At 55.4% G+C, this 57671-nt stretch carries 46 protein-coding genes (1 of these 46 running past the window's edge); 15 read left to right on the forward strand and 31 right to left on the reverse strand.

The window, feature by feature from the left end:
• From F556_RS38440 to F556_RS36675, 8 genes are all read right to left on the reverse strand, one after another.
• The coding region (locus F556_RS38440) for a hypothetical protein (protein ID WP_040718190.1) at positions 1–464 on the reverse strand (464 nt) is incomplete at its 3' end.
• Between the two features lie 23 nt (positions 465–487).
• Complete coding sequence (locus tag F556_RS0125985; RefSeq protein ID WP_020619934.1) at positions 488–1789, reverse strand: atrophin-1 family protein; 1302 nt, start codon at positions 1787–1789, stop codon at positions 488–490.
• Between the two features lie 236 nt (positions 1790–2025).
• Positions 2026–2625, reverse strand: a complete 600-nt coding sequence (locus tag F556_RS0125990; protein WP_020619935.1) for a hypothetical protein — start codon at positions 2623–2625, stop codon at positions 2026–2028.
• 226 nt (positions 2626–2851) lie between these two features.
• Entirely contained in the window at positions 2852–3763 is a 912-nt protein-coding gene (locus F556_RS0125995) for a diacylglycerol/lipid kinase family protein (protein WP_020619936.1), read from the reverse strand.
• A gap of 911 nt (positions 3764–4674) precedes the next feature.
• Entirely contained in the window at positions 4675–5061 is a 387-nt protein-coding gene (locus F556_RS0126005; protein WP_020619938.1) for a DUF2188 domain-containing protein, read from the reverse strand.
• Positions 5062–5118: 57 nt separating this feature from the next.
• Positions 5119–5664: a general stress protein gene (locus tag F556_RS0126010; protein WP_020619939.1), complete on the reverse strand. Its 546-nt coding sequence runs from the start codon at positions 5662–5664 to the stop codon at positions 5119–5121.
• Between the two features lie 93 nt (positions 5665–5757).
• Positions 5758–7209, reverse strand: coding sequence for a cardiolipin synthase (gene cls, locus F556_RS0126015; protein ID WP_020619940.1), 1452 nt, complete (start codon positions 7207–7209; stop codon positions 5758–5760).
• An 817-nt stretch (positions 7210–8026) separates the two neighbouring features.
• Positions 8027–9379, reverse strand: a complete 1353-nt coding sequence (locus tag F556_RS36675) for a peptidylprolyl isomerase (protein WP_020619941.1) — start codon at positions 9377–9379, stop codon at positions 8027–8029.
• Positions 9380–9658: 279 nt separating this feature from the next.
• Here F556_RS36675 and F556_RS0126025 point away from each other — a divergent pair, with 279 nt between their 5' ends.
• Complete coding sequence (locus tag F556_RS0126025) at positions 9659–11926, forward strand: ATP-binding protein (RefSeq protein ID WP_020619942.1); 2268 nt, start codon at positions 9659–9661, stop codon at positions 11924–11926.
• A gap of 68 nt (positions 11927–11994) precedes the next feature.
• The gene (locus F556_RS0126030; RefSeq protein ID WP_020619943.1) at positions 11995–13311 is read left to right on the forward strand and encodes a deoxyguanosinetriphosphate triphosphohydrolase family protein; all 1317 of its coding nucleotides are present in this window, start codon (positions 11995–11997) and stop codon (positions 13309–13311) included.
• Between the two features lie 90 nt (positions 13312–13401).
• On the opposite strand, the gene F556_RS0126035 is transcribed toward F556_RS0126030, so the two are convergent.
• From F556_RS0126035 to F556_RS0126045, 3 genes are all read right to left on the reverse strand, one after another.
• Entirely contained in the window at positions 13402–16572 is a 3171-nt protein-coding gene (locus F556_RS0126035; protein WP_020619944.1) for an MMPL family transporter, read from the reverse strand.
• Positions 16569–17045: a MarR family winged helix-turn-helix transcriptional regulator gene (locus tag F556_RS0126040; protein ID WP_020619945.1), complete on the reverse strand. Its 477-nt coding sequence runs from the start codon at positions 17043–17045 to the stop codon at positions 16569–16571. Before F556_RS0126040 ends, F556_RS0126035 begins: the two co-directional genes overlap by 4 nt.
• A gap of 195 nt (positions 17046–17240) precedes the next feature.
• On the reverse strand, positions 17241–17942 hold the full coding sequence (locus F556_RS0126045; protein ID WP_020619946.1) for a queuosine precursor transporter: 702 nt from the start codon (positions 17940–17942) through the stop codon (positions 17241–17243).
• Between the two features lie 320 nt (positions 17943–18262).
• On the opposite strand from F556_RS0126045, the gene F556_RS0126050 reads away from it, so the two are divergent.
• Positions 18263–18949 (forward strand): hypothetical protein, encoded by a 687-nt coding sequence (locus F556_RS0126050; RefSeq protein ID WP_020619947.1) that lies wholly within the window; start codon positions 18263–18265, stop codon positions 18947–18949.
• Complete coding sequence (locus F556_RS38075; RefSeq protein ID WP_157272957.1) at positions 18946–19098, forward strand: hypothetical protein; 153 nt, start codon at positions 18946–18948, stop codon at positions 19096–19098. The genes F556_RS0126050 and F556_RS38075 overlap by 4 nt, the downstream gene beginning before the upstream one ends.
• Positions 19099–19641: 543 nt before the next feature.
• On the opposite strand, the gene F556_RS0126055 is transcribed toward F556_RS38075, so the two are convergent.
• Entirely contained in the window at positions 19642–20175 is a 534-nt protein-coding gene (locus F556_RS0126055) for a type 1 glutamine amidotransferase domain-containing protein (RefSeq protein WP_020619948.1), read from the reverse strand.
• A gap of 206 nt (positions 20176–20381) precedes the next feature.
• Here F556_RS0126055 and F556_RS0126060 point away from each other — a divergent pair, with 206 nt between their 5' ends.
• Both F556_RS0126060 and F556_RS38080 read left to right on the forward strand, forming a co-directional pair.
• A complete protein-coding gene (locus F556_RS0126060; protein WP_020619949.1) occupies positions 20382–20987 on the forward strand; it encodes an ankyrin repeat domain-containing protein in 606 nt (201 codons plus the stop codon).
• Between the two features lie 92 nt (positions 20988–21079).
• Positions 21080–21454, forward strand: coding sequence for a hypothetical protein (locus tag F556_RS38080; protein ID WP_157272958.1), 375 nt, complete (start codon positions 21080–21082; stop codon positions 21452–21454).
• 54 nt (positions 21455–21508) lie between these two features.
• Here F556_RS38080 and F556_RS0126065 read toward each other — a convergent pair whose 3' ends face one another.
• The gene (locus F556_RS0126065) at positions 21509–22519 is read right to left on the reverse strand and encodes an aldose 1-epimerase (RefSeq protein ID WP_020619950.1); all 1011 of its coding nucleotides are present in this window, start codon (positions 22517–22519) and stop codon (positions 21509–21511) included.
• A 154-nt stretch (positions 22520–22673) separates the two neighbouring features.
• On the opposite strand from F556_RS0126065, the gene F556_RS0126070 reads away from it, so the two are divergent.
• On the forward strand, positions 22674–23516 hold the full coding sequence (locus tag F556_RS0126070; RefSeq protein ID WP_020619951.1) for an SDR family oxidoreductase: 843 nt from the start codon (positions 22674–22676) through the stop codon (positions 23514–23516).
• A 125-nt stretch (positions 23517–23641) separates the two neighbouring features.
• Here the strand turns inward: F556_RS0126070 and F556_RS0126075 are convergent, their stop codons facing one another.
• Complete coding sequence (locus tag F556_RS0126075; protein ID WP_020619952.1) at positions 23642–24223, reverse strand: NAD(P)H-dependent oxidoreductase; 582 nt, start codon at positions 24221–24223, stop codon at positions 23642–23644.
• A gap of 119 nt (positions 24224–24342) precedes the next feature.
• Here F556_RS0126075 and F556_RS0126080 point away from each other — a divergent pair, with 119 nt between their 5' ends.
• Together F556_RS0126080 and F556_RS0126085 are read left to right on the forward strand one after the other, a co-directional pair.
• A complete protein-coding gene (locus F556_RS0126080) occupies positions 24343–25353 on the forward strand; it encodes an AraC family transcriptional regulator (protein ID WP_020619953.1) in 1011 nt (336 codons plus the stop codon).
• Between the two features lie 506 nt (positions 25354–25859).
• A complete protein-coding gene (locus F556_RS0126085; RefSeq protein WP_020619954.1) occupies positions 25860–26450 on the forward strand; it encodes a DUF6630 family protein in 591 nt (196 codons plus the stop codon).
• A gap of 198 nt (positions 26451–26648) precedes the next feature.
• Here the strand turns inward: F556_RS0126085 and F556_RS0126090 are convergent, their stop codons facing one another.
• Positions 26649–27338 (reverse strand): metal-dependent hydrolase, encoded by a 690-nt coding sequence (locus F556_RS0126090; protein WP_020619955.1) that lies wholly within the window; start codon positions 27336–27338, stop codon positions 26649–26651.
• Positions 27339–27538: 200 nt separating this feature from the next.
• Here F556_RS0126090 and F556_RS0126095 point away from each other — a divergent pair, with 200 nt between their 5' ends.
• On the forward strand, positions 27539–27712 hold the full coding sequence (locus F556_RS0126095) for a hypothetical protein (protein WP_157272959.1): 174 nt from the start codon (positions 27539–27541) through the stop codon (positions 27710–27712).
• A 407-nt stretch (positions 27713–28119) separates the two neighbouring features.
• On the opposite strand, the gene F556_RS0126100 is transcribed toward F556_RS0126095, so the two are convergent.
• From F556_RS0126100 to F556_RS0126115, 4 genes are all read right to left on the reverse strand, one after another.
• Positions 28120–30849 (reverse strand): SLC13 family permease, encoded by a 2730-nt coding sequence (locus tag F556_RS0126100; protein WP_169447647.1) that lies wholly within the window; start codon positions 30847–30849, stop codon positions 28120–28122.
• A 94-nt stretch (positions 30850–30943) separates the two neighbouring features.
• The gene (locus F556_RS0126105) at positions 30944–32722 is read right to left on the reverse strand and encodes an ABC transporter ATP-binding protein (RefSeq protein ID WP_020619958.1); all 1779 of its coding nucleotides are present in this window, start codon (positions 32720–32722) and stop codon (positions 30944–30946) included.
• A complete protein-coding gene (locus F556_RS0126110) occupies positions 32719–34443 on the reverse strand; it encodes an ABC transporter ATP-binding protein (protein ID WP_020619959.1) in 1725 nt (574 codons plus the stop codon). The genes F556_RS0126105 and F556_RS0126110 overlap by 4 nt, the downstream gene beginning before the upstream one ends.
• 156 nt (positions 34444–34599) lie before the next feature.
• Entirely contained in the window at positions 34600–35235 is a 636-nt protein-coding gene (locus F556_RS0126115) for a copper amine oxidase N-terminal domain-containing protein (protein ID WP_020619960.1), read from the reverse strand.
• Between the two features lie 164 nt (positions 35236–35399).
• Between F556_RS0126115 and F556_RS35290 the strand changes: the two genes are divergently transcribed.
• On the forward strand, positions 35400–35789 hold the full coding sequence (locus F556_RS35290; RefSeq protein ID WP_020619961.1) for a DUF4190 domain-containing protein: 390 nt from the start codon (positions 35400–35402) through the stop codon (positions 35787–35789).
• Between the two features lie 477 nt (positions 35790–36266).
• Here the strand turns inward: F556_RS35290 and F556_RS0126125 are convergent, their stop codons facing one another.
• The 4 genes from F556_RS0126125 to F556_RS0126140 form a co-directional block, all read right to left on the reverse strand.
• A complete protein-coding gene (locus F556_RS0126125; protein ID WP_020619962.1) occupies positions 36267–40580 on the reverse strand; it encodes a glycoside hydrolase family 10 protein in 4314 nt (1437 codons plus the stop codon).
• Between the two features lie 420 nt (positions 40581–41000).
• Positions 41001–43037 carry an ABC transporter ATP-binding protein gene (locus F556_RS0126130; RefSeq protein ID WP_020619963.1) on the reverse strand — a complete coding sequence of 679 codons (2037 nt, stop codon included), beginning with the start codon at positions 43035–43037 and terminating at the stop codon, positions 41001–41003.
• Positions 43038–43338: 301 nt separating this feature from the next.
• Positions 43339–45081 (reverse strand): ABC transporter ATP-binding protein, encoded by a 1743-nt coding sequence (locus F556_RS0126135; RefSeq protein ID WP_020619964.1) that lies wholly within the window; start codon positions 45079–45081, stop codon positions 43339–43341.
• Positions 45082–45512: 431 nt separating this feature from the next.
• The gene (locus tag F556_RS0126140) at positions 45513–46943 is read right to left on the reverse strand and encodes a SulP family inorganic anion transporter (protein ID WP_026297501.1); all 1431 of its coding nucleotides are present in this window, start codon (positions 46941–46943) and stop codon (positions 45513–45515) included.
• 295 nt (positions 46944–47238) lie between these two features.
• On the opposite strand from F556_RS0126140, the gene F556_RS0126145 reads away from it, so the two are divergent.
• Positions 47239–48258 carry a Gfo/Idh/MocA family protein gene (locus F556_RS0126145; RefSeq protein ID WP_020619966.1) on the forward strand — a complete coding sequence of 340 codons (1020 nt, stop codon included), beginning with the start codon at positions 47239–47241 and terminating at the stop codon, positions 48256–48258.
• Between the two features lie 475 nt (positions 48259–48733).
• On the opposite strand, the gene ssuE is transcribed toward F556_RS0126145, so the two are convergent.
• The 3 genes from ssuE to F556_RS0126160 form a co-directional block, all read right to left on the reverse strand.
• On the reverse strand, positions 48734–49312 hold the full coding sequence (ssuE, locus tag F556_RS0126150; protein ID WP_020619967.1) for an NADPH-dependent FMN reductase: 579 nt from the start codon (positions 49310–49312) through the stop codon (positions 48734–48736).
• Positions 49313–49506: 194 nt separating this feature from the next.
• Positions 49507–49638, reverse strand: a complete 132-nt coding sequence (locus F556_RS39115; RefSeq protein ID WP_281167922.1) for a hypothetical protein — start codon at positions 49636–49638, stop codon at positions 49507–49509.
• 198 nt (positions 49639–49836) lie between these two features.
• Positions 49837–50904: a glycoside hydrolase family 15 protein gene (locus F556_RS0126160; RefSeq protein ID WP_020619969.1), complete on the reverse strand. Its 1068-nt coding sequence runs from the start codon at positions 50902–50904 to the stop codon at positions 49837–49839.
• Positions 50905–51080: 176 nt separating this feature from the next.
• Here F556_RS0126160 and F556_RS0126165 point away from each other — a divergent pair, with 176 nt between their 5' ends.
• Both F556_RS0126165 and F556_RS0126170 read left to right on the forward strand, forming a co-directional pair.
• Positions 51081–51299 (forward strand): hypothetical protein, encoded by a 219-nt coding sequence (locus F556_RS0126165; protein WP_020619970.1) that lies wholly within the window; start codon positions 51081–51083, stop codon positions 51297–51299.
• A gap of 240 nt (positions 51300–51539) precedes the next feature.
• Positions 51540–52049 carry a hypothetical protein gene (locus F556_RS0126170; protein ID WP_020619971.1) on the forward strand — a complete coding sequence of 170 codons (510 nt, stop codon included), beginning with the start codon at positions 51540–51542 and terminating at the stop codon, positions 52047–52049.
• Between the two features lie 84 nt (positions 52050–52133).
• Here the strand turns inward: F556_RS0126170 and rbsK are convergent, their stop codons facing one another.
• From rbsK to F556_RS0126185, 3 genes are all read right to left on the reverse strand, one after another.
• Positions 52134–53054 (reverse strand): ribokinase, encoded by a 921-nt coding sequence (gene rbsK / locus F556_RS0126175; protein WP_020619972.1) that lies wholly within the window; start codon positions 53052–53054, stop codon positions 52134–52136.
• 149 nt (positions 53055–53203) lie between these two features.
• A complete protein-coding gene (locus F556_RS0126180; protein ID WP_020619973.1) occupies positions 53204–53728 on the reverse strand; it encodes a hypothetical protein in 525 nt (174 codons plus the stop codon).
• Positions 53729–53879: 151 nt separating this feature from the next.
• A complete protein-coding gene (locus tag F556_RS0126185) occupies positions 53880–54386 on the reverse strand; it encodes a hypothetical protein (RefSeq protein WP_020619974.1) in 507 nt (168 codons plus the stop codon).
• 454 nt (positions 54387–54840) lie between these two features.
• Here F556_RS0126185 and F556_RS0126195 point away from each other — a divergent pair, with 454 nt between their 5' ends.
• Positions 54841–55884, forward strand: a complete 1044-nt coding sequence (locus tag F556_RS0126195; protein WP_020619976.1) for a Glu/Leu/Phe/Val dehydrogenase family protein — start codon at positions 54841–54843, stop codon at positions 55882–55884.
• Positions 55885–55947: 63 nt separating this feature from the next.
• On the opposite strand, the gene F556_RS0126200 is transcribed toward F556_RS0126195, so the two are convergent.
• The gene (locus tag F556_RS0126200) at positions 55948–56958 is read right to left on the reverse strand and encodes an endo-1,4-beta-xylanase (protein WP_020619977.1); all 1011 of its coding nucleotides are present in this window, start codon (positions 56956–56958) and stop codon (positions 55948–55950) included.
• Positions 56959–56979: 21 nt separating this feature from the next.
• A protein-coding gene (locus tag F556_RS0126205) for a glycoside hydrolase family 43 protein (protein ID WP_020619978.1) crosses the window boundary here: on the reverse strand, positions 56980–57671 show its 3' portion. The gene runs 286 nt beyond the window's last position; only the last 692 of its 978 coding nucleotides appear in the window; its start codon lies off the right edge, out of view — the gene reads right to left on this strand; its stop codon occupies positions 56980–56982.

A 57671-nucleotide genomic window follows, 5' to 3' on the forward strand; every position in this document is an offset into this window, starting at 1 on the left:
GTCTTCGACTCAGCTTCCACGTCCGCATTCACTCCCAGGCCTACATTCGCTTTGCTTTCGCTAGCCGATGCAGTTGTCCCTTCGTGGCGGTTCGTTTCGGTCATTGTCTCCGATGCGACATTGGCATTGGCATCCAATCCGACATCCAGGCCAAGACGACTCTCCTGACTAGATTCATGGTTCCCTTGATGATTGCTTCTATTAGACTCGGCTTCCACCTGTGCATTAGCGTCCAAGCCCAGGTCCAGACCCAGCAGGCCTTTGCTTTGCGAGCTGTGTCCATCCTGATGACGCGTGCTCTCTGAGGATACCGAGGTGTCTGCATTCAAGTTCAGCCCCAGCCCCAAGCCCAGTCGGCTATTGTGGTCACTGGATGCATAACCTGTCTGTGAAGCAGCCAACAATCCTACGAACAATGTACCCGTCATTACCGTCGTTTTTACCCATTTAGTCGAATTTTTCATTTTATATGCACTCCTTCTCATTTTTAAGTTGTGAATGTAGTGACATCACAATAGATAGAGAAGAAGGCATACATGGGAGGCTGTCCCGGTGGTGGCTGACACCACTGGTCCTTGCCCAACAGATAGAGGTTGCTTAGTCGTATTCCATTCACCGAAGGAAGTCCAGGCGCCGCAGCTTCAGTCAAATGGATAGGTGCGGTTGGTCCGCCGCCACCTGCACTTGGCGATCCACCCAGTCCACCACCCTGCTGACCTGGCGTTACGCTCGAACCCGAGCTACTCCAGACCGGAGGCAACGCCGTCACCGGCTGCCTTAGGGGCTGCTGCCTTTCTTGCGACTGAGGTTCAGCACGCTGTCCGTCGACAGCAGATACACGATCCTCGACCTTGGCATCAGCTCCCGGCTGGCTCACCACCTGGTCCGGCTGTGCTGGATGAACTCCAGCTCCAGTAACTGCTTCCAGTTCTGTCTGCTCCGTTGTCGGCATCAGCTCGAATGGAAGCTCCAGTTCAACGGGTTGTTCCGGTTGGCCGGAGTTCATCTCCGGCTCAACAACTGGCGCTTCCGGCGCACTAGGTGTCCCGGGAACAGGAGTTGCAGATGCTGGTTCCTGGTCAACCGGTTGTACCCCAATTTGATTCGGATTCTCTGTAGGCTGAGGTTGAACTGGCAGAATCTCCGTCGGTTCCGAAGGCTGCTTACCAGGTGCAACTGGCGGCACATGAACCTCGACGGCAGGTGTTTCCACCTCCACTATCGGCGTTTTCACCTCGCCCCGTGGTACCGTCACCTTAATGTCCGGTATCACCGGTTCAGGCTTGACGTCAACCTTGACTTCAGGTGTCTGTGCCCGAATGATCGGGGTCTTGACCTCGACTTCAGGTACCGTCACCTTTACCTCCGGCACGACGGACTTCGTATTGGCTTCAACCTTGGGAGTCTCTGCTCGAATGATCGGCGTATCCACCTTGATAGATGGAACATCGACCTTCGTGTCGCGAAGATCCGGTCCGGTTTCTACTGTTACTGGTGGAGTCTCGACCTTAACGATCGGCGTATCCACCTTAATGGTTGGAAGTTCAAGCTTGATCTCCGGCAAGGACAGCAGTCCGCTGTTCCCGGTGGTGGCTGATCGCTCCTGAACCTGCTCGCTGTTCTCATCCTCCTCAGTGGGGGAAGAAAGCACCGGCCCCAACACATCCTTGAGCAATGCAGAAGCTTTGGGTGCATACACGCTATGTGTAAGCGCTAGCAATAAGACCAACATCCCTATCATGCCTAGCAAGGAGACCCGTTGTTGTCGGCCAGATTGGCCACTTGTCATCAAGTCTCACCTCCTCCCCAACGTACCGTAATCGTAAGTCTGTGAGGCTGTTCTATAAGGTGATACGTGTGTTGCTTCGTTTTGGATCACATGTCTGTATTAACACGACCCTAGATTTTCCAAACAAAGCGATTCGTTTCGCATCTAACCCGGTTTATGAGTGTTCGCACTGTGGCAGGCAAAACAGACGAAAACAAACCCCCACCTTGTCGGGTGGGGGCCGCGATTCTTTATGGTTATTCCCAGTCACTGAGGTCAAAACGTGCAATCTCTTCGTCTTCAACGGTGACTACTACATGGGCTTGCATGGCCAGTGCTCTCAGTTGATCTAATTGCTCTGCAGGAGGAGTAAGCACTAAGTCAGGATTCTCTTCTGTTGCACCCAATTTAAATTTAAAAGAATACTTTCCTTCTTGGTTGGGCTCGAGAACGGCTGTACTCACTTCTTCTCTGCCTAAATTATTGTCTTCCGCATCATAGATGTTGATACCCAAGCTTTCAGTCGAAACCTCTAGTAGCTCTTGCTTAGGCTCAATTGAAACCTTGATTCCGTCGGCGTAGTCAAAAGTCTGGAAATTGGGTTTCTCCGCTCCGCCAAGCGTGCTTTTCCCCGTATTCTTGATCACAAAATCATAGATGAGAGTCTGAGCATAAATGAACTCACCCTCCCTGTCTCCAGAAGTGATCCCTACTCCCCCGACCTTCTCCTCATCATCCGTAATCTCTACCGCAGCACTAATCAATTCCAAAGAAGGTTTACTTGTTGAACAGCCGGACAAGAGTAACAGAATCGTAACCGCTCCTAACACCAACTTGATTCGTTCTTTCACCTTCATTCCGATCAACCTCCTCCCTCCTTACTTACGTTTCTAGCATGCAACAGTTTCGTTCGCTCCCAATTTTTACAGTTTCCCCCTCTCCCATTATTTCTCCGCCATCACGAAAACTCTAACAATCCCAGCGTACCTTAGCGCCATTTTTGACTCCGTCCTGCCAAGCACAAAAAAGCAGAGCCAGGATCCCCCGACTCCGCCCTAATGCTCTATTCACCTACACGATTACCTATTCCTGCGCATCCTCTTCGCCTACCCCGCCCACGATAAACGTCAGACGTTGTGGCAGCAGGGACAGCTCGGCCGGTGTCTCCATGTAGACCTCGCCATCGGTGTCCGCTCGCTTGGGTACCTCCGTTCGAATCGTCACACGGGAGGATTGGAGGTAATCAATGCTACTGCTTTCCGGATCCCATTGCTTGCTGGTCTTCTGGTTGAGCAGCTCCAGCAGCAGCGGCAGACCTGCCTCACGAATAATGTAGACATCGAGCAGCCCATCGGTTAGCCGGTTCTCGACGTCGGGCAGCTCATTCGTTCCGATGAAGCCGCCGTTGGCTACGAGGATCATGACAGCCTCTCCAGTCACGATTCCCTGGTCCGTCTCCAGTTCAAACGAGAAGGACTCGGCCGCCCGCACCGTCTGCAGCGCGCTCAGGAAGTAACTCAGCTTGCCAATCTTTCCTTTCAGCTCGCTGTTGATGTTCTCTGAGGTGTCGGTAATCAGACCAATACCATAGAAGTTGGAGAAAAAACGATCGTTCATGACACCGATATCGACCGCTAGTGTCCGGCCCGTAACCATTGCCTCTGCCGCTTGCGCCAACTGCTGGGGCAGGCGGAGCGTCCGCGAGAAATCATTGCAGGTTCCGCCCGGCAGGATCCCAATCACAGGCGGGTGTTCAAGCGCAGCCAGACCATTGATGCATTCATGGACTGTCCCGTCTCCGCCCAGGATCAACAGCAGGTCTACCGCTTCCGCGCGTTCCCGGCAGTAGCGCTCTGCATCGCCCTTCTCCTTGGTCTGGAGCAGCGTTAACTCCCCGATCTCAGGAGCGAGGATACGTGTCAGTGTTGCCAGCTGCTCGCCAATATCTGCTTGTCCGGCTGAGCCGTTATAGATTAATAGTGCTTTTTCGAACATCCCGACTCATCTCCTACCTTAGTCTGTACCTATTTATCCTTTACAAGTGCAGTTCAAATTCTTATGCTTCTCTTCGCTTCTAGTATATTCGATTCACCGTAGCTGACACAAATGTCCCCTCGTGCGATGATTTGACGAATTTTCTAAAAATATTGTAAATGAAAGCATTATCAAGGAAATGCGAGAGAGCAAGCGAATATAACGTGTCAATCGCCCATATTTGAATTTTCTGAATATTTACAATAGTCACTCTATGTAGTATTCTTTACTCAAGCTTAATACGGAAGGGGATAGCCCATTGGAGAATGTGAGCGAAGCATGATAACTTGTGTTCCCTTGAACAAGGAACCCATCGGAAAGGATGCCTTCCCTTAAAAAAGGAAAGTATCTTGCTGGATCCGGTGAAATCATGTGGGGGATTCCAGAGGTCAACCAGTCGGAATTGAGCCTAAGGGGATTCGAAGTCGTGCTGACAAGCCTTAGCAGGCAGGCGAATCACCGAATATCCATAGTACCAAAAAAATCTGAACGGATTGCGATTGATGGAAGGATCACGCAAGACAATGGAACGGAGTTGTAGGTAACAATTGAATAGTCGATATGCGAACAGCTAAAAGTTCCGGTTATCTCTGATAAGCGGAACTTTTAGTTTGTTTGGCGTCTTCCTCTCTATCGCGGATCGATTTTGTACATAAGCTATGTCCTGCTAGGCCCAAAAGCCACCTGTTTAGCGGTTCACCAGCCAAACGACTGGCAACATCTGCTTACGGTTGTTGTCTTCCTGCTGATGCTCGCTTTATGGCTCAGTGGCGGGTAACTACGACAAAACGTCCCGCTGCGTTGCCGTTAGTACGGCGTCGCAGCGGGACGTTTTGTGATTGTCTTCCTTGGAGCTCTGTCGGGCCCTGCTGTCAGGCATAATTATGTGAGGTCTCCACTGTACCATCCTGGCGATGGATGATCGCGCTACAGTTGCGGTCGGATGCCAGATTTTTGGCATAATCCACCGCCTCTGCTTTGGTCGACAGCTTTTTCTCAGGCCGCTCCTGGCCCTCGCGCTTGATCACCCAGCCATCCTCATGTGGGACGACGTGGAGATTGGCGTGGTTACTGCCTCCCTCACCTTGATGATCCGGATGGTTATCCGCCCATTCCTTGGCCTGCGAAGTGGCAATAGCAATCGCCCGTCCCTCATCGTAGTCGTCCAGTAGGGCATTGGCGATCTCAATTGCCTTATTCCGCACGCGCGGCTCCAGGTTCTTCATCGAATCGGGATAATCCCGCTGTGTCCACGGCATCGTGTTCAGCTCCTTCTCCGTTATCGAATCGGTTCTTGTGCCATCACGCAGCCCAATCTACTTGGTCTGGTCTGGATGATTGGCTACTGCACTCCAGTCACTCACGTAGGAGTCCGAATTCAGCGAGTTGTACTCGCGGAAGGTCGAATACGCATCGTTGCGCCGATTGTCGTCGGACTCGACGAGAACCAGAATCCGTCCTTCTTTGACATAATCGCTGTACCGGTTGGCTTCCTCTTCCGGAATGCCCAGCCCGATCAGACCGCCCACCAGACCGCCTGCGCCAGCACCCACTGCCGCTCCTGTCAGCCCTGCTGCAATTGGACCGGCTGCGAGGATTGGTCCGATACCAGGAATTGCGAGTGCACCCGCACCAGCCAACACACCTGCCAATCCGCCAAGTACACCGCCCGCTGTGGCTCCTGTTGCCAAGCCTTCAGGTGCTTTGGTTCCTGTCGCTTCCGAGACATAAGAGGCTTCCTCATTATCTTTGGCAACAATGGAAATTTCGTCTGTACTATAGCCGCGCTTCTTCAGACCTTCAATCGCTTGTATCGCTTCCTGCTCCGAGTGAAATACACCGATGATCTGCTTCTCGCTCATTGTGAATCCCTCCTGTTAGTTGGTAGTCACCGAGGATCTGTAGACCGTCCTCCGCTATACTACCTACTTACCCCTCGGGGGATATTGTAAACGTCAAAGCACCGGAGACAGCAACCTCGCGAGTGACTCCTTGAGGCGCAAACGCAACGGCCGCTTATTGTATTGCTCCCGGGTCAGCTCGATACAACCGTTGCTATCCTCCTCAAAGATCGCCTTCAACCGCGAGGCTGTGGCCGAGTCATAAATAAAAGCATTCATCTCAAAATTGAGCCGGAAGCTGCGGATATCCATGTTCGCTGTGCCCACCGATCCCACCACTCCGTCCACAACAATCGTCTTGGCATGCAGGAATCCTGCTTCATACAGGTAACAGCGCACCCCGCTCTCCAGCAGGTCGCCGAGATAGGAAGAGGACGCCCAATAGACAAGCTTGTGATCCGGATTTTTGGGAATCATGATTTTGACATCCACGCCTGAGAGGGAAGCCAGCTTCAGCGCCGTCAACAGACTCTCATCGGGAATAAAATAGGGGGTCTGCAAATAAATGCTTTCTTTGGCTGCATAGATCATTTTGAGATAGGCGTTCTTGATCGGCTCCGCTTCAGAATCGGGTCCACTGGCGATGATCTGCATCCCGACATTGCCGCCTTCCCGCGGTTTGGGGAGATACTCCTCATCGATGGGAATCTGTGATTTGGAGGCGAGGTTCCAGTCCAGGACAAACTGTACCTGAATCTGCTGCACCGCGCTGCCGACCAGCTTCAGATGCGTGTCCCGCCAAAAGCCAAAACGCTCGACGAGGCCGAGGTATTCATTGCCGATATTAAAGCCGCCGATGTAAGCCTCATAGCCATCGATGATGGCCAGCTTGCGGTGGTTGCGGTAATTGAGCCTCAGGTTCAGCAGCGGAATGCGTGAAGGGAAAAACGCCGCCATCTCGCCCCCGGCTTCAACCAACTCGGAGAAAAATCGACGCGGCAGTGCCCGGGACCCGACATGATCGAAAAGAAAACGCACCTCGACGCCTTCACGTGCTTTGCGCGCCAGTGCGGAGATCAGACGTTTGCCCAGTTCGTCGTCGCGCACGATAAAATAAAGCAGATGAATATGATGCTCCGCCTGCTCAATGGCATCCAGGAGAGAATTGAACTTGCTGTTCCCGTCGGTGAAGATCTCGACACGATTGTTCTGCGTGAACAGGGAGTAAGCGCTCACGAGGTTCATCAGAATCATATCATGATAATTGGCGATGACGGGGTCGCGATAAACGATTTTGCCCTGCTCCAGCAAGCGAAACTGGCGGCTGAGGATGTCGCGGATTTCTTTGAGCCGGTCCACCTTGACCTTGTAAATCTTGCGGCGGCTAAGGTTCTGTCCAACAACCAGATACAGTAGAAACCCCACGCTTGGAAGGAACAGCAAGATCAGCAGCCATGCCCAAGTCGCTGCAATGTTGCGGCGTTCGAGGAAAATGACGGTGCCGGCGAAGAAAATATTGAGGATGTACAGTAAGATAACCGTATCCTGAAAAATACCCAATGGCATGCAAGTGCCCCCTGCTTCCGCCTATGTATGGATCAAGAACTCTATAAGCTTATAAAATAAATATAGCAGAAAATACTAATCTCACCAAACTTCTCTCCTATGGCGGTTGCGAAGGTATATTGAACAAATCATCCTACGGATGATTCCAAGTGACGTATTCCAGCAGCTGGTACGTTACAACTGGCCGATGAGGGAGATGCGAGTAAGTAGAGGAAGAAAAGTTCGTCACAGCAGGCGGTTGGCGGAGATGCGGGCAAATAGAGGAAGAAAAGTGCATTACAGCAGGCGGTTGGCCCGGATGCGGACAAATAGAGGAAGAAAAGTTCGTTACAGCGGGCAGTTGGCCGGGATGCGGACAAATAGAGGAAGAAAAGTTCGTTACAGCGGGCAGTTGGCCGAGATGCGGACAATTAGAGGAAGAAAAGTGCATTACAGCAGGCGGTTGGCCGGGATGCGGACAAATAGAGGAAGAAAAGTTCGTTACAGCAGGCGGTTGGCCGGGATGTGGACAAATAGAGGAAGAAAAGTTCGTTACAGCGTGCGGTTGGCCGGGATGCGGACAATTAGAGGAAGAAAAGTTCGTTACAGCAGGCGGTTGGCCGAGATGCGGACAATTAGAGGAACAAATGTTCGTTAAAGCGGGCAGTTGGCCGAGATGCGGACAATTAGAGGAAGAAAAGTGCATTACAGCAGGCGGTTGGCGGCGTTGCGGCACACAAATCAAAGAACCTTCAAGTCCACCGAACGTGGCTTGAAGGTTTCTTCGCGTTTACAAGGGCTGCAGCCCGGACTGGGCCGCTGTCCCTCAGCTATTCTGTTACTGAGCCGGTGTGTTGGCCGGTGCATTGCCTTCTGCTGGTGTGTTGCCTTCCAGTGGAAGCTCCTCGATCCCCTCAAGTGGCGGATCTACATCCTCAGTCGGCTCTTCTTCCGGTGCCAACGTATTGCGAATGGTGGCGTTCGCCCGAACTTCCTCGATCCAAGGTCCAATCAGCGGGTTAGCCTCCTGGCTGATCAACTGGTTGCGCAGCATTTCTGCCTGCTCTTCATACGGCGGGGTGACGCCTTCCTGCTTGTCGGTCACCTTGATGATATGGAAGCCACTGGGTGACTCCACAACATCGCTCACGCCACCCGCTTCCAGTGCAAACGCCGCATCCTCAAACGCAGGGTTATTGAATGCACCCGGGCCGAACGAGCCCAGCTCGCCGCCCTGCTCCTTGGAGCCAGGGTCCTGCGACTTCTCGCGTGCCAGCTCGGCGAAATCCGCACCGCCGTCGAGCTCAGCCTTCACGGCTTCCGCTTCCTCGCGGGTCTCCAGCAGGATGTGCGAAGCTGTGACCTGTGCCGGTGTTCCGAGCTGGTCCTTGATGCTCTCGTAATATTCCTTCACTTGCTCCTCGGTCACATTGGTCTGCGGCTCAAAATACTTGCGCAGCCCGATCTGGAAGTACAGCTGCTCCTTCAGAGCCTCTTCCGTCAAACCGTTCTGAGCCAGTACGAGCTCGAACTCGCCTTCCGGATAGCTCGCCTTGAGGGATTCGATTTCTTTATTCTGGTCTTCATCCGTTACTACAACGCCCGACTTGTCGAACTCCTGACGGATCAGCTCCTCAGTGATGAGGTTGTCCAGCGTCTGCTCCCCACCGGATTTAACCAGCTCCTGATACAGCGTCTCCTTCGGAATACCGACGCCATTGACTGTCGCCACATCGTCGCCGCCGATGGCGCCGCCGCGCATCGCGCCCCAGATCGTTACGGCAATGAGGGCGATCAGCAGCACCAGCGATACCCCCATCCAGCCACGACCGCTCGCGGACGCCGTCGTATTGGGTGCCGTTGTACTAATTGGCGGTGTCTCCGGTGCTACAGGCGCTTGCGGATCAGCACTCGAAGGCGATACCAGCGCTGCGCGCTCCGCATCCTCCGGGTCCGTCCGGTCGCCAAGCGTCGTGTGACCGGGTTCTTCAACTCCTGCTGCCGAGGCCGGGTAAGGCTCTCTCTCCCCGGCAGCCTGACTGGCATCCGACTCAGACCGTGTATCGTTCACATGATCTGGATCTGATTCGGGAGTTGTTTCTGCTTCGATTTCCTGATCTGTCTTACGGTCCGCATCTAGCGCATCGGAATCCTCCGCGCTACCCGGCTTTTTGTAATCATCATCTTTCATTCCAGAAACCCCTTCCGTCTATTCGTTCCTAAGAACTGCTTTTAATTGCAGGTTAACAACAGCTTCCATTTCCATTATATTTCATTGCTACCTTACGAATATAGCAAACTCCTGGTGAAATTACCTTAAAACAAGATAAATTTTCAAGCCTTTAGACCCGTCAAAGTCAAGGTCAAATTGCAGCTTTCGGAAAAAATTTAAAAGATTGAATTTAAATTGCAGGTTGCTTACGAAGCGTGTAATATCAATAGAGCAATTGGACAAAGGAGGTCCCGCATCATGTCCATCAAAATGAAACTATCCTTATTTATCTCCCTCATTGTAGCCGTTATCCTCACACTTAACATTTCCATCTACTATATATCCAGCAAAAATGAATGGATCGCCGCGTCCGAGCAACAGGCCAGCAGCATTGCCAAGCAAATCGGAGCTACAATAGACATGTCAGAGCAAGCCAAAATGAAAGTCGAAGATTCGGTCGGCAGCTCGCTTCGAGCCTCGGCTGTTGCTGCCCTTGAACTTCTACCCTCTAATTATGAAGAAATTACGAACGAACAATTAGACGCCGTCAGCGACCGGATTGGCGTAGATGACATCACCCTGTGGGTGCAGGAAGAGGAAGATATCATCTCTGTCCGTTCCTCCGAGCCGGATGAAATCGGACTCAGCGCCAAGACCTGGGGGTACTGGTATGACGCATTCAGTAACTTGTTCAACCTTGAACCCGTATCTGTCCGGGAGGGCCTGGCGCTAACGAATTTTTGGTCGGGGCCCTACAATTTTGCCACGTCCGATCCATCGAAGATCAACAAATGGGGCTACTATTACGACGGCTCGACCAATTATATGATCAACCCCTACCTCAATGCCCAATCCCTGCTTTCCTTTGAACAAATGGCCGGTACCAATGCCCTGCTCAACCAACTAGTGGACCAGAACGATAATGTACTCGAAATCACTGGCTTCAACCCTGAATTTTTTGGCAAAGATCCGATCCTCCGCATTAAGCGCGGGGTCATCGTGCACAACCTTGATGTCCGGGGCATCATGTTTGGCGAATATACGTACCAGAATGATTACGATCTTGCTCATATTCTGGATGCTTCCGACCAGCAACAGGTCGTCACGACCACCGCATCGGTTAACGGAACGGATGTGCTGAAGAGCTTTATTCCGCTCAGCGGGTCTACAGATTATGTACTGAGTGTCACAACCGATTACGGTTCTGTCCTGCATTTGCTTAATCGGCAGATGCTGCTTCACGTCGTGATATCTGCCATCTTGCTTGTGGTCGCCATGGTGGCTAGCTACGTCACATCTGGTTTTTTGCTGCGCACTCTGAATCAGATCCTGAGTAGTGTCAACACTATAGCCAAAGGCCAATTTGGTCAACATATCCATATCCACTCGAAGGACGAACTGGGAGAGCTCGCCGCGCGTGTCAACTCCATGTCGACCAGTCTGAACCTCTATGTGCAGCAGATCAAAGAATCGTCCGAAGAATTACGCAGCACCAAGCAGTATCTTGAGTCTTTCATCAATCACACCTCCGATGCGATTCACGTGTCTACACGGGATGGCTTGGTCATGCAGGCCAATCAGGCCTTTGAGGAAATCTACGGATGGACCGCTGAAGAGGTATTAGACAGACCACTTGAGAATTTGCCTTTGGAGCAGCAAGAAGAATACCGGGAGTTGCTAGGACAGGTCCTCAGAGGACATTCCATTACCGACCATGAGACCGTTCGGTTAACCAAGTCTGGCGACACCATTGATGTCAGTCTCACCATCTCGCCCATCCGCGACGAGCAAGAAGCCATCGTAGCCGTCGCCACCATTTCCCGCAATATTACGGACCGCAAACAGACGGAGGAAATGCTGCGACGCTCCGAGAAGCTGTCTGTCGTGGGGCAACTGGCAGCCGGCGTGGCTCATGAGATTCGCAATCCTTTGACAACGCTGAGGGGCTTCGTCCAGTTGCACAAGACCAAGGGCAAGATCGGTGAAGACCACCTGGATCTCATGCTGACCGAGCTGGACCATATTAATTATATTGCCAGTGAGCTGCTGGTTTTATCCAAGCCTCACCTGCTCTCCTACCAGCCTGTCAACATTGAGGAAATCGTTCGTTCCATGACGGTACTGCTCGATTCGCAGAATGGCGATCATCCGATTCATATTCGGGTCGAAAAGGATGTCGTTATCCCACTCGTCTACGGAGAGCCTAATCAATTGAAGCAAGTGTTCGCGAATCTGCTCAAAAATGCGGTAGAAGCCATGCCCCAAGGCGGCACAATCGATATCGAGCTCACTTCAACCGACAAAGGCGAGCTGTGTGCTCGCATTACGGATCAAGGTATTGGCATGAACGAGGATCAATTGGAACGGATCGGAGAGCCGTTCTACACGTCGAAGGAATCCGGAACAGGCCTCGGACTGATGGTGTGCCAGCAGATCATTACTACGCATAACGGACGGATGACGCTGCATAGCCAGGAAGGCCGGGGCACGACCGTTGAAGTCATCCTGCCTCCTTATCAGTCGTGAACCTCGCACAGGTCAGCTTACTTAACAATATGATATGCTAAGGGTACTAGATGAAGAGGTGATGCAGCATGGATTTGCGCAAGCTACGGCTGGATGAGTCCACCGCGAGTATGTTCAGTGATGAGAGAGAAGCTTATGAGCGGGACTATGCCCGATTGATTCAATCGCCAGCCTTCCGGCGGATGCAAGGCAAGTCGCAGGTGTTCGGGGCAGGCACAGGTGATTACTATCGGACTCGACTGACCCATTCGCTGGAGGTGTCGCAGATCGCCCGCGAAGTCGCACGTCGTCTGAATGGTCAATATGCGTGGCTGGGCAAAAGCGAACACCCCGGGCTCGTCATCGATCCTGCGGTCGTTGAATGTGCTTCGCTGGCCCACGATCTCGGACATCCGCCATTTGGACACAAGGGAGAGGATGTGCTGAACCAGCTGCTCCAAAAAGAGTGCGGCCTGCCCTATGAGGGCAATGCCCAGAACTTCCGAATACTGATGTTTCTGGAGAAACGGGCGGGCAGCGGCAGCGGTCTTGATCTGACGGCCTCGGTGCTGCTGGCCATTAACAAATATCCGGGCTGCCTGGACGAACCCGGACGAATCAAGGGGGTTTACCCATCCGAGTGGGCCGGCATCCGCGAACTCCGGGACAAGTGGGGCATGCCCGAAGGTGCGCCGACACTGGAGGCCCAACTGATGGATCTGTGCGATGATATCGCCTACTCGACCCATGATATTGAGGATGGCATTCGAGCAGGCAAAATCAGCATGAATCGGGCCTTCTTCGAAGATGGCCGCTTGATCAACGATGTCGTACAGGAGATTATTGCCGATGACGGCAATCACGCATTCGGCTGGGACAGTGTAGACATTCCCGCTATGGTGAAGCGCGTGCTGGAAGCATATCTGGCTCAGTGGGAGGCTATCTATAGTAGCTGCGATCGCGAATCCTCGCGGACGCGCCGGGAGATGAAGGCCCGCTGGGTCAGCACCTTTGTCGGCCGAATCGGCATCATTGATGACCCGGCCCGCGGCTGGAAGCAGGTTACCTTTGTCCATGAAGGTATACAGGACTTCGAGCTGCTGCGGACTATGGAAATTCTGAAGAAGCTGGCCTGGGTTACACTAATCAAGGACTTCCGCGTCCAGCGGCTGCAGATGCGCAGTGAGATTCGGCTGCGCGGACTATGGGAGAGCTTCATCCATCCGGAGTCTGGGCGCCTCATTATTCCTTCGGATTGGACCGCTAACTACGAGCGTCACAAAAGTCACTGGAGCTGGCCCCGCTTCATCGCCGACTACATCTCGGGCATGACCGACACCTATGCGGAGAAAGTGTACGCCGAGCTGTACACCAGCCACTCCGGTACAATCTACGAGATGGACTAGCGGACCGGAACCAGCAGCCAAAAGAAGCTTCAGCCCCCTCCCGGGCCGAAGCTTCTTTTTTATGGTTATAGGCTAAGCCATTCCGTTCATTTACATTCCAATGTCGCGGCCTGTGCCAGGTGCAGGCAGATCCTCGTCCCGGCGTTTCATGAACGGCCACCAGTTGGCCTCGCCGAACGTCCGCACCATCACCGGTACGAACAACGGCAGCATCAGCAACGCGTACATGAACAATCCGCACAATACAACTGTGGCAATCTGCAGTAGGGACAGCACACCCGACGGCAGCATCGCGGCGAAGGTTCCGCCCAGGATGATGGCAGCCGAGATGATCACAGTGCCCATATTCTTCATCGCCATCAGAATCGCTTCACGTGGTGACCGATCGCGGTATTCCTTGAAGCGGTCCATCAGGAAGATACTGTAGTCGATGCCGAGCGCCATCAGCATGACGAAGCCGAAGAACGGCACGGCCCAGCTGATGCCTGCATAGCCCAGAATCCGTACGAACAACACTTCCGCGATAGCCATCGAGGTGTAGTAGGTCAGCAACAACGATAGAATCAGGTAGATCGGCATCACGATTGAGCGCAACAGCAAGATCAGAATCAAGCCGATGCCGATAATCATGAGCATCACAGTCCGGGAATAGTCGTTGTTCGAAATGGTGTCCAGGTCATGGTTCATACTGGTCACGCCATCGATGGCAAACGTCGCCTGCTGGAAGCCGCTGCTCCGCAGTCCGCGGTCCGCCGCTGCACTCAGCTCTTCAATCTGGTCCATTGTATCCTGGGCATAAGGATTGCCCTCGAAGACCACATCAAACTTGGCAATCTGTCGATCCTCGGACAAGTACACATCCAGCGCCTGTTGGAATTCCTCCATCCCAATTGCTTCTTCTGGTATGAACCAACCGGACAGCTGCTGGTTCGGTGCCTGGGACAGTTCAGTCAGATAGGACTGCGCCGATTCCAGTCCACCAGACACTTGCTGCAGGCCGTCGACGCTTTGGTCGAGGCCATCTGTCAGCTCCGTCAGCTGTCCACCCAGCTCGGCGAAGCCCGCTTGCAGCTGCTCCTGTCCCTCTGCCAATTGGTCAAAGCCGCCGGTCAGCTCTGGAAGCTGCGTGACAATCTGACTCTGACCCCCAGCCGCTTGATCCAGTCCGTTCTGCAGCTGGGCAATGCCATCCACCAGCTCCGACAAGCCCTGGGCCAACGCGCTCTGACCGCCACTTGCCTGCTGCAAGCCGGCGTTGGCCTGCTCCATTCCGGAAGCGATCCCCGCCAGTTGCGTGTTCAACTCCGTCAGCCCGCTCGTCATGGCTTCGGCACTACCCTGCAGAACGGCCATCTGCTGGGCCAGATTCGTATAAGTCGCATCGTCCTGCAGCTCGGGATATTGCTCGCCCAGTGCACTTAGCCCCTGGATCGCGCCACTCAGACCTTGCGCCAGCTCTGCCTGTGCTCCGGCGAACTGTTCATAACCCGCTGTGATCTGATTCAGCCCACTGCCGAGCTGCTGATAGCTAGTCAGCAATTCCTGGGCCGCCCCAGCCAGCTGTTCGGCGCTCGCTTGTGCCTGCGCCAGCCCGGCCCGGATCTCGCCTGCACCGGCCGAGCCGTCACGCATCCCCTGCTCAATCTGCCGCAGGCCATCGCCGAGCTGGACAACGCCTGCCTGTAGCTCGCGGGTGCCGCCGATGAGATCGGCTGTGCCGCTGACTGCCTCTTCCAGCTGTGGGGCATTGTCACTCAATGCCTGGCTGGCTTCAGCCAGACCTTCTTCGATCTGCTGGAGGCCAGACTTGCCCTCCCCCAGACCGTCGCCGAGCTGCTCCACTTGTTGCGTCACCAGGAAATCGTCCAGCGCTTCGCCGGTCGGCCGGGTGGCGCTGCGAACTGCCTTCACGCCTTCCACGCTTGCCAGCTCTCGGCTGATTTGCTCCATCGCCGCCATGCCCTCCGGCGTATCCAGAGGCTCATCCGCTCTCATGACGAGTGTGGATGGCAGCGTATCGCCAGGACCGAAGCTGTCCGAGATGATCTGGAAGCCACGAACAGAGTCGTAGCTATCCCCGATTTCATCCAGGGAGTTGAACGAAATTTTGCCTTCATAGACAGACAAGAACGGTACGGTTACTAAGGCCAGCAGAACCAGCGCCCATACCGGACGTTTCAGCGAGAAGCGCCCCATCGCGCCCCAGAGGCCGCTTGGCTTGTGCTCTAGCGAGCCGCGTGCCGGCCAGAAGATGGTTTTGCCCATCGTGGCCATGAAGAATGGAACAATGGTTACGAGTGCGATCAGTAGTACGGCAATACCAACGGCTACCGCTACAGCAGAACGGTACAGCGTAAACTCGGAGAAGCCAATGGCCGAGAAGCCGACAAGCACAGCCAACCCGGCAAAGAATACCGTACGTCCGGCATGCTTGTAGGTGTTGAGCACAGCCTCTGTTTTGTCGCCGCTATGGGCCAGCTCTTCCTTGAAACGGCTGATCAACAGAATACAGTAATCCGTGCCGATCCCGAACATGACCGCCACCATGAAGATTTGGGTGAAGTTCGATAACGGGAAGTCTGCATACTCTACCAGATACGCCACAACCGACTGCGATAGCAGATAGCTCAGACCCACTGTTACCAGCGGAATCAGCGGTGCAACGGCTGAGCGGAAGACGAGGAATAGAATCGCCAGGATGAAGAACAGCGTAATGATCTCCGTCTTGCGCAGTCCCTCCTGTGAGCTCTGCACCACATCCTCACCGATCAGCCAGTTGCCGGTGTAGTAATGCTCAACTTGAACATCGGACAGCAATCCGTCCAGGTCCTCGCGGAGCTCGACATAGGAACGGTCGCCCAGATCCGAACCGATCAGGGCCAGAATCGTCTTGCCATCCTCGGCCACCATCTGATCAGCCAGCTCTGGCGTCTCCAGATGCGTCATCACCGAGGTAACGCCCACCGCCGATCCCTCCGACTGCAAATGATCGATGGCGCGCTCGATCTCCGCATGATCCTCCGGCGTCAGGCCAGCTTCATTGTGGAAGACCAGCACGGAGGATAACTCACCACCGCCTTCACTACCTCCCAGCTCCGCTGCCAGCTTGGCAGCCTCCGTTGAGGAATAACCGTCCGGAACCGTAATCTGTCCTTTCTCGCGAACCAACTGCTCCATATTGGGAGCGGTGAACATCAAGCCAACGGATGCTGCAATCCAGAGCGCCAGAATCAACCATTTGAATTTCAGTACCGTTCTCATGCCTGTCTGCCGCCCTTCTCTTCGGTCTCGACCAGCACTCTGGCAAGCTTCTCATACGTCTCGATGAAATGCCTTGCCTCTTCTGTATTGAAGGCTCCCAAATATTGCGCCAATCTCTCCTGAATCTGCTTTTTCAGCTCCTCCGACATTGCCTTGCCTTTCTCCGTTAGAGCCAAATAAGTCACTCGTCTGTCCTTCTCGTCCGGCTCTCGTACAATGAGCTGCTTGTCGAACAGTCTTGTAATAATAGCTGAAATCGAGCTCTTCGCTACACTGAATACCTCCGCGAGCTCCGAGGACGTACACCGCTCCTGCTGATGGATATAACGCAGCGTCGCGTATTGATCCACCGTGATTTCTTCGGGGATGAGATCCCGCATCATCACGTTCAACTGACGGTTCACTGTAAATTGCGCCTGCTCATACCGCCGGATGATGTCCTCCAGCATCGACTTGCACAGTTCATCGCTCATTCTCCAGACTCCTCCTGTTTGCTCCCATACGAACCTCTGACAACTTGTTCGCTTCTCTAATGGTTTGTCTATCTAATAGTTCGATAGTCGAACTATATCAGATGGACGTTCTTGCTGTCAACTGCCATGCTGGGCTTAACACAAAAACGCCTCCCTCATTAGGAGAGGGAGGCAAAATTGCGGCGATGAATCGAGTCATCCCTTGGCCTGCACAGGCTCGTCATCCGGATGCTTGAATCTTCTGGCGATATACAGCACTGGCGTCGCGGAGAATGAAATGACAATTTTTAGAATATAGGTTGTCAGCAGAATTTCAAGCCAGATACCTAGCGAATACAGTCCAGCGAAGGCGATCGTGCAGAACACGAGCGTATCTACCATCTGACTGATGCCCGAGCTGCCGTTCATGCGAAGCCATAGCTGGTTGTAGTTAGGAAATCTTCTCTTGAGGTAGGAGAACAGTCTCACATCCAGCAGCTGGCTGACCAAGTAGGCACACAGACTGGCCAGAACCAGACGAGGCGCCAAGCTGAAAATGCTGACTAGCGCATCCTGCGCCAGATCACTTGGCTGCGGCTGAAACACCAGCACCATTTGCATCATGATCATTGAAGTAATCAGGGTGAAGAACCCGAACCAGACCACTTGCCGCGCTTGCTTCTCTCCATACTTCTCATTAATCAGATCCGTCGCCAGATAGATGGTAACGTAAATCGTATTCCCCAGCGTCGCCACGATTCCGACCAGCTCAATCGTCTTGATGACCTGAATATTGGCCAGCACCGTCGCCAGCGCGACCCATACGAAAAGCCCCTTCTTGCCGAAGAGGCGGTAACAGACCAGAAACAGACCAAAATTAACAATAACAAATAACAAACCCCACAACACATTAAACATCTTCGACTCTCCTTAGTTTTGATAACGCGGGAAGGTTTCGAACCGCGGATCGGTCCAGGCCCAGCCTGGCCGCCTGTCATGCGACAGTCTGCCAATAAATGTACACCATAGTTATGGTTCTGCGCAATATAAATCTAGTTCTTCCCTATGTTCCGCCGTGATATGACACCGAACCCCGACTTGAGACCAGGTACAAAACCATACCATGGGCCGTTATCGAAATATCGAAAATATAATAATATAGTAGCAGGTACTAACACCAGTTCATGCACATAGGCCCGTACATATAGATGTAACTTGTAAATAAGGAGCGTTGACCGATGAATTTCCCTCTACCTGCCGTTGATGTCTGGGTACAAGGCCTGCTGCTGATGCTGTGGGCTGTCGCAGCGGCTTGTGCATTCAGCATCACCCGCCGCAGCACCCAAGCCGAGCTCCGTCGTCGTGCCCGCCTGTTGCTCTGGCTGCTCCTGCCGGCGGTCCCTCTCACAGCGGCAAGTGTCCTGATGATGAGTCTACCGGATATGTCGCGCTCCGGCTCCTTGCTGCAGGAAGGTCTGCTCTTGCAAGCCCCCTTGCTGCTGGTCTCCGCTGCCGGCGTTCTGCTCTTCACGCTGCCCCGCCTGTGGACGATGGTCCGCTATATCGGAAGCGGGCGCAAGGCGCCGACCCGAGAGCAACGCGACATGACAACGGACCCGTATTTTGTTACTCCACTGCTCGCCGCCGCCTGCAGTACAGCTTGCAGTCTCTACTACGCTGTCGCTCCGCCGCTGGCTCTGTCGCTATCGTGGCGGCAAATGCTGCTGCCCGTGTTGATCCTGATTCTGCTGGTTAGCCTGTTCTCGCTTGTGCAGCTACGCCACCATCGCCGTAGTAGCATCGTAGTTCCTGCAAGACGTCTGGCCCCTGCCCGGCTGAATGGTCCGCTGCCAGTCGCCCGGCAAGGAGACACGGCGGTTGCCGTCGGTTGGCGCAGCCGTACGCTTCATCCGGATGACTTGTGATACAAACCGCCCTGGTGGGCGGCGTAGCCCAGAGACCGCAGACCGCAGACCGCAGACCGCAGACCGCAGACCGCAGACCGCAGACCGCAGACCGCAGACCGCAGACCGCAGACCGCAGCAGATGGTACTGGTTGGCGGCTCCTTTCTAACGAAACCTCATCACGCTATTTCGCGTTATATCTCCCTTTCCCAACTCTAACGAAACGACAGATTTTTATTCTGTGAAAACACGGGTTTCCTCGCGCTGTATGATCAAATAAGGTTCCCCAGTTTCGTTAAAAATCCAAAACCAGCTTTTTGGACCAAATAACGCTCTGTCGTTTCGTTAGCCGCCAGTGTTTAGCTGGCTGGGTGGCAAGCAAATGTTCCCTTGGAGCACGCTAGTCCGCCCATTCCCTCACGCTAAGGGAAGAAAGTTCCCTTGGAGCACGCCAGTCCGCCCATTCCCTCACGCTAAGGGAAGAAAGTTCCCTTGGAGCACGCCAGTCCGCCCATTCCCTCACGCTAAGGGAAGAATGTTCCCTTGGAGCTAGTAGGCTGGACTCAGCATCTGTTACTATCAGTCCTGCGGATGATTCAACGGAAACCTATCCACAGCTAGCGAAACTTATAATTTCCTAAACAAGAACAAAGAACCCGCTCCTCAAGGAACGGGTTCTCGTCGTATATGGGTGCTGCTGCGCTGCCAGCGATTAGTACGCCGACACGCCCAGCTTGTTGATTGTCTCCTGAATGAACGCCGGCTCATCGTCTGGTGTGCGCGAGGTGATCAGGTTATTGTCCACCACGACTTCCTTATCCACGAAGGTCGCCCCGGCACCACGGATTTCGTCCGCAATTTCCGGATAGCCGGTCAAGGTCCGGCCTTTGAGCAGACCCGCCGATGCCAGCACCTGCGGTCCGTGACAGATCGCGGAGATCGTCGTGCCTGCCGCATCCGCCTTTTGCACAAACGACTGGATGTCCTTATTGTCTCGCAGATGGGATGGAGACTTGCCGCCAGGAATAATGACAGCTACATAGTCTGCCGGATCAGCATCCGCGATTGCCAAATGTGTCTTGTAGGTAATCTTCCCGTTCTTGCCTGTTAGCTCAGCGCCCTTCTCCAATCCGATAATGACGCCTTCATCGCCATTCTTGGTGATGGCTTCGTAGGGATTCTGCATCTCGGAATCTTCGAACTGGTCCGCCAACAAAAATGCTACCTTCTTCGTCATTTGTTTCATTGGAAAAACACTCCTTTTTCATAGACATGACGCTAGCATGCCCAGGGTTTACGTATATTACCCTCGTCCGTAGCAGCCAAACACTCTGAGGAAATCTTCACCTTTTTCGGGATTTTCACGGAAGGAGTTTCCATGCGATTTGTCGAAATGTGGAAGATAGGCAGAACAGTTCGTTGTCTGCCAGTACAACCGCGAGGAGGGAATGGATGAAAGCTTTGTTTCTCGCCATCAGAGCATCGGACCTCGACAAGGTCGTATCCCTGGTGACCCGAAACAGTCAACTCGTGCACAGTGTAGCCCAACAGCCGCCAAAAAAGGACGATGGCCAATCGCCCCTGCAGGTGGCCCTCAAGACGGGGAATTTTGATATCGCGGACTTTCTGATCGAAGCGGGAGCAGATGTTCACTATATCGAGCGGGAGAGCGTCAACGAATGGCGGGCCCCCGCGATCCACGATGCGATCCGTGCAGCCGTCTTCTCCAGTCGCTTCCCCGGCTATGGCGGCATCCTCCAGAATACGGAGGCGCAATTCCAACGGGCGCTGGCCACACTCCGAAACATGATCGCCCATGGTGCCCGCATGGAGCAAACCGATTCCTACGGCAACACCTGCCTCATGCGTGCCGTGATGGATGCGTGCCAGCTTGATCTGGCCCCGCATCATGTCGAGCTGCTGACGGATCTGCGTCAAGTGTTCGAAGTGCTGCTGGAAGCTGGCGCGGATATCCATCAGCGCACCGCCACGCGCGACTCCGTCCAGGCCCAGTTCGGCCACAAGCCGGTCGCCCAGCTGCTGGGTGTAAGGCGCTAACAGCGGGCGGAATGGTATGCAGATGAGCAGGCGGGAACGGCAAAAGCAGGCGCAAAACAAACAAACCCGCACTCCCAAAGGGGGGCGCAGGCTTGTTTGTTTTGCTTGTTTTTTTGCGGCTAGTGGGTGGCGGAACGGTGGCCTTTAGCTCGCTGGGCTGCTGTAACGCACCTTTCTTCCCCTACTGCTCGCTCCTGAGGACAATGGCCCGCTGTAACGCACCTTTCTTCCTCTATTGCTCGCTCTCGAGGACATTAGCCCGCTGTAACGCACCTTTCTTCCTCTATTGCTCGCTCCTGAGGGCAATGACCCGCTGTAGCGCACCTTTCTTGCTCTATTGCTCGCTCCCTAGGGCGATGGCCCGCTGTAGCGCACCTTTCTTCCCCTATTGCTCGCTCCTGAGGACGATGGCCTGCTGTAACGCACCTTTCTTCCGCTACTGCTCGCTCCCGGGGCCGCGCGCCTAGGGTGCGGCCCCGGGAGCATCCCTTTTTGCCACCGCGGCTCTCTTCCGGCACTTCCTACGCTTTGTGCTCGACCAGGTAGAGGCGGCTTGTTTCCTCCCACAGCTCGCCTGGCGCCAGGCCGATCAGGCCGATCTCTTCTGCCGGGAGATCCGGACCGTTCGGCGCATTGACCAGGTTCATCTGGGGCTCCGGACAGAAGAAGCCCGGCGTCGCTTTGTTATTCCAGATCATCCACTGCTTGTACGCGGTCCCCACATCATAGACTAATTTCAGCCCGGAACGGCTGTCCGTCAGTTCCATCCGGTTGCGGCCATCCTGCGGCACCGCCCGGTAGTGGTTATCCATTTCCTCAAAAAACGGCGACAGTCCGCCCTCCGCCAGCTTGCTCTCTTGTTCGCCCAGCTCCTGATAGCGTCCCGTCGGCAGCAGTCGCTCACTGAGTTCCCAACGCTCGCCAACCGTCACCTTGAACGTGCAATCCTCCGCTGAGCTCTCCGGTGCAAATGGCGCATTAATCGTCGTATGGAACGCCATCAGACACGGCATCCGCTCCTGCCCGTCATTCCGCACCTGCACCCGCTGATGCAGTCCGTCGGCATTCAGGGTGTACTGCAGCCGAATGGTAAAAGCATGCGGGAAATGTGTGTACACCTCATGCTGCTCATCAATATGAAGCGATAAGGTAACACGACTCTCCAGGCTATCTGCACTGTAGCCCTCTACCGTCCACGGCAATCCGTACACAAAGCCGTGCAGATGATTGCCGGTGGCCGCTTCATTTACCGGAAATTGATAGGTTTTGCCTTCCCAGTTGAACTTGCCGTCCTCATAACGGTTCGGTGGAAACAGTACGGGGATGCCATGGACGTAAGGCAGCGCCTTAAACGCTTCCATTTCCTCTGCAGCAGGTTCCCTTAAATAATGATGATTCCTCGCCGTATCACGAAACGCGATCAAATTGGCCCCAACACCCGGCAGGACTGCAGCTTCGTAATCCCCGGACCGCAACCAGACCGCGGGCTCCTCATGAAATGTACCTTCGTAGGCTTGATGCAATGCAGACATCTTTCCTTCCTCCTGTTCGTTCTTCTAATACTTGCTAGATGCAACTAGCCTCACTATACCACAGGTCGGACGAGCCGGGTAGCGCCCACCGCTAGGTGAAGACAGCCTTGCAGCCATGCTATAATAGGGCTACTTATGAAGGGGAGGCGAGCCGATGAAGGACAAAATCGTTATCGTCACAGGGGCCAATGCGGGGATGGGATTGGCTACGGTTACCAAGCTTGCAGCAGAGGGTGCCCACGTCATTATGGCTTGCCGGAGCCGGGAGCGGGGAGAGACAGCCTTGGCCAAGGCCAAGACGGACAGCGGGTCAGATCGAATCGAGCTGATGCTGTGCGACTTGGGATCACTGGAGAGTATCCGTGCTTTTGCCGAGGCTTACCGCGAGCGCTTCCAGACCTTGGATGTGCTCATCAACAACGCCGGCGTTGTTGCTATCAAACGCCAGACGACCAGCGACGGGTTCGAGAGCATGATTGGCATCAATCACTTGGGCCATTTCCTGCTCACTAATCTTCTGTTGGAGCCGCTGACCGCCGCGCCACAAGGACGAATCATCAATGTGTCTTCCGGCGCGCACAAGTGGGGCCGCATCCACTGGGATGACCCCAACCTGCAGAATGGCTATAACGTCGTCAAGGGCTATGGTCAATCCAAGCTCGCTAACATCCTGTTTACGCGTGAGCTGGCGGATCGCTTGAAGGGGACCAACGTCACCGCTAACAGTCTGCATCCGGGAGCGGTCAGCACACAGATCGGCATCGACCGTAAGACCGGTTTTGGCAAAAGCGTCCACGCGCTGCTGCGTCCCTTCTTCCTGACCCCCGACGAAGGCGCGCAGACAGCCATCTATCTGGCTTCCAGCCCGGAGGTTGCCCGGGTGAGCGGCAATTATTTTATCAAAAGCAAGCCTGCTACGGTAACCGACCGGGCCTCAGACAAGCAGGAGGCTGTGCGATTATGGACCTGGAGCGAACAACAAGTGGGGCTGACTTGAGCAATGAGGCACGTCTTTGGTGGTCTGTCATGCTGGTTGCCGCTGGCAAGCCCATCGATCGTTAGGTGGCTGCGGACAGTGGATAAGGCTTGGCCGCTATAGCATTCGGCTCGGATGCGCCTCGTTCAAGCCCGCTTCTCCCCCAGCTTCCGCACCTGGCTCAGCCATCGTTCACGCTGTTCCGGAGAGGAGCCGCGCACGGGCGTAAGCTCGGTGATGTGTACCGGCTTGACGCCGCAGAACCCAAGCACATTATGCTTCATGACCCGGTGGCCAGCGCGCCGATAGATGAGACGGTTGAAGATCGACGGCGTATCCAGTGTAACAATCAGACGAGCGGACCGGCCCTGCAGTAATTTATCCCACCACGGCGAGTTCTCACGATACCGGTAAGCGAAGCCGGGCAAGAACGTCCGATCGAGAAATCCTTTGAGCACAGCCGGTACATTTCCCCACCAGATCGGGTAGACAAACACCAGATGCTCAGCCCAGCGGATGGTCTCCTGTGCGGCCAGTAAATCGGGTTCCAGCTCCATCCGCTGGCGGTAGCCGAAGGCGAGGCTGGGGTTAAAGCTCATCTGGCTCAAATCAATCTGGCGCACTTCCGCGCCTCCGCTCTCCGCGCCCTCCCGATAGGCTGCCGACAATGCGGCACAATAGCTTAACTGGTCGGGATGTCCGGTAATAAGTGCAATTTTTGATTTCATCGTAACGAGATCCTCCTCTTTCACCTGAATGATATCAGCGTACTACGCGGGACCCCGCATCCGATATGACATATCGCGCACAATGATTGCACAATTGCGCAAGCAAGGAGGGATAGGCTTTGCAGGACTATGGCGTCTCGATATCCATGGTCAATCCCATGATCAAAACATTAACCCGCACAGGCTATGACATTGCGGAGTTTTGCAGCTATGCCCAGTTGGAGCCGCAGCTACTAGACGACCCGGACACCCGGATTACCGGCGCTGAGCTTGAACGGCTCACCCTGGCTGCCGCCACCTGGACCGGAGATGATCATTTCGGCTTGCATCAGGGCAAAATGATGGAATTTGTAGACCTTGGCATACTCGGTTATGTCATGATGCATTGCGGGACAATTGCTGACTCGCTGGCGGCGTATCAACGATATAACAGTATTCTGGCGAGCGAGTTTGGTCTGGAATGGGAGGTGCAGGATGGGGTGCTGGGTCTGCGGATGTTCTCGCGCGATCCCCGGGGGCTGTCCCGGCACTGTGTAGAGGATATGGCCAGCTCGCTGTATGACCTGCTCGGCAAGCTGAGCCACCGTTCTGTACCGCTGCTTGGTGTGGAGTTCACCCATGAAGCGCCCGCCGATACCGGTCCGTACTTGGAGGTCTTCGGCATCATGCCCCGCTTCAGCCAACCGCATAACCGCTTGCGGCTGGACGGCGGCGTGTTGGACTACTCTGTCCGCTACGCGGATCAACGATTGCTCGCCCTCTTCGAAGGGCTCGCCAGGCAGAGCGTCGAGGAGTTGGAGATGTCCTCGGCACTCTCCGATCGAATGCTTGCTTGGCTGCGGCGTCAGCTACCGCTGGCCTTGCCCACTTTGCAAGAGACGGCTGCCGCTTTTCATCTCAGTACACGCACGCTCCAGGAGAGACTCCGCAAGGAGGAGACCTCGTTCAACGCCTTATCCATGCAGGTTCGCAAGGAGCTGGCGATTGATTATTTGCAGCGTACGCCCTTCGCTGTGGGGGAGATCGCCTATGCCCTGCACTTTTCCGAGCCAAGCGCCTTCCAGAACGCCTTCAAGAAATGGACTGGCCTGACACCGGGCCAGTACCGCGCCACCGCCATGCAGCCATGACCATATGCTGGGCTGCCTGGTCAACATGTGTTGGTCCATGTCAAACATGGACCTCAACGCACTTTTGTTCCTCTAAAGCTCCATCGATCTGTTACCATACTGCCGCTCGACGGCAGGGGTACGAGCAAATAAAGGAACTTTGGTGCGTTACTGTCGTCCGATGGTGGGGATGCGAGCAAATAAGGGAACTTTGGTGCGCTACTGCTAGTGGACGGCGGTTGTGTGAGCAAATAAAGGAACTTTGGTGCGCTACTGCCGCTGGACGGCGGGTGTGCGAGCAAAGTTACAGCGGACGGTTGGTGACCTATTGTTGGATGGTTGCAGGCTGATGGAGACTGGTGGTGGTACCTCCCGTACGCGCTAGAGCAATCACCGCCCCATCCCCCGACCCTCCGGGCTGCCAGATCACTGTGATCTTCTCCTCTGTTTCAACGGCACGCAGGAATCTTAATTACTTCTATAAGAAGGAAGCAACTTGCGCCAATTAAGAAAGGAGACATTCCATTATGACATCCTCCGATTTCCGTCGAAAATCTGAAGGCCTCTCTCCCATCGCGCCTCCCGGGGCCCGGGATCCGGAGTATTACGAGGAAGAATCAGCATTGCTGCGGCTTAGCCGACTCCTCGCTCCGGGTGAAGCAGATGTGGCTGCCGAGGTGAACGAGGCGCTGCATTACCCCACAGTGTACAGTGAGAAGAATCCTGAACGGTTCGACAATCGCGGACTGGAAGGGAATGAGACGTTCCTGCCTTGGATTGCCCTGGTCGATGCCTTGATCCAACGGGGGCTGGCGCATGAGATCGATTGGAAGGAAGAAAGTGACGAAGTGCTGGCGGTGGTACAGCGGCTGTTGGATCGCAGACAGCTGCTCATGAACGGACGGGAGCTGCCACCGGCGGATGCGCTTGCCTCGGAGGCGACGCATGTCGTGCTGCAAGCGTGTTACGACGCCTTGGCAGCCCAGGACGTAGTGTTGGCGAGTCTAGATATCGACAGTGACAGCTACGTGCTGATCACCGTGCCGTCCGACTGGATGCAGGAGCTGACAACTTTTGCAACAGAGGCAGGGTATCGTCTCATTGTGGAGTATAACTAAACCAACAAGCTTGCGCACTCCCTACGGACTGCAAGCAGGAACTTACCTGGCAACTATCTTTCCACGCGTAGCTCCCAACGCGCAGGGTGCTGCGGCATGACGGCCGGGCACAACAAGAATAGGCAGCCGACGTAGTGGCCGGTCCTGGTGGACGGGCTCGCTTCGCGGCTGCCTGTTTTTTTATTAGTCAGTATGTGCCTAGAGCTCCTTGCTCTCTCCGGGCTCCAGAATGATGCCTTCAATACCGACGCCAGCCAAGGCCTGGGCATAGGCTTGTCCGTCCTGCTCAATGAGCGGGAACGTATTGTAATGCATCGGGATGACGCGTTTGGCTCCAACCCACTGGGCAGCCAGCAGCGCATCGTCCGGTCCCATCGTGAAGTTGTCTCCGATCGGCAGGAAGGCCAGATCAATCTGATGGAGCTCGCCCAGAAGCTTCATATCACCGAACAATGCCGTATCCCCCGCATGATAGATGGTCTTGCCCTCAATCTCCAGCAATAAGCCCGCCGGCATACCCATATAAATGATCGTCTGCTGATCCGGCAGCTCATAGCCCGATCCATGATAGGCCTGGGTCAGCTTGACGCGGCCAAAATCAAAGGTATGTCCACCGCCGATGTGCATCGGATGCACCTTGCAGCCCTGCCAGCCCATGTACACCGCCAGCTCATTAGGCGCGATAATGACGGCGTCATTGCGCTTGGCGATTGACTCCGCATCTCCGACATGATCATTATGGCCGTGTGTCAGCAGCACAGCGTCCGCCTGAATCTCACCAGCCTCACGTGCAGCGACCGGATTCCCGGTCAGGAAAGGGTCGATTATCAAGGTGTGCGTCCCGGTCTGAATCTGTACACAGCTGTGGCCAAGAAACGTAATGTTCATCTTTTAGATCTCCCTTCGCTACTCTAGTATGGTGCGCGCTTACGCTAGTAGTATACCAGAACTCCATCCGCCTCCCAAAATGTTAGCAAAGTGTACGGAAAACCAATATCTCGCTAATAGTAGACTTAAATTCTGTTGACATTTGCTGCGTATAATGAGGATATTCAAGCAAAGAGAGGATGGTAGCCTTGCCCAGGAAAGTGAACAAGACAGAACAGTATCCCTTCCAGGTCGAGCTTCACGTCACCCAAGTCCGGACTCGCGAAGGAAATGGCATCATCATCAATCGCCGAGGCGAGTGGATCCAGGTGCTGCTGCCAGGCAGAAACAAAGTAATCGAGACCAGCTTGTTCCTCGTTGACGAAGTGTCCTGAACGCCAGGCGCCATGACCCTGTCACTCTGTTACGTGCCCCTATCCATCATCCGAGAACCGCATAGAAAGCACACAGCCGACGAGCTTCCCACGGAGGGAGCCCGCCGGCTTTTTAGCGCCCAGCCCACGTATTGCGGCAGCGGTGGCGCTGTAACGGCCACAGAGGCGCTTATTTCCTCTCTTTTGCACACTCAATCCGGCTAACGGCCACAGATGCACTTATTACAACCAAAATACATGAAAATGCTCTCCCCGCACCACAATAGCTGCATATATGGCCGTTACAACTTTTAATGAGCGTTTTTGGATCAAATAGCGGCGGTGGTGGCCGTTATAGCGGAAAACCACCCATTCAGGCAGATTCGAATGTAGCCAAGGGTTGGATGCGAGGTGTGGCAAATGCTGTTCTATTGAATTAAACCCAGCCACTGCCAATACGGAATACAGATCAGGGCAATCAACAGCACCATCACACCATAGCCCAGCCCCATCCATTGGCCCTGCCGATGACTGAACGCCTTACCCTCTGTACTGTAATAAGCCATTAGATACGTAGGTGACTGGTAGGCGAAAAAGAACGGGTCCGTGGAGAGCAGGATCAGAAATACCAGCACCCAGGGATGCACACCTGCCAGCTCAGCCAGCGGAAGCAGCGCAATCACCAGCAGGATGACGGCCGGATCATCCCGGATGATAAGCGTCACCAGAAAAGACAGCCCCACCACAGCAAGCAGAAACAGCGCAGGCGAGGCAAGAAAAACCGTCATATGCTCGCCGAGAAAGCCTGTCATCGCTTCAACGATGCCGAGCTCCGAGGCCGCCGCGGCAAAGCTGAAGGCGATGCCGATGAAGATCAGGAAGGGCCAATCCACGCCGCTTTTGAGTGACGCTGTATCCAGCACGCCCGTTGTAATGAGAACGCCAAAGCCCAGCAGCATCACCCACGCATTGTCGACACCATGCAGCGGCTGCGCGATCATCAGCAGAATGCAGCCAATGACGGTCAGCGTCGTAATCCGTTCCGCACGGGTAAAAGCGCCCAGGACCGCTAACTGCTCATCCAGCATCTGCCGGGAAATCGGCTTCTCGGCCTGCACGCCGCGGAACAGCACCCGCAGGAGCAGCAAGATGCCTGCGCTGAACAGAAGAAACGCCGGCAGCGCGTAGAGAAACCAGGCGAACCACGAGATGGGATGATTGGCTCCTGCCAACCCGTAAGCCATAACGTTGGTGTAAGAACCCGTCAGTACGAACGGGGCTGTAAAGCCATAGAACACCATCGCCGCCAGACCGAGCCCAGCCGCCCCCTTGCTGCGATCCCGGAATCCCATCGATTCCGACAATGTCTTGGCGACCGGCACGCCCAGCGCAACCTTGGCCGATGAAGAAGGAATCAGCGGGTTAAGCAGCGCCCCGCCAGCCACGATGCCCCACAGCTGACCGCGATAATGCGAGGGGAACCGCTTGAGTGCATGCAGCGACAGGCGGTACAGAATACCGGAGCGCGTAATGGCGGCGCCCAGCGCCAGAATGAACACCATGTACAGCCAGGTCGGCGTGGCGAATCCGGACAATGCCGTCTCCGGTGACACGACGCCGCCCAGCACCCATAGCATCGCCATAAGCAAGGCAACCAGGTAATCGGGAATGATATTGACAATCCATAGGATAACCGCGGCAATACTGATTCCGATGAATACCATCGCTTGCTCTGACAATCCGCCCACCGGCGGTAGCCAGACAAAGAGCAGAATCACGAGTATCGCTGAGAGTACACTCGCAGCAGCCGACCAGCGAGTTCGTTGAAGCAGGCGGCCGGCCCGGTCAGCGAGACGCTCCGTACGTTGCCGCTGCACCTGCTGTTTCTTAAGCCGGTAATTCTGCTCCCCGATACCTGAATCAGCAGCACCAAGGCCCCTCTCTCCCCTGGGGCGGCCCAACGCTTCTGCCATCTGCACATACTCCAGCGCCTTGGCATGCCGTCCCAGCCGGTGACTGAGCTCCGCCGCCCACTCATAGACGCGCGCCTGCTGCTCGGAGGTCCAGCCCGGAGGCTCTAACGCAATCATCGCTTCAAGTTGATCCAGCACCGGCTCTCTTTCCTCTGCAATTCCTTGCTGCGCATAGGCATTCAGCAGCAAGCCGCTCCCTGCGAGGAGTCCCGCCGGGCAGCCATCGAGCCGCTCTAGCGATCGGGCTGGCAGTGAGGCACCTCGCTCCACCAACGCTCGCAGCATCGCCGTTGCCTCCGGCCATGCTTGCAGCTCCAGCCAGCAGAGCATGGCCTCGTCCGGATGACCCGCGGCTGCCAGCCTGCCGGCTTCTTCGGCCAGCAGCTCACGACGCCGGGCAGCCGGTTGCTCGGACAGGAACAGCTCGCCCAACATGCGTCGCAGCGCCGGGTCCAGCATCAGCCAGCCCGGTCGATCCACAGGTTGCTGCAAATAACGGCCGAGCAGGGCCAACTCGTCCGCCCCGCCTCCCTCTTGGCCGCTGGACAGTTCAGCTGTAGCCTGCTTCGCGGCGCCTGTGCCATGACCAATCTGCGCCTGATCTCCAGCTTGATCTCCTGCTGCGTCCTCTCCCGCGCCCGCATCCAGCAGACGCAACGGCAGCGAGGCTTCAATCACCGGAAACACGGACAGCTTCAGGAGCAACTCCCGTATAGCCGGGGACTGCTCCTGAAGCTCCTGTCTTGCCCGCTGCGCCTGCTCTTCCTTGGAGGCTTGCAGCTGCATATTGGATTGATTAAGCCGTGCCGAGAGCTGCTTTAGGAAGTAAGCCGAGATGGACGGCTGCTCCAGAATCAGCTCGTCGAAGGTGGGCCTATCCATCCGGTACAACACGGCGTCCGTCCCGATGACAGCTGTGGCGGAACGCTGCTCGCCCGTGAGCAGCGCCATCTCGCCAAGCGAGTCACCTGCCAGCAGACGCGCCAGCGGACGCTGCTCTCCGCTAGCGGCGTGGGCCAACAGGTCGATGGTCCCTTCCTGCAGGATGTACATATCCTCGCCGACATCCCCTTGGGCGAACAATAGCGTCCCCGCAGGACGTGTGATTTTCTCCAGCCTGCCCAGCACCCGGGCCAGCTCTATATTCGATAGCCCTTCGAACATTTTGACTCGACTTGCATTCACTTGCGCAACCAACTTTCCATGGATGGTATCCGTGTCCAAAACGGACTATATTCCAAAATTGTACAACGATCCATGGGTGCAGGCAATGCCGGATTTAGCGGGCCCCTGCGGTCTCTGGCTCTCTGGCATGGACAAGCCCGTAATAGAAGCCGCGCTGCCCCAGCAGCTCACGGTGCGAGCCCTGTTCAATAATCCGTCCTTGCTCCAGAACAATAATTTGGTCCGCCTGACGGATGGTGTTGAGCCGGTGCGCAATGACGATGCTGGTCCGTCCCTGCATCAGCCGGTACAGGGCTTCCTGAATCTTGATCTCCGTCACGGTATCGATGCTGCTCGTCGCTTCATCCAGGATCAGAATCGAGGGGTCCGCCAACACTGCCCGAGCAATCGAGAGCAGCTGCCGCTGACCCTGACTGATACTGCCGCCCTCCGGGTCCAACACCGTGTCGTAGCCCTGCGGCAGCTTGGTGATAAATGTATGCGCATTGGCCATGCGCGCCGCCGCTTCGACCTCTTCGTCCAGAGCATCCAGACGGCCATAGCGGATATTGTCCCGAATCGTACCGGCGAACAGAAACGTATCCTGGAGCACATAGCCGATATGACTGCGCAGACTGGCCCGCTTCACATCGCCGATCTCCCGTCCGTCGATGGCAATCGTACCGCTATCGGGGTCATAAAACCGTGAGAGCAGCTGGATAACCGTGGTCTTGCCTGCGCCGGTCGGCCCGACAAAAGCGACGGTCTCGCCAGGCGCTGCCCGGAAGCTGACATCACTCAGAATCGGATGTCCCTCTTCATAGCTGAAGGTCACACGGTCGAATATAATCTCTCCCTGTACCCCGGCCAGCTCCCCGGCTTCCCGTTCATCCTCTTCCTCCGCTCCTTCGTCGATAATTTCAAACACCCGCTCTGCACCTGCAATGGCAGAGAGAAAGGTATTGAACTGGTTCGCCAGGTCATTGAGCGGTCTGGTAAACTGACGGGCATATTCGGTGAAGGTGACGATCACCCCGATCGAGATCATGCTCTGGATGACCATGATGCCACCCGCTCCGGCAATGACGGCAAAGCTGACATTGTTGAGCATGTTCATCAGCTTCGGAATAAACCCTGTATAAGTCTGCGCCCAGTACCCGGAGACACGAAGCCGGGCATTGCGCTCCTCGAAGCCCGCAATTACCTTCTGCTCCTGAGACAGCGTCGTTACAACACGCTGGCCCGACAGGGTCTCTTCCACAAAACCGTTCAGCTCGCCAAGGTTGCGCTGCTGCTCCTTGAAGTACCGGTTGGTACGCGCGGTAATCCACTTCATCCCAATGTACATCAGCGGCACGACAGACAGTGTAATCAGGGTGAGCAGCGGACTTAGGTACAGCATCAGACCCAGCATGCCGACGAAGGTCAGCAGACTGGAGGTCAGCTGGATGAAGGAGGTATTCAGCGTCTGGCTGACATTCTCGATATCATTGGTCAATCGACTCATCAGTTCCCCGTGCTGGCGGCGCGAGAAGAACGACACAGGCAACCGATGCAGCTGGCCGAACAAATCCTCCCGCATCCGGTACACGGATTGCTGGGCAACACCAATCATCCAATAGTTCTGCAACCAAATGGTCAGGGAGTACAGCGCATAGCTTCCGCCCAGCAAGATCAACAGCCAGGTGAGGCTGCCCTCCACGCCGGTCAACACCAGGCGGTCGATGGCTAGACCCAGCAAGAACGGTGCAAGCAGACCAAACAGCGAGCTAACCAGCACCATTAGCAGAATCGTCCACAACAGCCGCTTATGCGAGGCGAGGTAGACCCAGATGCGATGCAGCGTTCGCTTCCAATCCTTTACTTTTGGGGGATTCCCCTTGTCTGGTGTCACGTCGCCACCTCCTGATCGGCTTGAGATTCCACAATCTGCCGGTAGAGCGGCGTTGTACGCAGCAGCTCCTCGTGCGATCCTTGTGCCAGCAGGCGACCGTCCTCCAACAGCAGAATCGTGTCGGCCTCCATTGCTGTGGAGATCTTCTGGGTAATGAGCAATGTCGTGCAGGGATAGCCGCCCAGCGCATCCATCAGCCGCGCCTCGGTTCGGGCATCCAATGCGCTGGTGCTGTCGTCCAGCATCAGCAGCCGGGGTCGCCGGATGAGGGCCCGGGCAATGGAGAGCCGCTGCTTCTGGCCGCCGGAGAGATTGACGCCTTTCTGCCCCAGCATCGTCTCGTAACCATTCGGCAGCCGCCGGATCGTCTCATCAATCTGGGCATCCGACGCCGCTTGGCGGATCTCCTCTACTGCGGCTTCTTCCTTGCCCCATCGCAGATTCTGCTCGACCGATCCGGTGAATAGCAGCGCCTCTTGCGGCACGTACCCGATTCCCCTCCGCAGCTGCTCCAGCGTATAGGTACGGATGTCCTTGCCGTCAATGCGGATCACCCCCTGATCGGTATCGTACAGACGGGGGATCAGCTGGAAGAGCGACGATTTGCCAGAGCCGGTCGCGCCGAGAATGGCTGCGGTCTGTCCCGCGCGTACCGAGAAGGTGAGCTCCTGCAGCACGGGAGTTTGGGTCCCGGGATACTTGAAGGATACGCCCTCAAAAGACAACTCACCCCGTACGATCTTGCGGGCGGGATCCGCCTGCGGACTGTCTGTAATATCCGGTTCGGATACCAAGATCTCCTCAACCCGGCTGCTGGACGCACGGGCCCGCGACAAGCCGGTAAGAATGAAGGAAATGACATGGAAGGCGCCGGTAATTCGGGTCGCGTAGTTGACGATCGCTACAACCTGGCCGACATCGACACCACTGTTTCGCACGGCATCCTGACCCAGCCACAGCACGAGCAGAATGCTCAGATTCATCACCAACAGCATGAGCGGCAAGGTCATCTCAATTGTACGCAGCGCGCGGACAGTACGGTCCTTCAGCTCGGTATTGGCCTGGCCAAACCGGGTGATCTCATAGCCTTTTCTGACAAATGCCCGAATCAGACGCATCCCGCCGAGATTCTCACGCAGCACGCCGTTGGTCTGGTCCAGACGCTCCTGTACGCTCTGAAACATCCGGAACGCACGATTCATAATCCAGACCAGGAGCACGAACAGCAGCGGTGTCACGACGAGCAGAATTAGCGCCAGCTGGAAATTAACCATCAGCGAGAGCGCCAGTCCGCCGATCATCATCAGCGGCGCCCGCGGCATAATCCGCAGACCCATGAACACCAGATTCTGCAGCTGGGTCACATCGCTCGTTAGCCGCGTTATGAGCGTCGCTGTAGAGAAGCGGCTGAAGCCCGCAAAGGACAAGGTCTGAATCGTCGCGAACATCCGCTTTCGAATATCGTAGCCAAACCCTTGGCTGACATGCGCGGCCAGATAGGAATTGATAATGCCCGCTGCAAATCCCGCCAGAGCCACACCGACCATCCAGCCTCCCAGCCGGATCACGGCTCCCGTGTCGTTCTGGAGGATGCCTTCATCAATGACCTGTGCCAGCAAGAGAGGGTGCCAGAGCTCGACCACGAGCTCGACCAGCATCAACAGCAAGGCGGCAATTATAATCCAAGTATACGGTTTCAAAAATGCTCCGGTTTTGCGCATGCTTAAGCCTCCATCCACACCACCGGCCTTGCTCCCGGCAGTAGTCCTTCCATTATGTAGTCATCTCCTGGGCATAAATAGGCAAGACGTCTGTACACAACAGACGTCTTGCCTATTATACAGGATTTGGGTGATTCCCGTCATCTGTCACCAGAGTTATCGGGTCAAACGAATCGTATTGTCGATTTCGCTGAACATGACATCCCAGCCAAACAGCTCGGCAATAAATCGTACGGGCACGAGCGTGCGGCCGTCCTGCACAATAACCGGCGTCGCAAAGTGGCGCTGAATCGAGTTAAGCTCCATAAACGTCCGTCCTGTCCAGAAGCGGGCCACATCTGCTCCTGCCGTTACCGTTGTCGCCCGCTGCTGCTGATCCCAACCCACCTCTGCCCCAATGGCTTCGGCTAAATAACGCAGCGGAATGTATGTCGTCCCGTCCTTGATTAGCGGAGCAACAGCCATCGTGACCGTCTCGCCATCAATGTCAATTATATCACTGCCCAGCGCCATCGTGATGGTCATTGTCGGCTGCGGCTCCAGCTCGTTCCCCTGCTCTGTGCCTGGCTCTGTACTTGGATCTGTACGTGTCCCGTTCTCCACGCCCTGCTCGTTCAGAGCGCCCTCGTCCTGAACCCTCTGCGCGATAAACCCGGCGTACAGTACCTCGCGATCCGCCAGCCCAACCAGTGCAGCATCCTCCGGCACATAGGCAGATGCCGCCAAGGGCATGACCATACTCAGACAGAGCGCCAGCGCGGCTGTCTTTGTCTTCCATCCTCTCAATCCCATCCATCCCTTCCTCTGTTATATTATGTATGCTCCTTTAATATAATTAACGAAAGTAAGAGACATTGAATCGCTACCGGTTGGGCTTTTGCAAAATAAGTAGAAACAGAGGGGCGATCTGGATATAATGGAGGTAATCGAAATGCATTCTAGGAGGACCCGTAGTCATGGAACGCTACCCTAATGATAATGAACAACATCGGGAGTATCATGATCCTTATGCCCAGCAGCAGCATTCCAATCCCTATCCACCCTACCCGCCTTATCCACCACACCTGCCGGCCAAGACGAATAGCAAAGCCATCGTCGCGCTGGTGCTGGGTATTCTATCCATAGTTATTCCGTATATCGGTCTCTTATTCGGTATTGTGGCGATCGTCTTTGCCTCCATGTCCTTCAAGGAAATCCGGCTCCGCCAGGAGCAAGGACGCGGGATGGCCGTCGCAGGCATGGTATGCGGCATTATCGGCACAGCCATCTATGGCATCATTCTGCTCATCGTGGTCATTGCCATTATTGCTTTTTCCGGCAACGCCTCGGACATCGTCTACTATTAAACTAGTTAGGCAAGGCCAAATACTTCACAAACTCCAATCCGCACGGCGGCACGCCCGCTCTGCGGATTATTTTGTGTCGGTTTAGCGCACCTTTCTTCCTCTATTCGCCCGTATTCCCGCCACGCGACCTCTGTAGCACACCTTTCTTCCTCTATTCGCCTGCATTCCCGTCACGCGCCACCTGTAGCACACCTTTCTTCCTCTATTCGCCCGCATTCCCGTCACGCGCCACCTGTAACACACCTTTCTTCCTCTATTCGCCTGCATTCCCGTCACGCGCCACCTGTAGTACACCTTTCTTCCCTTATTCGCCCGCATTCCCGTCAAGCGCCACCTGTAACACACCTTTCTTCCTCTATTCGCCCGCATTCCCGCCACGCGACCTCTGTAGCGCACCTTTCTTCCTCTATAGCAAAGCAAAAACCCCTCGCTAAGGGGTTTTTGCTTTGCTACGGGCTCTGGCACTTACTGCATGGCTTACAGTGATTTCATCAGCAGGTTATACAAAATGACTGCTGCTTGCGCACGTGTGGCTGTTCCCTTCGGATTAAAGGTGTTGTTGCCGACACCGTTAATGATATCCGCCAAGTGCAAGGCAGCTACTGCTTCCCGCGCATACGCGCCGATGGCTTGCTCATCGCGGAAGGCGCTGGCAGCATTGACCTCATGGAGCTCTATGCCTGTCACCTGAACCGCACGATACACCATCGCTGCCATCTCATCACGCGTAATCGGTGTATGGATGCCGAACGAGCCGTCCGGCAGACCCGTGACGATCCCGAGCTGTTGCGCGGAAGCTACTGCACTGGAATACCAGACATTCGGCTTGGCGTCGGTGAAGGTACTGACTGCTCCTGGTTGTTCCAGATCCAGCGTGTGGATGAGCATCTGGATGAACTGGGCTCTTGTCACCTGCTGGTTCGGACCAAAGACGTTCTCGCTGAACCCCTGAATGATTTCCCGCGCCGCCAAGGCGCCGATGCTCTCGTTGGCCCAGGCAATCGAACGCGCATCATTGAAGTGAATCGGGTTGGCGAACGCCGTGAATTTGCTGAAATGCTTGGCGTTGAATTCTACTCTGCCTGTGTCACTGTTGTAACGGCCATTCTTGACGACTTCCAACGCGCCAGCCTCCGTCACGTGATAGATGACGATCTGCGACGGCACGTCGCCGGAGCGCGGCGTGAACGGCAGGGACACCTTTACAGGATGTTGGCTGAAATCGCTCAACTGACGTCCGTCCACTTGGAGTGTGAAGTCATAGACCGCATGCGATCCAACCCGGTTGCGAACGTTGGCTGGCAGCGTGTTGCGATCTACCTCTGCTACTGTCAGCTCGATTGCGGCTCCCTCTGCGATGCCGTTAAACAAGGCGATCGGTAGTTGAACCGAAGCCAGTCCCGATGTAATCTCGATGCTGTGCGCGCCAGCCGTTCTGGCTGTACGGATCTGATCTGAAGTTAATGCAACAGTTACAGATCTGGCAGATCCTGAAGCTGTCACATCCAACCTCAGGACCCCGTTTCTCATACCGGATATGGCCGTTGCGACTTGCTCGTCACTCACCGTGACGGTCACACTGCCCTCAGACCCCGGCTGTTCCGGTTCTTCTGGTTGTTCTGGCTGAGGTACTGGCACATACGGCCAGTTCGGTGGATTCGGCTGCGAACCTTCCCGCTTCAAGGTCAGCACGCCAAATACGGAAGGATCTTGCCAGCCTTGGCCGGTCGTGTCATTCCAGATCGCAACGCTTCGGCGCGATCCGTTCTCCCCGTCGTTGATCTGCACATCGAAACCAATCTGCATATCCGCAGCCTGATTGATTTCAGTGAGCGGAATCGAGAGCTCGACGATGTAGTTCGAGCCTGTAACTTTCGTCTGGGATACGACACCTTCACCGACACCGGCCGGGTTAAATGACGTTTCATTGTCAAAATTCACACGGTACTGACCGACCCCGGTTTCATAAGTCGGGGATTTTGCATTTTTTTGATCCAGGAACACTTCCACGGAATCTTGCTCATGTGCGTTTGCGCTGGATTTATCGAGCGTTGCATTATTGGTTACCTCTACCAGCACATACAGATTGTCATTATCCCACAGCACTCTGGCATTTCCTCTGGCGCCGTTGTGCGCGGTCTGATACTGGTTAATCGGCAAGATGGTCGCTTTCTCCCATACGCCATCGATCGTTCCGTCAATGACAGGCGTGCCGTAGAAAGCTGTTGATTGCCTCGCCTCGACCTCTACCGGAGCATGCTCTTCTAAGTAAGCCTCAGGATCAGCTACGGCGTAGTATACCTCTTTGGCTTGCAGTCTGCTGTCAAACACCAATGGATTGTTCTCTGCCCGCCAGCTGACATTGTCAGTCAGCCCCCAGAAGGTGACACGGGCGATATGCTCGGCATTATCCTTGTAGAGCTTGAACAGTTGTGCATACAGATAAGCTTGTGCTTTCGCTTCCTGCTCGGTCAACTGCCGGTTACTGCCTGCTGTAATATCCAGTTCGGTAATACTGACCTCCACGCCGAGGGCAATGAAGCGCTCCAGGGACATCTTCACTCGTTCCGGACTGGTGCCAAGATTGTAATGCGCTTGCATGCCAACACCATCGATGAGCAATTTCCCAGTTTCTTCAACGTACCGCTCATTCAATTCTTTCACCATGCTGGCGATGGCAGTCGCTTTGTTCTGATTGTCATCGTTATAGTCATTGTAGTACAGCTTGATATCTTCGTTCAGCTCAAAATGGGCAATCGCTTCCTTGGTGTAGCGGAAGGCCCAATAGATGTAATCGTCGCCGATTGCCTGTTGCCAAGGCGCATCCGTAGTACGCAGCGCGCCTCTCCAGTTCTCTGGGTTGGAAGGATTGTCCCGCACTGCTTCATTGACAACATCCCAGGAGATGACCTTGTCTCCAAATGCTTCTACGACTTGGTAGATATGATTTCGCATACTTTCGAGGGCTTCATCACGCGTCCCCTCGGCAAGCCATGTTGGACTTTGCGAATGCCAGATCAGCACATGACCATGGATAGCCATACCTGCTTCCAGCGCTTTGTCAGCCAAGGCCACGCCTGCAGATGGATCGAATTGTCGGCTGGAATTGTACATGGCATCTGGCTTCATGGCATTCTCAGCCGTGAAGGCATTGTGATGATGCTGCAGCAATTGCAGATTCGTGCCGTCCAGCGTCAGCGTTCCCCCGGCATTGCCGATCAAGAAGTCATCTTTATAGATTTCTTTCAATGGGGTCAAGTTCGTCTGTACAGGCAGTGGCCCCGCAACTGCTCCCATATGCCGCAGCCTGAAATCGTCGACATAAAAGGTGCGCGGCTCGCCATAACTGTTGGCCACCTCGATATAGGCGTTCAGAACGGTTGCGTTATTTGTCTGGGTATACGTCCCCTTGAGCTCAACCCATCCGTCCGCGGTAACCGTCGCGTTCTGGGATACATTGGCATAGGTTCCGCTGTTCTCCACACTGATGCGCAGCACAGTCGGCGATTGGCCTTCGGCCATCTTCACCCATGCAGACAATTCATATTGATGGTTCCGGTGCATCTTGCCCAGGACATCGACGAGCGCACCATTGTATTGTACTGGAGCGGTCATCAGCAAGCTCTGCGAACCACCCGGTGTATGATTGTCAGCGGTTGATAGGCTGACGCTGCCCTCACCGCCGCGGGCTTCCCAGTCGCCAAGGCCGTCTTCAAAGTCAAAGAAAAGACCTGTCTGGTCCAGATCGCCCGGCTCTTCTTCAGGTTCCGTTTCCGGATGTTGGACGATCCTGACCTCATCAATGTAGATATCTGCTGCGGAGCCGACTTCACCGTCAGCTTCTACCCAGATCCGGAATTCGCCCGTGTTGCTGGATACCTGGAAGTCCTTCCGTTCAAAAAGTGTCCATCCCTCAGCATTCACTGGTTGGTTGCCGATCACCCAAGGGTAAGTATCTCCATTGTTAACAACTTGTTTGGAAGCGATACGGAGCGTGTCCGTCCCCTCCCCCATTCGGATCTTCAACGAAATGTCGTAGGTGTGATCGGATTTCAACACATTCGTCAAATCAAGGCTAGGACTTGCGCTCCGATCAGCCCGGGACCCGAACTGCAAGGCATGCGTCCCATGGGAGGCTGGACCTTCAACAACGGTTGCCACACCTTGAGATCCCCACGGACGATTGCCCCATCCGCCAAGATTATTGTCCTCAAAGCTCTGGAACAGAATTTCCGTTGGCTCGGGATTCGTGCTCGTCTGCGTGCCTGTCACACGAATGTCGCCAATGTAGAAAGGCACGCTAGCCCCTGCGGCATTGGACTGAACGCGCAGTGTCGTCTGCGTGCCATCAACCGTGAACTGTCCATTCAGGGTAATGGCGCTACCCGCTGCATAGGGTTGGTTGGCCACCAATGGATAACTTCCCGACGGCATTTGCAGATAGGCTTCCGCGCCGGCAGGAATCGTCACACCCTCGTCCACATAGATGGATATCGCTACGTTATAGGTTTGGCCGTTTTGCAGACCCATCGATGCGAAAGTGAAATCAACCGCATCCCAGTTATTAGTTCGATTAGTAACATGCAACGCGCCACCGTCTTCGTTGCCATCAAACTGTTTGCCTGTAACATGCGTCAAACTTGCGTCGCCCGATTGCAAGGCAATACCGTTGCCAGCCTGAAAGGATTCATGATAGACCGTGATTTCGTTGGCGCTCACTGAGACCGCTTGCAAAGGTACAAGCGTCACAAGCATGGCCAAGACCAGTAAGCAGATGGACATTTTCCTCATATCTTACCCCTCTTCCAATTTGTATTGTTGATTTACATTGTTGAAGGACTCTGTGTATAATTCCATGATGCGCCTTCCTTCCAGCAAAGTAATCGCTTTCATACTCTATTATAACAAGGCATTTTTTTTGCTGAACCCGAGATAGTAAAGCATATACTTTGAAATGTATAGAAACTGGAACTTTAGGTGGAACGGCTGCAGCTACCTCTTAATTGCAATCTAATATGCGGACTCATAGGAAGAAAAATGACCCCCAGCAGCCAACTTGCGGTTTGCCAAGCAAATAGAGGAACAAAGGTGCGTTACAGCGGCCAACTTGCGGTTCGGGGACACATCTCTATACCACGAAAAACCCGCCCCTTTGGAACGGGGCAGGTTTACGATTTGTTCACCATGACTGGACAATGCGCGCCGCTTGGGTTACGCCCCGACCGCCGCGCCTTGCTGGAGCTGATACATGGCGAAGTATTTGCCGCCCTGGCGCATCAGCTCGTCATGGTCCCCTTGCTCGACGATACGGCCACGGTCCAGCACGAGGATCTGCTCGGCCTGGCGGATTGTCGAGAGCCGGTGGGCGATGACGAAGGTCGTTCGCCCTTGCTTCAGCACCTCCAGCGCTCGCTGGATAACAGCTTCCGTCTCGGTGTCGATGCTCGCGGTCGCCTCATCAAGGATGAGGATCGCCGGATCATAGGCCAGCGCCCGAGCGAACGAGATCAACTGGCGTTGGCCGGACGACAACGTACTGCCCTTCTCAATGACAGGCGTATCGATGCCTTGCGGCAGGGACATGAAGGCATCGTACGCGCCCACATCACGCAGCGCCTGCTCGATCTGCGCCCGGCTAATCGCCGGATTGTCCAGGCTCACATTGGACGCAATCGTTCCCGTATAGAGAAACGGGTCCTGCAGCACGATGCCCATATGCTGGCGCAGCTGCTGCCTGGACAGTTCGCTAATGTCTATTCCGTCCACTGTAATCTGTCCTTGACGGATGTCATAGAAGCGGAACAACAGGTTCAGGATTGAGCTCTTGCCTGAGCCGGTATGTCCCACCAGCGCCACCGTCTCGCCCGGCCGGGCCGTGAAGGTAATGTTGCGCAGCACCAGCTCGTCACGCTTGTAGGCGAAGGAGACATCCTTGAAGGCCACTTCCCCCTTGTACCGCTCGAGCTGACCGTGATCCACATCCACGCCCTCTTCATCCATCAGAGCGAATACACGCGTGGCCGATACTCTGGCCGTCTCCAGATTGGACAGCTGATTGACGATACCGACGATCGGCTGGAACATCCGGTTCATGTAATCGACGAAGGCATACAGTACACCAATCGAGATTGCCGTCCCAAGCCAGTCGCCCCAGAACAGCCAGATCAGCGCCAGGAACAGAATGTTGCGGACGACGTTGACCAGGTTGTGCGAGGTGATCGAGTTGAGATTGAGCAGCTTGTTCTGATACGTAAAATAGTGGTCGTTCAGCGCCTCGAATTCGGCGGTCATCTCTTTCTGGCGGCGGAAGGCACGGATGATTGGCATACCCGAAATCGACTCGTTGATCATCGCGTTCAGCTCGCTAAGCTTGGCGCGGATGACGCCGTTGTAGTGCGCCGCATACTTGCGGTAGACGATAATCCAGATGATCAGGATCGGTACGAGCGGCAGCGCGAGCAGCGCCAGCCGGGGATCAAGGATGAACAGCGCTCCGTAAATCCCCGTCATATAAACCGCAGCGGTAAAAAAGTTGGCCAACACGGCCACATACAGCTCTCGGATCGCCTCCGTGTCATTCGTGACGCGTGAGACGACCTGCCCCGCAGCCAGTTTGTCGTAATACGACACTGGTAGCCGCTGCGTATGGGCAAACACATCGTCGCGCATTCGCTTCACGATTCGGTTGGCGGAGGTCTGCAATAGCAGCCGCTGCCAATACGTGAAGATGCCGGCGATCACCAAAAGGCCAAAATACATCGCTGCTAGCATCAGGAATCCCGACAGCTCAGGTCGGTAGAAATTGTACAGCGTCTCGCGCGACAGCGGCTCCACCGGATAGGCTTCCGTTTGCTGCCGGTCGCGGCTGGTAATGGTCAGTGTACTGCCATCTGCCTCCCGGCTGCCGTCGAAGGCAATATCGCCTTCGACCCAGTAGAAGCTGCGGCCCGCCTGCAGAATCCGCACCGTCTCGCCGCGCGTCTCGCCTGGCTCGAAGTGGTCCTCCCGCTTGAACCAGCGGCCTTCCCGCTCCACGGCATAAGGCATCTCCTGCTCGACAGCGTGCCAGCGTTTTTCGATGCCCAGGATATTCTGGTCGATCATCCGTTTGGCGACAAACGGACCGGTCAGCTCGGCGCCCACGGCCAGCATCAACATCACCAGTGCGATGAGGATCGGCTTCTTGAACAGCATGGCATATTGCCACAGTCGTTTGCCCGGGCCCGAAGCTTTTTTGGTTATAGTCATGGATTGTCACACCCTTATTCTCTCTTGTCTCTAGTAGATCGCTCCTTAAACAACCTTCCTATGGCCGTTGCGAGGAGAGGGAGCTTACGATCGCTGTTGTTCCCAGATTTCTTGTTCCTAACCGCCTCAGCGGTAGAAATCCGGGTACAGCGTATGCTTTCGAAGCTAGCTTTTCTGCGAAAAGCTTTTAGGCGAACGCTTCAACGCTTTCTGCAAGAAAGCGACATCGGAAGCATAAGCTTTTCTCCAGCCTCCCTCTCCTCTTCACGTCTCATCGTTCGGTTATTTCCGGCGCTCTCTACTAGTCCAGCATCGATTCCAGCTGCTGCCGGTCATATTGCTCCTTGTACCAGCCCCCGCGAGCGAGCAGCTGCTCATGCGTTCCTTCTTCCGTCACCCGGCCATCCTCCATCACGAGGATATGATCCGCGTGCTGGACGGCGGAGAGGCGATGGGTCGTAATGAGCGTCGTCTTTCCTGCTCGTTCCTGGCGGATGCCCTCGATAATCTCGGCTTCTGTCTTGGCATCGACCGCCGAGAGTGTATCATCGAGCAGCAAAATTTCGGGATCCGCAATGATCGCCCGGGCGATGCTGACCCGCTGCTTCTGACCACCGGAGAGTGCGACGCCCTTCTCACCGACCATCGTCCCCAGACCGTCAGGCAAATGCTCAATATCCTTGGCGAAGGATGCGCGGACCAATGCCCGCTGCATATCGTCCTCCGTGGCATCCGGCTTGCCGAACAAAATATTGTCACGGATCGAACGGGAGAACAGGAACGGCTGCTGCGGCACATAGCCGATCCATCCCAGCACTTGATCCTGGTCCAGCTGATCCAGCGGTACGCCATTCATGGCAAGAACGCCTGTGCCGTACGGATACTCGCGCAGCAGCTGCTTGAGCAGTGTCGTCTTGCCGCTGCCTGTACGTCCGACGATACCGAGCGTCTGTCCGCGCTGGAGCGTGAACGAGACCTGCTTCAGATTATCCGTCTGAGAAGAGGGATAACGGAAGGTGACGCCGCGGAACTCAATCGTCTCCGGCTCGCTCAGGCGGACCGGATCCTCCGCTTCCCGCACATCCACCGGATAGCCGAGTGTCTCCTGCACCCGGTCCAGGGAGGCGTTGCCGCGCTGCATAATGTTGATGAGCTCGCCGATGGCGAACATCGGCCAGATCAGCATGCCCAGGAACACGTTGAAGGAAACCAGCTCTCCGAGCGTAATCTCGCCCCGGAAGACAAGATAGCCGCCGTAGCTGAGGCCGATCAGATAGCTCAGTCCCACCAAGATTTTCATCGTGGGCTCGAAGAGCGCATCGATCCGCGCCACCTCGATATTGCGGCCCAGCACCTCATCGGTTTTGGCCTGAAACCGCCCTTCATCCGCCGCTTCCTGAACGAACGCCCGCGTGACGCGGACACCCGCCACCGACTCCAGCACCTGATCGTTCAGCTCGCCAAACGAATCCTGGGCAGCCATGAAGCGGTCATGGATCTTTTTGCCAAGATAACTCATGATAATGGCCACGAGTGGCAGGGGCAGCAGCGCCGCCAGCGTCAGCTTCCAGCTAATCAGAATACACATAACCGCCAGAATGGTCAGCATGAACAGCGTTGAGTCAATCAGCGTCAGAATGCCGAAGCCCGCTGTCGTGGCGATAGCCCCCAGATCATTGGTCGACCGCGCCATGAGATCGCCCGTCCGGTTGCGCTCGTAGAAGGTCGGCGTCATCTTCATGAAATGCCGCATCAGACGGAAGCGCAGCAGCCGTTCCAGGACGAACGAGCCGCCGAATAGCTGGTAGAACCAGACATACGTCATGATGTAGCCAACAACGGTTATGCCGCCCCATAGCAGCAGGGTGTTATAAAAGCCCGGCTCGCTCAAGGTTCCCAGTGCAATCCCGTCAATCGTGTAGCCGATCAGCCAGGGCGGGATGACCTCCAGCAGGCCGACGAGTGCCAGCAAGGTAACCGCTATTGCGTAGCGTTTCCAATGCATGGCGAAAAACCAGTTTAATTTCTTCAGTACAACAAACATTCACTCACGTCCCCGCATGGTATGGATCAAAAATAAAAGAAGCCCACCGCCGCAAGCGATGCGCTCCTATGTACGCCACAGCTTCAAGCACCCGCAAGCGGGCGTCACATGCTGATAAGCGCAAAAAAGGGGCGCATGATTACGTCGATGCCGCAACGTAATCACACGCCCCGCCCGTCTGAACGGCCCAGCCGTCCTATCGGGTGTCTATGCGTGAGGAGATTACGCCACTGAATGGTACACCTGCTGCTACATGTCCGTGGTTCTCTACAGTGGAATTCATATGACGCAACCTCCTTTCTGATCCAAATAAGATGTCAAAATCTATTTGTCACTTTATCACCGCTACTAATTCCTGTCAACACAATTTTGTCACAAATACGCCAAGTCTCAATTTGACTTCGTTGTCGAAGGGTACGCTTCTCCCCTCTTTAGGTCAATCGTTCGACGAGTCTGCGGCTCTCTTCATTGAGCCCTGTAATCTCCACCTTCGTACCAGCCTGCTCATAGCGGCCAACCACCTTGGAGATCGCAGTAACAGCCGAATGATCCCAGACATGAGAGGCTTTGAAGTCAATGATTACCCGCTCTGGATCACCTGCCGGGTCGAACAGTTCACCGAAGTGGCTCATCGTGCCAAAAAACATCTGACCGCGGATCACATAGCGTTTTACACCACTCTGTTCAAGCTGGCTCTCTGCTGAGATACGGGCAATCCGCCAGCCGAAGATAACAGCGCTGATCAGAATGCCGACCAGCACACCCAGTGCCAAATTATGCGTGTAGAGTACGACGCCAACCGTCGCTAGCATAACAAACGTATCCGCCACCGGCGCCTTGTGCAGCGTTTTGAGTGAGCTGACGTCAAAGGTGGCGATGGCAATTGTGATCATGACTCCGACGAGCGCCCCCATCGGAATCTGAGCCACAATATCGCCCATCACGAGAATGAGGAACAGCAGGAACACTCCGGCTGTCATGGTCGACAACCGGCTCCGGCCGCCCGACTTGATGTTAACCAGAGACTGACCAATCATCGCACAGCCCGCCATGCCGCCGAAGAAGCCGTTAACCGTATTGGCGATCCCCTGACCACGGACTTCGACGTTCTTGTCACTCTTGGTATCCGTCATCTCATCGAGAATGGTGGCCGTGAGCAACGACTCCAAGATGCCAACAACTGCCAAGCTCAGCGAATACGGCAGGATAATCCAGAGCGTTTCCAGCGTCCACTCAATGAGTGGCAGGTGAAAAATCGGCAGCGTCGTCGCGATGGCCCCGACATCCTGCACGGTCTTCAGCTCCAGCCCGCCTGCAATGGCAATGACCGACATGACGACAATGGCCACAAGTGCCGACGGGATAGCCTTCGTATAGCGAGGCAGCAGATAGATAATGGCAATCGTCGCCGCCACCATGGCATACATCACCCAGGACGCGCCTTGAAAATGAGTCAACTGCGTGGTGAAGATCAGAATGCCGAGCGCGTTCAGGAAGCCCACGATGACGGGATGGGGAATAAAGCTTAGAAACCGTCCAAAACGCAGTACGCCAAGCACGAATTGAATCATTCCTGTCAAAATGGTGGCCGCTAGCAAATACTCCAGACCATGCTCCGCCACAAGCGAAACCATAATCAGTGCCATCGCGCCAGTAGCCGCCGAAATCATGCCTGGACGTCCGCCAAAAATCGAGATAACCACAGCAATACAAAACGACGCATGCAAACCTACCGTAGGATCGACTCCGGCCATGAGGGAGAAGGCGATCGCTTCGGGAATCAGCGCCAGCGCCACGGTAATCCCCGCCAGTACGTCCATCCGTATGTTGGAGAACCACGACTTATGCAGTTGTTGTAACACCCGTAATCTGTCCTTTCTTGCCAATTGGGAATAGGACGCCCCGGTGACGTCCTCTGACTTAAGTGTCGCGATATTCAGACCGCGCGACTGCGGGTATTGCTGATCCTCCACTCTCAGAAAGATCGGGGCCGATGTTCAACAGGGCTTATTATACACCAGGCTGCTTGTTTAAACCATCCTGTTTTTTGAATATGGCCGCTAAGGTAGAGCCCCTGATCATCCTGCGTAAACGATTGCACTCTTGTCCAACGTTCGATAGAGTAAAAGGTATGACAAGTACAGGGAGGAATGGCAAGTGACACTGAAACTGTGCACGATTGGTGGGTCCGGACATCTGGCCTATGTACTGAGAGATCTGCCGCGGCTGCCTGAGGTCGAGTGGGTAGGCTATGCGCCAGGGGATGAAGAGGAACGGGAGGAAACCCTGGCCAAGACGGCATCGCTTGCCAAGTCGGCGGGATTGGAGGTGCCTCGTTTCTTCGAGAATTGGCGGGAGATGCTGGATACCCAGCAGCCCGACGTGGCGGCGGTAGACAGCCATTTTGCACGGCATGCGACGATTGGCATCGAGACGCTGCGGCGTGGCATCCACCTGTTTCTGGAGAAGCCGCTCGCGACGGAACGGGAGCAGCTGCAGGAGCTGCGACTCGCGTATGACGCCTCCGGTGTCCAGCTCGCAGCCATGCATGGTTTGCGCTATGCGCCTGCCTTCCATGCTGCGTGGGAGGCCGTCCAAGCCGGTGCGATCGGCCGCATCAAGCTGATGCATGCCCAGAAATCATACCGGCTCGGCGAACGCCCGGCCATCTACCGGAGTCGGGACACGTATGGCGGCACGATTCCATGGGTGGGCAGTCACGCGGTGGATTGGCTGCTGTGGTTTGCCGGGACGGAATTCCGTTCCGTCTATGCCGTTCACTCTAGCCAGGACAACGCCGGACACGGTGACCTGGAGATGACCGCGCTGTGTCAGTTCCGGATGGGAGGCGATATCCAGGCCTCCGTCAGTCTGGACTACCTGCGGCCTGCTGGCGCGCCTTCGCATGCCGACGATCGAATCCGGATTGCCGGCACAGCTGGGATTGTCGAGGTGCGGGATGGACAAGCGCTGCTGATCGAGGCCGACAGCGATGGGATTCACACGCTTGCGCCGAAGCCGCAACCGGGGATCTTCGAGGATTTTGTGCGTCAGCTACGCACAGGCGAGTCTTGCCGCATCAGCGCCGAGGAAAGCTTCGCCGTGACCGAGGCCTGCCTCCTCGCGCGAACGTCGGCCGACACGGGCCAAGCTATCTCCTTCCCTTCGCAGGCCTAGCCCGTGTAGCGCGAATTCCACAGGGCGCGCGTGGCAGAATTGCGTGCGAATAGAGGAAGAAAGGTGTGTTACAGGCGGCACTTGGCGGAATTGCGTGCGAATAGAGGAAGAAAGGTGCGCTACAGCCAGCGCGGTGCGGGTTTGCGAGTAAATAGAGGAAGAAAGGTGTGTTACAGGCGGCGCTTGGCAGAATTGCGTGCGAATAGAGGAAGAAAGGTGCGTTACAGCTGGCGCATGATGGGAATGCGGGCGAATAGAGGAAGAAAGGTGTGTTACAGGCGGCACTTGGCGGAATTGCGTGCAAATAGAGGAAGAAAAGTTCGTTACAGTTGGCGAGTGGCGGACTCTACGATATCTCCTCTTTGGTGATCGAGGTCCTTCCTTGTGCGAGGGCACCCACTGTACGTCATCCGATGGACGTACGGTGGGTGCCCCTTTTTTCATGTTAGGTCAATGACATACCTGCTATTCAGCTTTATTGCTCAGCAGCTGCGGTCTTGGCCTTCTCCTGCAGCTTCAACTCGTGCCAGTGCAGCTCCTCGACCAGTTGGGCCGCGGAAGCATCCAAGCGCAGCAGGAGCTCAGGTGACAAGCCATGCTCCCCACCCTCCAGACGCTCTACCCATTGGTCTACCGCATAGACACCGCCAAGGATGTTGCGAGCGCCCAGGGCATTCAGGACCGGCTTCAAGGAATAGTCGATGGCCAGCAGATGCGCCAGGGACCCGCCAATGAACAGCGGCAGCGCGATTTTGTCTCGCAAACCGGTCTGTGGCAGCAAATCCAGGAACGCCTTCAGCACCCCTGTATAGGAGGCCTTATATACCGGGCTTGCGATAACGACGCCGTCTGCTTCGGCTACCACGCCAACCGCCTTCACGATTGCCTCGTCGCCGAACTTGGCGTGCAGCAGTGCCTCAGCAGGCAGATCTGCTACCCGAATGTGACTAATCTTGTGTCCATCCGCCACCCACTTGCTCTCCACATAGTTAATCAATCCGTTCAACCGCGAGCCCGGGGTCGGACTGCCGGAGATAATTACGATATGACTCATCATGTCCCCTCCATTCTGTAACCTATTATAGTCGATATCCGACAATAAGTCAGCTATCTTTACTCGAATGTTTCCCCATCGGAAATATAGGTATTTTTAACATGCTAGGAGAGTGCTCCGAAATGTCCTGCGCACACCAAGAGCAATGACCGCTATTCTTCGTTAGTTGATAAGCAGGGGTCACCTGCTGCCTGTTACAGCCCGCCGCGATAGCGCTTCTCAGCAATATAGAGATCCAACGCAACAATTGCTCGCAAGAGCACCTTGATGAGCAGATAGAGCGCGTACGCCCCCATCAGGATGAGCACTCCACCTGCTATGAACATAAGGAAAGGCAATATCGAGATTACTATATTACCACCGCCTCCAAAATACATCATAATTCCCCCTTTATCTGCGTAACGTGATAAGAGGGTATACGAATTCCATTTGTTTGAGGTTTCGGGCATTTCGCCCAATTGAAAAAGCCGCAGCGGCGTCTTCACGCTTCTTACTGCGGCTCCTGAAGATTCACAATCGAATGCTTATGCCAAGTGCTGCGCAGACCGCTCGCTGGCAAGCTCCGCTTCCTTGGCAAGAATGTACATCGCTGAGCTCCAGCCCAGCGGCGTGTTCACATTGGGCGTGGCAGAGCCTTGGTAGTACAGCTCTGGCAGGCAGCCCGGCTCCGTCATCACGTCTTCGCTCCAGCGAATATAGCGGCGCGCCTCTTCCGGATTGCCCAGCTCCAGATGGCACAGTGCCAGCCACGGCAGGCCAAAGGTCCACTCCGCCTCGGTTCCTTCGTAGAAGGCCAGAGGCTGGCCCCGTCCATGCTCTGCCTCCAGGGTGCTGTAATAGCTGTCTCCCTCGTAGCGGATGACCCCTCGCTCCCGCAGGAGGCGCTGCTCGACAGCGTTAACGATGGTCTCGGCCATTACGCCGGAGAACAAGCGGTACGGATAGATCAGGCTCAATTGGGCCAGATCCACCGGCTTATCTTTACTTTCCGCCGGGAACAGCTCGAGCAGCGTCCGTAGTCCCTTCTCTACCAAGCCCTGAGGTACTGCGGCGATTCGTTCGACTGCCTTGAGGCCTGCCACGCACGCGCCAACTGACGAGGCATGAATTTCCCGCCATTCCTCCCACATCCCGTTATCCGCATCCTCCCAGTAACGAACATGCTCCAGGTAGTGGACCAGCTTTTGCACCATTCGCGCATCTCTGCCGTCACGCAGCATCGTCTTGCCGCGCTTCAATCCCGCTCCTACTCCGAATAAAAACGCGCCAATGGTATCGTGCTGGATATGTCCCCATTCCTCATGATGAACCTCTTTCACCTGGTCATGAGAATAACGGGCATGCAGATATTCCCATGGATGATGCGGTCGCTGCATCGCAATCCAGTCAAGCTTCCACTCATAATCCAGGAACAGGTCAAAGAGACGGTAAAAAGTTTTTTCGTACGCCTGCGTCGTCTTGTCCAAATGGGGTAATGACATATAAATACTGTCTCGAATCCATACGTAACGGTAATCCTGCGAAGGACTGGCAATATACAAACCGTGAGGCAAACAAAGCTTGTTCAGTACAGCATAGCTATCTGTCAGCATCGTCGATTCCTCCTTGGCACCCGTGGTGACTACTTTGTCACTCATTGTGACCGGACGGTGACAACTTTAAACCCTGCCATCGTTCGAGCAATTTCGCAGCCGGAAGATGGTATCGTATATACATGACGAAGGGCCTGCACGACCAAATTCACTTTGCATGAGGAGATGACGCGTTTATGAGCCACATCTGCTGTATCCGGGTCAATGAAGATTCCATACCGGTCAATTTGGTTGGTACGGATCAGAAGCTGATTCCTTTTCTGCTTTCTGTATTGAATAGTCAGGAAGCGCTTTTATCTCATTTGAAGGACAAAATCATCAGCATCGACTTGTTCAGTACGGACGCCATCCTCTATTACAAGAATGGTCATCGGACCCGCATGCCCATTTTCTAGCAGGGCTTGCTTCTTTCTTAGGATATGATAGCTAGTATCGAGAGGTTAAGGCGCTCACTGCAGGTTCCGCAGCGGCCCTCACGCAGGATAATCGATCGATGAACGTCAACTGGACTCCGGTCCAGTTTTTTTGTTGACCTCCAGGAGGACGACGAACGCTTCAATCCTGTGCTATTGTAGAGATAACAGGCAGGCTAGCCGCAACAGCCTGTACTTTACATAAGAGAAGGAGCTGATTCTATGCAAAGGAAAGCTGTCCTTGGAGCCGTCTTGCTCCTCTTCGGCGTCTTTCTGTTTTTGGGCCAGTCGATTAACTACAGCACGGGACAATTGTTTGCGTACTTCTGGCCAACCCTATTCGTCATCCCGCTGGGCTTGTTTTTCCACTGGATGTATTTCTCCCTGATCGGGCGCAATGGGGTAGGACTGCTGATTCCGGGTGGTATTCTTATTACGGCCGGCTTCATCTGCCAGATTGCCATGCTCTTTAATAACTGGTATTACATGTGGCCCGGCTTCATCCTGGCGCCAGCTGTCGGATTGTTTGAATTCTACTGGTTTGGCTACCGCAACAAATGGATTCTGTTGCCGGTACAGATTCTCACGGTATTGTCGCTGCTGTTCTTCGCCATCTTCACAGCAGGCGGCCTTCTCAGTCAGCTAAGCGGCGGCCAATCGGCCATCGGATTGCTGCTGATTGTTGCCGGTGCCTATCTGCTGGTGGCGCGCCAGCGCCGCAGCGTCGGATAAGACCGCACAACGACACACAGCAAGGCCCCCTCACCCGAAATGAGGGGGCCTTGCTGTGTTCAATCGTGCTCTGAGCTGCAGCCTTTAGCCATCGGATTCATGGAATGCCCGCACTTCCGCACGAGTTGGCAAGGACTGCTGGGCACCGTGCCGGGTGACGGTTACCGCAGCGGCCTTCATCGCATACCGGATGGCCTGCTCCTCGTCGTGCGTCTCCAGATATTCGGCCACATAGCCGCCAATGAAGCTATCGCCCGCCGCGGTCGTATCGACTGCATGGACGCGGGTCGCATCGAACATGCGCAGACTGCCGCCCTGGATGAAGGCGCAGCCCGCCGCTCCGAGCGTGACGACCATGGTTTGTGTTCCCTGCTCCGCCAATTGCGCAGCCCCCGCCAGCAATTGCTGCTCATTCACCGGAGCGATTCCGGTGATCGTATGCAGCTCATGCTCATTGGGGATGAGCAGATCGACGTTCGCTAGCACCTCGGGCTCCAGCGTTCTCGCAGGCGCGGGATTGAGGATCGTCCGTTTGCCAAGACGTTTGGCCAGCTCCAAGGCATAGACTGCCGTCTCGTATGGAATTTCCAGCTGCAGGACAACCAGCTCAGCCTGCTCAATCAAGTGGCGCTGCTTGTCGATATCCTCACAAGTCAGATCGTAATTGGCACCGGGAATGACCACGATATGGTTGCGCCCCTCCCGATCTATTGTAATCATCGCCATACCTGTCGGTTCCGCCGACGGCATGACGCCGGAGGTGTCCACGCCGCTCTGCTGCAGCGAGTGGATCAGCCGTTTGCCGTACGCATCATCGCCCACTTTGCCGATCATGGCTGTCGCTACACCCAGCTTGCCAATGGCCGCCGCCTGATTGCCGCCTTTGCCGCCGGGCAACTCGCTTGAGCTCCCTGCCAGCAGCGTTTCTCCCTCACCCGGCAAACGCTCCACGCTTACCGTCAAATCCATATTCAAGCTTCCTATGACCACTGCTTTGATGCTCACCTGCAAGTCCTCCCTTATGTCTGCTGCATCTGTTGATTATAGACTGTTTCGCCACAATTGGAGGTACTCCTGCCCGGCAGCGTCAAAAAACCGCCCCATCCCGCCAGATACAGCTCATGCTTCAGCTCTCGGATCGACTCGCAGTTATACTAAGATGCAACGGTGCGGACGAATCGGCGTACATAAGCTTCCAGACTTTCAGACGTCATGCGGTACTCGTCCAGCAGACCATTTTCCGTATCCCACGTCCGAACCAGTGTAGCAAACTTGCCAAGTAACCGCTGCAACCCCAAGTTTGTAGGCACCCAGAAACGAAACTCACGAATCGGTTCCTGCTCCATGGCATTATGTTCTGCCAGGCACCGCATGCCTTCGAGAAACAAACGGCTGCCCCGATGAGCCTTCTGGATAAAGACAATCTGCAGCTGTGCAATATGTCGATTGGTATACTTCTCGTCTGCCGTCCCGCGGATATAGCCAAATGCCCCCACCGTCTCGTAATCGTTTGCAAAACAGACAAAGGCCTTTTTGTTCATGAGTAATGGAGAAGACAGGAAGCTTAGTGCGACAGGAAAAGTGTAAGGCAAGTTCAACTCTTCATAGTGCTCGAGGACAAGCGTCATGTACTTCTCCATATAATGCTCGCTTCTGCACGCCTCAATATAGTAATCCATGGTATTCCCTCCTCTGCGTCCCTATCCTGATTGGATGTGCTAATGGTTCTACTGTAGCACGGTAGCGGGAAAAATTCTGTGGTTTGCGTTACACTTCCTGCAGCTTATGGCCCAGTCTCGCACGGATCGGGGAAATACAAAAAACCGGCCTTTAGGCCAGCCGCAAATACCGCTTCAGCTCATCCATGCCGGTTGCGTAAATATTCTCCTCGCCGTGCATGCCTTCGCGCTGCCCGATGATTTGTGCAAACTTGCTGTAAAGACGGTTTAAATAGGTATGGTCACGCAGGGCAAAAAAGTGAAATTCACGTACATGCGGCGTTTCTGCAATAACGCTGCCAATCATCTCCCGGAAGCCCAGGAAGAACAGCATGGGACTGCGGTGATCTGGGGCGACGGCCGTCGATTGCATAAATAGAATGGGACCCTCGGGATCCGGTTCGTAAGCCTCGTTCACATACCCGAATTGTCCCCAACCGATTAGCGTCTCCCCCGACTGAATGAGCAAAATGCGTGTCCGTTGAATACTATCCAGGACATAGAAAAGGCTCTCTAGCAAATTCAGCTGCTCACTGAACAAATGTCGGTTACGGATGTAATACAGGACGAACCGGGCATAATCCGCATCGCTCCGGCACCAGGTAAATTGGACTGACATCGCACACCTCATCAACAACGTGGTTTGTTACTATGCGGCCGTGTCGGCTACGCGTCTTTAGGTCTCCATTTAATCAGGGCCTTCGCCACTGGTCGGCGGCGAAGGCCCTGGTTAACCCTTATTTTGCAGCAGAAGTACGGACTTGCTCGCTGGCCGTCATCATGTCCAGCACAATCTTGCCGAGCTTTGAGCCCTCTTTTTTATCCAAATTTGGCGGAGGTAAAAACATGGGTCCCACTCCTTTCTCTGAGGTGATGATGACTCTAATATAGCACGGTTGCCATATAAAATCTGTAATCTTCGCTACATTTTCTGCAACTTATGACCTAGAACCGATAGTAGCTGCGAACGCTCCCGCTCCCCGGCGGGGCGGATGTCCCGTTGCCAGTCGACGTGCGGCTGCATTCTATAGAGTTATAAGCGAAGTACAGCTGTTCAAGGAGGCGGGAAAACAATGAGTGGATGGGACACATGGGCCAAGGACCCGATGGAGCAGCTAGTATGGATGCATGAGCGGCAGAGCGGACTGCGGGCAATCATTGCGGTACATCATACGGGAAAAGGACCGGCGCTGGGTGGATGCCGCGTACGGCACTATGCAAGCGACGGGGAAGCATTGGACGATGCACTGCAGCTGGCCCGCAGCATGACCTACAAATGCGCTTTGGCCGGCATTCCATATGGCGGAGGAAAAGCAGTCGTGTTGGCCCCGCCGGGCTTCATGGGAGCGGCGCGGCAGGATGCCTTCCGAGCCTTGGGACGACAAATTGCCAGGATGCAGGGCCTGTACATCACCGGATTGGACCTCGGCAGCCTGCCAGCAGATATGGATGAGATCCGCCAAGAGACCGCCTATGTCACCGATACGACAGGCTCTCTCGGTGCAACGGGCGATCTGACGGCGGATATGACGGCTTACGGCGTATACCTGGCCATCCGAACCGCTGCACAGCGGCAACTGGGCTCGGATCAATTGACAGGGCGCACCGTGGCGGTCCAAGGTCTCGGCAAGGTAGGTTCATTCCTGTGCGCGTATCTGGCGCAGGCCGGCGCCCATCTGATCGTCTCCGACCTGGATCCCGCGCTGGTGGCTCGCGCGCGGCAGCGGTGGGGAGCCCACGCTGTCCCGGCAGATCAGATTCACCGCACCGCCTGTGACATCTTCGCCCCCTGCGCTGTCGGCGGGATCTTGAACTCGCGGACGTTGCCGGAGCTGCGCTGCCGGATTGTGGCCGGTGCGGCCAACAATCAGCTGGCGGAGGAAGCCATAGCCGATCAGCTCCAAGCCCGCGGCATCCTGTATGCACCCGACTACGCGATCAACAGTGGCGGCATCATCGTGACTGCGGCTGAACTGGACGGCCGAGATGCGGCCAGCGCCCGCCACCAGACCGAGTCGGTGCCGACAACTCTTACCGCTGTGCTCGATCATGCCGATCAGACCGGCATCACACCTGCAGCGGCTGCGGCCGTCCTCGCCAAGCGATTGATCGGCTGATGCAACAGCCGATCCAAGCGTTGCTATGACCGGCATTCCGACATTCGGCCTACGGGTTCCGGGTTACGCCTTATCCTCCACAACCTTCCAGAACGACGCCTTCGGCTGATGCCCGGCGTCGAACAGAAACGGCCAGTTCTTGCGGCCGCGTACAGGGAAATTATCCAGCCACGTATAGTCATCCGCCGCGCCCCAGAAGGTGACGGAAGTGATAGACTCGCTGTAATCGCGGAAGATGCGGAAGAACGTCTCATAACGCTCAGCCTGCCGGGTCATCATCTCTTCGGATGGGGACTGCAGGTCGGTTCGTTTGTCATCATGGGCGAACACAGAGACATCGAGCTCCGTAATATGCAGCTTCAGCCCCAGGCTGGCGTAGCGCTCGATGGCCCGCCGGATGTCGTCTTCGGCCGGATGGGCGATACTCCAGTGTGCCTGGAGCCCGATGCCATGGATCGGCACGCCCTGATCCAGCAGCGACTTGACGAGCGTATAGATCTTCTCCCGCTTCTCCGGGACCGCTTCGTTATAGTCGTTGTAGAAGAGCAAGGCGCCTGGATCAGCCGCATGCGCATACTCGAAGGCGCGGGCAATGAAGTCCTCCCCGGCGATGGACAGCCAGGGCGACTCCCTGAGCACCTCCGGTCCGCTGTCGGCGACGGCTTCGTTCACAACGTCCCAGGCGTAGATATTGCCTCTGTAGCGCCCGACCACCGTGTCGATGTGCGTCTTCATCCGTGCCAGCAAGCCCTCGCGGCTGATCTGTCCGCCTGCACCATCCTCGAATACCCAAGCTGGCGTCTGGTTGTGCCAGACCAGCGTATGCCCCCGGACCCCAATACCGTGCTCCTCGGCAAAATCCATCATCCGGTCCGCATGCTCGAACGTGTAGCGCCCTTCCTCTGGCTGCAACCGCTCGAACTTCATCTCGTTCTCCGCCGTGATGCTGTTGAAATGCTCACTCAGCAACGTGCGCTGCTCCTTCAACGTACGTGGGTTTACAGCAGCGCCTACCAGAAATTGATCCTGAAATACATCCTTCAGCTTGGGTAGTGAAGTGGCTGGTTGTGTCATATGCTTCGCCTCCGATTCGTTTTAGTCGGGCTGAACCAGACGGATTGTACCGTCTTCATTGTATTGCAGCTCGCTGTACTTCACGCAGCGCTTGTGATTGACACCCTCCGAGAGGGAGCTGTCATGGTAGAAGAGATACCACTTGTCTTGGAATTGAACAATGGAATGATGGGTGGTCCAGCCGATGACCGGCTCCAGAATCGTCCCCTGGAAGGTATACGGCCCCTGTGGAGTCCGACTAGTGGCATAGACCAGCTTGTGCGTCGTCCCCGTCGAATAGGACAGATAGTACAATCCGTTATACTTGTGTACCCAGGCGCCCTCGAAGAAGCGGCGGTCCTCATCGCCTGCAAGCAATGGCTCTCCGTTCTCGTCCAGGATGGCGATTTCCTCCGCTGCACCCGCGAACGTGAGCATATCTTCACTCAACCGGGCAACGCGTGGACCCAGCGCTGGAGCATCAGCTGCAGGCTCAGCACCTGATGGATCGAATTCACCCTGCTGCCACTTCTCCAACTGACCGCCCCATAGGCCGCCAAAATACATATAAGCCTCGCCATCCTCGTCCACCAGCACAGCCGGGTCGATGCTGAAGCTGCCCTCGATATAGGACGCCTCCGGCGCAAATGGTCCTGCTGGCGTAGCGCTCGTCGCCACTCCGATTCGGAAGTTCCCCTCCAGATCCCGCGCAGGGAAGTAGAAGTAGTACGTGC

Source organism: Paenibacillus daejeonensis DSM 15491 (genome assembly GCF_000378385.1).
In the GTDB taxonomy this organism is placed as follows: Bacteria; Bacillota; Bacilli; order Paenibacillales; family Paenibacillaceae; genus Paenibacillus_D; species Paenibacillus_D daejeonensis.

Coding starts and splice junctions, on each gene's coding strand:
- F556_RS0126200 (WP_020619977.1), bottom strand. CDS start 56,958: ATGACACAACCAGCCACTTCACTACCCAAGCTGAAGGATGTATTTCAG.
- F556_RS0126195 (WP_020619976.1), top strand. CDS start 54,841: ATGAGTGGATGGGACACATGGGCCAAGGACCCGATGGAGCAGCTAGTA.
- F556_RS0126160 (WP_020619969.1), bottom strand. CDS start 50,904: ATGCTGACAGATAGCTATGCTGTACTGAACAAGCTTTGTTTGCCTCAC.
- F556_RS0126055 (WP_020619948.1), bottom strand. CDS start 20,175: ATGAAACAAATGACGAAGAAGGTAGCATTTTTGTTGGCGGACCAGTTC.
- F556_RS0126065 (WP_020619950.1), bottom strand. CDS start 22,519: ATGTCTGCATTGCATCAAGCCTACGAAGGTACATTTCATGAGGAGCCC.
- F556_RS0126005 (WP_020619938.1), bottom strand. CDS start 5,061: ATGCCGTGGACACAGCGGGATTATCCCGATTCGATGAAGAACCTGGAG.
- F556_RS0126135 (WP_020619964.1), bottom strand. CDS start 45,081: ATGTTTGTTGTACTGAAGAAATTAAACTGGTTTTTCGCCATGCATTGG.
- F556_RS0126050 (WP_020619947.1), top strand. CDS start 18,263: ATGAATTTCCCTCTACCTGCCGTTGATGTCTGGGTACAAGGCCTGCTG.
- F556_RS0126045 (WP_020619946.1), bottom strand. CDS start 17,942: ATGTTTAATGTGTTGTGGGGTTTGTTATTTGTTATTGTTAATTTTGGT.
- F556_RS0126090 (WP_020619955.1), bottom strand. CDS start 27,338: ATGAACATTACGTTTCTTGGCCACAGCTGTGTACAGATTCAGACCGGG.
- F556_RS0126125 (WP_020619962.1), bottom strand. CDS start 40,580: ATGAGGAAAATGTCCATCTGCTTACTGGTCTTGGCCATGCTTGTGACG.
- F556_RS35290 (WP_020619961.1), top strand. CDS start 35,400: ATGGAACGCTACCCTAATGATAATGAACAACATCGGGAGTATCATGAT.
- F556_RS0126070 (WP_020619951.1), top strand. CDS start 22,674: ATGAAGGACAAAATCGTTATCGTCACAGGGGCCAATGCGGGGATGGGA.
- ssuE (WP_020619967.1), bottom strand. CDS start 49,312: ATGAGTCATATCGTAATTATCTCCGGCAGTCCGACCCCGGGCTCGCGG.
- F556_RS0125985 (WP_020619934.1), bottom strand. CDS start 1,789: ATGACAAGTGGCCAATCTGGCCGACAACAACGGGTCTCCTTGCTAGGC.
- F556_RS0126170 (WP_020619971.1), top strand. CDS start 51,540: ATGCAAAGGAAAGCTGTCCTTGGAGCCGTCTTGCTCCTCTTCGGCGTC.
- F556_RS0126180 (WP_020619973.1), bottom strand. CDS start 53,728: ATGGATTACTATATTGAGGCGTGCAGAAGCGAGCATTATATGGAGAAG.
- F556_RS0126185 (WP_020619974.1), bottom strand. CDS start 54,386: ATGTCAGTCCAATTTACCTGGTGCCGGAGCGATGCGGATTATGCCCGG.
- F556_RS0125990 (WP_020619935.1), bottom strand. CDS start 2,625: ATGAAGGTGAAAGAACGAATCAAGTTGGTGTTAGGAGCGGTTACGATT.
- F556_RS36675 (WP_020619941.1), bottom strand. CDS start 9,379: ATGAAAGATGATGATTACAAAAAGCCGGGTAGCGCGGAGGATTCCGAT.
- F556_RS0126165 (WP_020619970.1), top strand. CDS start 51,081: ATGAGCCACATCTGCTGTATCCGGGTCAATGAAGATTCCATACCGGTC.
- F556_RS0126085 (WP_020619954.1), top strand. CDS start 25,860: ATGACATCCTCCGATTTCCGTCGAAAATCTGAAGGCCTCTCTCCCATC.
- cls (WP_020619940.1), bottom strand. CDS start 7,209: ATGCCATTGGGTATTTTTCAGGATACGGTTATCTTACTGTACATCCTC.
- F556_RS0126075 (WP_020619952.1), bottom strand. CDS start 24,223: ATGAAATCAAAAATTGCACTTATTACCGGACATCCCGACCAGTTAAGC.
- F556_RS0126010 (WP_020619939.1), bottom strand. CDS start 5,664: ATGAGCGAGAAGCAGATCATCGGTGTATTTCACTCGGAGCAGGAAGCG.
- F556_RS0126130 (WP_020619963.1), bottom strand. CDS start 43,037: ATGACTATAACCAAAAAAGCTTCGGGCCCGGGCAAACGACTGTGGCAA.
- F556_RS0126030 (WP_020619943.1), top strand. CDS start 11,995: ATGGATTTGCGCAAGCTACGGCTGGATGAGTCCACCGCGAGTATGTTC.
- F556_RS0126040 (WP_020619945.1), bottom strand. CDS start 17,045: ATGAGCGATGAACTGTGCAAGTCGATGCTGGAGGACATCATCCGGCGG.
- F556_RS0126115 (WP_020619960.1), bottom strand. CDS start 35,235: ATGGGATTGAGAGGATGGAAGACAAAGACAGCCGCGCTGGCGCTCTGT.
- F556_RS0126025 (WP_020619942.1), top strand. CDS start 9,659: ATGTCCATCAAAATGAAACTATCCTTATTTATCTCCCTCATTGTAGCC.
- F556_RS39115 (WP_281167922.1), bottom strand. CDS start 49,638: ATGTTCATAGCAGGTGGAGTGCTCATCCTGATGGGGGCGTACGCGCTC.
- F556_RS0126110 (WP_020619959.1), bottom strand. CDS start 34,443: ATGCGCAAAACCGGAGCATTTTTGAAACCGTATACTTGGATTATAATT.
- F556_RS0126060 (WP_020619949.1), top strand. CDS start 20,382: ATGAAAGCTTTGTTTCTCGCCATCAGAGCATCGGACCTCGACAAGGTC.
- F556_RS0125995 (WP_020619936.1), bottom strand. CDS start 3,763: ATGTTCGAAAAAGCACTATTAATCTATAACGGCTCAGCCGGACAAGCA.
- F556_RS0126035 (WP_020619944.1), bottom strand. CDS start 16,572: ATGAGAACGGTACTGAAATTCAAATGGTTGATTCTGGCGCTCTGGATT.